The 56,893-nt window shown below is 67.7% G+C and carries 53 protein-coding genes (2 of these 53 cut by a window edge); 23 read left to right on the forward strand and 30 right to left on the reverse strand.

Annotation, left to right across the window (positions count from 1 at the left end):
* The 3 genes from A7U43_RS19495 to A7U43_RS19505 form a co-directional block, all read left to right on the forward strand.
* Positions 1–1,947 carry the 3' portion of a heavy metal translocating P-type ATPase gene (locus A7U43_RS19495; protein ID WP_231963704.1) on the forward strand. 222 nt of this gene lie to the left of the window's left edge, so 1,947 of the gene's 2,169 nt are visible here — the last part of the coding sequence; its start codon lies off the left edge, out of view; its stop codon occupies positions 1,945–1,947.
* 126 nt (positions 1,948–2,073) lie between these two features.
* On the forward strand, positions 2,074–3,663 hold the full coding sequence (locus A7U43_RS19500; RefSeq protein WP_082902220.1) for a PepSY-associated TM helix domain-containing protein: 1,590 nt from the start codon (positions 2,074–2,076) through the stop codon (positions 3,661–3,663).
* Positions 3,660–4,280 (forward strand): DUF5134 domain-containing protein, encoded by a 621-nt coding sequence (locus tag A7U43_RS19505; RefSeq protein ID WP_067998544.1) that lies wholly within the window; start codon positions 3,660–3,662, stop codon positions 4,278–4,280. The genes A7U43_RS19500 and A7U43_RS19505 overlap by 4 nt, the downstream gene beginning before the upstream one ends.
* 4 nt (positions 4,281–4,284) lie before the next feature.
* Here A7U43_RS19505 and A7U43_RS19510 read toward each other — a convergent pair whose 3' ends face one another.
* Positions 4,285–4,980, reverse strand: coding sequence for a zf-HC2 domain-containing protein (locus A7U43_RS19510; protein WP_068003214.1), 696 nt, complete (start codon positions 4,978–4,980; stop codon positions 4,285–4,287).
* A gap of 98 nt (positions 4,981–5,078) precedes the next feature.
* On the opposite strand from A7U43_RS19510, the gene A7U43_RS19515 reads away from it, so the two are divergent.
* From A7U43_RS19515 to A7U43_RS19525, 3 genes are all read left to right on the forward strand, one after another.
* Positions 5,079–7,034: a cytochrome c oxidase assembly protein gene (locus A7U43_RS19515; protein WP_082902221.1), complete on the forward strand. Its 1,956-nt coding sequence runs from the start codon at positions 5,079–5,081 to the stop codon at positions 7,032–7,034.
* 128 nt (positions 7,035–7,162) lie between these two features.
* A complete protein-coding gene (locus A7U43_RS19520; RefSeq protein WP_067998546.1) occupies positions 7,163–8,596 on the forward strand; it encodes a PepSY-associated TM helix domain-containing protein in 1,434 nt (477 codons plus the stop codon).
* A 14-nt stretch (positions 8,597–8,610) separates the two neighbouring features.
* Positions 8,611–9,060: a hypothetical protein gene (locus tag A7U43_RS19525; protein WP_067998547.1), complete on the forward strand. Its 450-nt coding sequence runs from the start codon at positions 8,611–8,613 to the stop codon at positions 9,058–9,060.
* 34 nt (positions 9,061–9,094) lie between these two features.
* Here the strand turns inward: A7U43_RS19525 and A7U43_RS19530 are convergent, their stop codons facing one another.
* The 9 genes from A7U43_RS19530 to map form a co-directional block, all read right to left on the reverse strand.
* Positions 9,095–9,817 carry a FadR/GntR family transcriptional regulator gene (locus tag A7U43_RS19530; protein WP_067998549.1) on the reverse strand — a complete coding sequence of 241 codons (723 nt, stop codon included), beginning with the start codon at positions 9,815–9,817 and terminating at the stop codon, positions 9,095–9,097.
* 13 nt (positions 9,818–9,830) lie between these two features.
* Entirely contained in the window at positions 9,831–10,604 is a 774-nt protein-coding gene (locus A7U43_RS19535) for a 3-oxoacyl-ACP reductase (protein WP_067998552.1), read from the reverse strand.
* A complete protein-coding gene (locus A7U43_RS19540; RefSeq protein WP_067998554.1) occupies positions 10,605–11,969 on the reverse strand; it encodes an aldehyde dehydrogenase family protein in 1,365 nt (454 codons plus the stop codon).
* Entirely contained in the window at positions 11,966–12,712 is a 747-nt protein-coding gene (locus tag A7U43_RS19545; protein WP_067998556.1) for a gamma-glutamyl-gamma-aminobutyrate hydrolase family protein, read from the reverse strand. Before A7U43_RS19545 ends, A7U43_RS19540 begins: the two co-directional genes overlap by 4 nt.
* The gene (locus A7U43_RS19550) at positions 12,699–14,075 is read right to left on the reverse strand and encodes a glutamine synthetase family protein (protein WP_068003219.1); all 1,377 of its coding nucleotides are present in this window, start codon (positions 14,073–14,075) and stop codon (positions 12,699–12,701) included. The genes A7U43_RS19545 and A7U43_RS19550 overlap by 14 nt, the downstream gene beginning before the upstream one ends.
* 102 nt (positions 14,076–14,177) lie before the next feature.
* A complete protein-coding gene (locus A7U43_RS19555; RefSeq protein ID WP_067998558.1) occupies positions 14,178–14,753 on the reverse strand; it encodes an alpha/beta hydrolase in 576 nt (191 codons plus the stop codon).
* Between the two features lie 61 nt (positions 14,754–14,814).
* Positions 14,815–15,474, reverse strand: coding sequence for a hypothetical protein (locus A7U43_RS19560; RefSeq protein ID WP_067998560.1), 660 nt, complete (start codon positions 15,472–15,474; stop codon positions 14,815–14,817).
* Positions 15,471–16,913, reverse strand: coding sequence for a cobyric acid synthase (locus A7U43_RS19565; RefSeq protein ID WP_068003222.1), 1,443 nt, complete (start codon positions 16,911–16,913; stop codon positions 15,471–15,473). Before A7U43_RS19565 ends, A7U43_RS19560 begins: the two co-directional genes overlap by 4 nt.
* Before the next feature lie 47 nt (positions 16,914–16,960).
* Entirely contained in the window at positions 16,961–17,818 is an 858-nt protein-coding gene (map, locus tag A7U43_RS19570; RefSeq protein WP_067998562.1) for a type I methionyl aminopeptidase, read from the reverse strand.
* A gap of 78 nt (positions 17,819–17,896) precedes the next feature.
* Between map and A7U43_RS19575 the strand changes: the two genes are divergently transcribed.
* Complete coding sequence (locus tag A7U43_RS19575) at positions 17,897–18,274, forward strand: PaaI family thioesterase (protein WP_067998564.1); 378 nt, start codon at positions 17,897–17,899, stop codon at positions 18,272–18,274.
* Here A7U43_RS19575 and A7U43_RS19580 read toward each other — a convergent pair.
* From A7U43_RS19580 to dxr, 6 genes are all read right to left on the reverse strand, one after another.
* Positions 18,271–18,852 carry a DUF1707 SHOCT-like domain-containing protein gene (locus tag A7U43_RS19580; protein ID WP_067998566.1) on the reverse strand — a complete coding sequence of 194 codons (582 nt, stop codon included), beginning with the start codon at positions 18,850–18,852 and terminating at the stop codon, positions 18,271–18,273. The two genes, A7U43_RS19575 and A7U43_RS19580, sit on opposite strands and share 4 nt — an antisense overlap.
* A 12-nt stretch (positions 18,853–18,864) precedes the next feature.
* Positions 18,865–20,709, reverse strand: a complete 1,845-nt coding sequence (locus A7U43_RS19585) for a penicillin-binding transpeptidase domain-containing protein (RefSeq protein WP_067998568.1) — start codon at positions 20,707–20,709, stop codon at positions 18,865–18,867.
* Positions 20,710–20,784: 75 nt separating this feature from the next.
* Entirely contained in the window at positions 20,785–21,639 is an 855-nt protein-coding gene (locus tag A7U43_RS19590) for a GNAT family N-acetyltransferase (RefSeq protein ID WP_067998570.1), read from the reverse strand.
* Positions 21,640–21,694: 55 nt separating this feature from the next.
* Complete coding sequence (gene ispG / locus A7U43_RS19595; RefSeq protein WP_067998572.1) at positions 21,695–22,831, reverse strand: flavodoxin-dependent (E)-4-hydroxy-3-methylbut-2-enyl-diphosphate synthase; 1,137 nt, start codon at positions 22,829–22,831, stop codon at positions 21,695–21,697.
* A 31-nt stretch (positions 22,832–22,862) separates the two neighbouring features.
* Positions 22,863–24,098: a M50 family metallopeptidase gene (locus A7U43_RS19600; RefSeq protein WP_067998574.1), complete on the reverse strand. Its 1,236-nt coding sequence runs from the start codon at positions 24,096–24,098 to the stop codon at positions 22,863–22,865.
* Positions 24,095–25,300, reverse strand: a complete 1,206-nt coding sequence (dxr, locus tag A7U43_RS19605) for a 1-deoxy-D-xylulose-5-phosphate reductoisomerase (protein WP_067998576.1) — start codon at positions 25,298–25,300, stop codon at positions 24,095–24,097. Before dxr ends, A7U43_RS19600 begins: the two co-directional genes overlap by 4 nt.
* Before the next feature lie 85 nt (positions 25,301–25,385).
* Here dxr and A7U43_RS19610 point away from each other — a divergent pair, with 85 nt between their 5' ends.
* The 3 genes from A7U43_RS19610 to A7U43_RS19620 all read left to right on the forward strand — a co-directional run bounded on the left by A7U43_RS19610 (position 25,386) and on the right by A7U43_RS19620 (position 28,588).
* Positions 25,386–26,066, forward strand: a complete 681-nt coding sequence (locus A7U43_RS19610; protein ID WP_067998578.1) for a fasciclin domain-containing protein — start codon at positions 25,386–25,388, stop codon at positions 26,064–26,066.
* Between the two features lie 126 nt (positions 26,067–26,192).
* Positions 26,193–26,795: a fasciclin domain-containing protein gene (locus A7U43_RS19615; RefSeq protein WP_156525968.1), complete on the forward strand. Its 603-nt coding sequence runs from the start codon at positions 26,193–26,195 to the stop codon at positions 26,793–26,795.
* Positions 26,796–26,890: 95 nt separating this feature from the next.
* On the forward strand, positions 26,891–28,588 hold the full coding sequence (locus tag A7U43_RS19620) for a cytochrome c biogenesis protein DipZ (protein WP_067998580.1): 1,698 nt from the start codon (positions 26,891–26,893) through the stop codon (positions 28,586–28,588).
* 1 nt (position 28,589) lies between these two features.
* On the opposite strand, the gene A7U43_RS19625 is transcribed toward A7U43_RS19620, so the two are convergent.
* Positions 28,590–30,074, reverse strand: a complete 1,485-nt coding sequence (locus tag A7U43_RS19625; RefSeq protein ID WP_068003227.1) for an APC family permease — start codon at positions 30,072–30,074, stop codon at positions 28,590–28,592.
* Between the two features lie 110 nt (positions 30,075–30,184).
* Here A7U43_RS19625 and A7U43_RS19630 point away from each other — a divergent pair, with 110 nt between their 5' ends.
* Positions 30,185–30,439 carry a DUF2631 domain-containing protein gene (locus A7U43_RS19630; protein WP_067998583.1) on the forward strand — a complete coding sequence of 85 codons (255 nt, stop codon included), beginning with the start codon at positions 30,185–30,187 and terminating at the stop codon, positions 30,437–30,439.
* 66 nt (positions 30,440–30,505) lie between these two features.
* Here A7U43_RS19630 and A7U43_RS19635 read toward each other — a convergent pair whose 3' ends face one another.
* Positions 30,506–31,705, reverse strand: a complete 1,200-nt coding sequence (locus A7U43_RS19635; protein ID WP_472419441.1) for an IS30 family transposase — start codon at positions 31,703–31,705, stop codon at positions 30,506–30,508.
* Between the two features lie 423 nt (positions 31,706–32,128).
* A complete protein-coding gene (locus A7U43_RS19640; protein ID WP_067998587.1) occupies positions 32,129–32,674 on the reverse strand; it encodes a hypothetical protein in 546 nt (181 codons plus the stop codon).
* A 133-nt stretch (positions 32,675–32,807) separates the two neighbouring features.
* On the opposite strand from A7U43_RS19640, the gene A7U43_RS19645 reads away from it, so the two are divergent.
* Complete coding sequence (locus tag A7U43_RS19645; RefSeq protein WP_067998589.1) at positions 32,808–33,512, forward strand: DUF427 domain-containing protein; 705 nt, start codon at positions 32,808–32,810, stop codon at positions 33,510–33,512.
* A 28-nt stretch (positions 33,513–33,540) separates the two neighbouring features.
* Entirely contained in the window at positions 33,541–34,017 is a 477-nt protein-coding gene (locus tag A7U43_RS19650; RefSeq protein WP_067998591.1) for a polyketide cyclase, read from the forward strand.
* Here the strand turns inward: A7U43_RS19650 and A7U43_RS19655 are convergent.
* The 6 genes from A7U43_RS19655 to A7U43_RS19680 are packed head-to-tail and all read right to left on the reverse strand — an operon-like array spanning position 34,010 to position 39,309.
* Entirely contained in the window at positions 34,010–34,930 is a 921-nt protein-coding gene (locus A7U43_RS19655) for an alpha/beta hydrolase (protein ID WP_068003230.1), read from the reverse strand. The two genes, A7U43_RS19650 and A7U43_RS19655, sit on opposite strands and share 8 nt — an antisense overlap.
* Positions 34,931–34,935: 5 nt before the next feature.
* Positions 34,936–35,655 (reverse strand): SDR family NAD(P)-dependent oxidoreductase, encoded by a 720-nt coding sequence (locus A7U43_RS19660; protein ID WP_067998593.1) that lies wholly within the window; start codon positions 35,653–35,655, stop codon positions 34,936–34,938.
* The gene (locus A7U43_RS19665) at positions 35,655–36,398 is read right to left on the reverse strand and encodes an HpcH/HpaI aldolase family protein (protein WP_067998594.1); all 744 of its coding nucleotides are present in this window, start codon (positions 36,396–36,398) and stop codon (positions 35,655–35,657) included. Before A7U43_RS19665 ends, A7U43_RS19660 begins: the two co-directional genes overlap by 1 nt.
* Positions 36,395–37,363: a zinc-binding dehydrogenase gene (locus A7U43_RS19670; protein WP_067998596.1), complete on the reverse strand. Its 969-nt coding sequence runs from the start codon at positions 37,361–37,363 to the stop codon at positions 36,395–36,397. The genes A7U43_RS19665 and A7U43_RS19670 overlap by 4 nt, the downstream gene beginning before the upstream one ends.
* Complete coding sequence (locus tag A7U43_RS19675) at positions 37,364–38,593, reverse strand: cytochrome P450 (RefSeq protein WP_067998598.1); 1,230 nt, start codon at positions 38,591–38,593, stop codon at positions 37,364–37,366.
* Positions 38,594–38,604: 11 nt separating this feature from the next.
* On the reverse strand, positions 38,605–39,309 hold the full coding sequence (locus tag A7U43_RS19680; RefSeq protein ID WP_067998601.1) for an NIPSNAP family protein: 705 nt from the start codon (positions 39,307–39,309) through the stop codon (positions 38,605–38,607).
* A 67-nt stretch (positions 39,310–39,376) separates the two neighbouring features.
* Between A7U43_RS19680 and A7U43_RS19685 the strand changes: the two genes are divergently transcribed.
* A complete protein-coding gene (locus A7U43_RS19685) occupies positions 39,377–40,180 on the forward strand; it encodes an SMP-30/gluconolactonase/LRE family protein (RefSeq protein WP_067998602.1) in 804 nt (267 codons plus the stop codon).
* Between the two features lie 19 nt (positions 40,181–40,199).
* Positions 40,200–41,015, forward strand: coding sequence for a thioesterase family protein (locus A7U43_RS19690; RefSeq protein WP_067998604.1), 816 nt, complete (start codon positions 40,200–40,202; stop codon positions 41,013–41,015).
* Positions 41,016–41,149: 134 nt separating this feature from the next.
* Here A7U43_RS19690 and A7U43_RS19695 read toward each other — a convergent pair whose 3' ends face one another.
* From A7U43_RS19695 to A7U43_RS19710, 4 genes are all read right to left on the reverse strand, one after another.
* The gene (locus tag A7U43_RS19695; protein WP_067998606.1) at positions 41,150–42,451 is read right to left on the reverse strand and encodes an HNH endonuclease signature motif containing protein; all 1,302 of its coding nucleotides are present in this window, start codon (positions 42,449–42,451) and stop codon (positions 41,150–41,152) included.
* 245 nt (positions 42,452–42,696) lie between these two features.
* Positions 42,697–44,625: a flavin-containing monooxygenase gene (locus A7U43_RS19700; RefSeq protein WP_067998608.1), complete on the reverse strand. Its 1,929-nt coding sequence runs from the start codon at positions 44,623–44,625 to the stop codon at positions 42,697–42,699.
* On the reverse strand, positions 44,622–45,878 hold the full coding sequence (locus A7U43_RS19705; protein WP_067998610.1) for a cytochrome P450: 1,257 nt from the start codon (positions 45,876–45,878) through the stop codon (positions 44,622–44,624). The genes A7U43_RS19700 and A7U43_RS19705 overlap by 4 nt, the downstream gene beginning before the upstream one ends.
* Positions 45,879–45,981: 103 nt before the next feature.
* Positions 45,982–47,157: a CaiB/BaiF CoA transferase family protein gene (locus A7U43_RS19710; RefSeq protein ID WP_067998613.1), complete on the reverse strand. Its 1,176-nt coding sequence runs from the start codon at positions 47,155–47,157 to the stop codon at positions 45,982–45,984.
* Between the two features lie 52 nt (positions 47,158–47,209).
* Here A7U43_RS19710 and A7U43_RS19715 point away from each other — a divergent pair, with 52 nt between their 5' ends.
* From A7U43_RS19715 to A7U43_RS19730, 4 genes are read left to right on the forward strand one after another with little or no spacing between them, the layout of a single operon-like run.
* Positions 47,210–48,340 carry a phosphotransferase gene (locus tag A7U43_RS19715; RefSeq protein ID WP_067998614.1) on the forward strand — a complete coding sequence of 377 codons (1,131 nt, stop codon included), beginning with the start codon at positions 47,210–47,212 and terminating at the stop codon, positions 48,338–48,340.
* Between the two features lie 25 nt (positions 48,341–48,365).
* Positions 48,366–48,905 carry a TetR/AcrR family transcriptional regulator gene (locus tag A7U43_RS19720; RefSeq protein WP_067998616.1) on the forward strand — a complete coding sequence of 180 codons (540 nt, stop codon included), beginning with the start codon at positions 48,366–48,368 and terminating at the stop codon, positions 48,903–48,905.
* Between the two features lie 53 nt (positions 48,906–48,958).
* Entirely contained in the window at positions 48,959–50,443 is a 1,485-nt protein-coding gene (locus tag A7U43_RS19725) for an aldehyde dehydrogenase family protein (protein WP_067998618.1), read from the forward strand.
* Positions 50,440–50,856, forward strand: a complete 417-nt coding sequence (locus tag A7U43_RS19730) for a nuclear transport factor 2 family protein (RefSeq protein WP_067998620.1) — start codon at positions 50,440–50,442, stop codon at positions 50,854–50,856. Before A7U43_RS19725 ends, A7U43_RS19730 begins: the two co-directional genes overlap by 4 nt.
* A gap of 4 nt (positions 50,857–50,860) precedes the next feature.
* Here A7U43_RS19730 and rlmN read toward each other — a convergent pair whose 3' ends face one another.
* On the reverse strand, positions 50,861–51,958 hold the full coding sequence (rlmN, locus tag A7U43_RS19735; protein WP_067998621.1) for a dual-specificity RNA methyltransferase RlmN: 1,098 nt from the start codon (positions 51,956–51,958) through the stop codon (positions 50,861–50,863).
* A 179-nt stretch (positions 51,959–52,137) separates the two neighbouring features.
* Here rlmN and A7U43_RS19740 point away from each other — a divergent pair, with 179 nt between their 5' ends.
* From A7U43_RS19740 to A7U43_RS19755, 4 genes are all read left to right on the forward strand, one after another.
* Complete coding sequence (locus tag A7U43_RS19740) at positions 52,138–52,422, forward strand: WXG100 family type VII secretion target (RefSeq protein ID WP_197499876.1); 285 nt, start codon at positions 52,138–52,140, stop codon at positions 52,420–52,422.
* A 203-nt stretch (positions 52,423–52,625) separates the two neighbouring features.
* Positions 52,626–53,858, forward strand: coding sequence for an IS256 family transposase (locus A7U43_RS19745; protein ID WP_082902442.1), 1,233 nt, complete (start codon positions 52,626–52,628; stop codon positions 53,856–53,858).
* A gap of 205 nt (positions 53,859–54,063) precedes the next feature.
* Positions 54,064–56,118 carry a TPR repeat domain-containing protein gene (locus A7U43_RS19750; RefSeq protein ID WP_067998628.1) on the forward strand — a complete coding sequence of 685 codons (2,055 nt, stop codon included), beginning with the start codon at positions 54,064–54,066 and terminating at the stop codon, positions 56,116–56,118.
* Between the two features lie 179 nt (positions 56,119–56,297).
* Positions 56,298–56,893: the 5' portion of a hypothetical protein gene (locus A7U43_RS19755; protein WP_082902224.1), read on the forward strand. The gene runs 109 nt beyond the window's last position; only the first 596 of its 705 coding nucleotides appear in the window; the start codon lies at positions 56,298–56,300; its stop codon lies beyond the right edge, outside the window.

Genomic DNA, 56,893 nt, shown 5'->3' on the forward strand with positions numbered 1-56,893 from the left:
AGCCTGTTGGTCCGGCTGGCCGTCGCCGCGGTGTTGTTCGTCCCGTTGGCCGATCTGTCCGTGATGTTCGCCGTGGTGCCCAGCACCCGGTTCGCCGGCTGGCAGTGGGTGCTCACCGCGCTGGCCCTGCCCGTGGTGACGTGGGCGGCGTGGCCGTTTCACCGGACGGCGCTCAGCCGCGCCCGGCACGGCGCCGCCTCGATGGAGACGCTGATATCGGTCGGCATCATCGCGGCGTCGGTGTGGTCGCTGATCACCATGTTCTCCGGTGGGGAGCCCGCCGCGGGTAAAGGTGTCTGGCAGGCGCTGCTGGACAGCGATGCCATCTATTTCGAGGTCGCCGCGGGCGTCACCGTGTTCGTGCTCGCCGGCCGGTACTTCGAGGCGCGGGCGAAATCCAAGGCGGGCAGCGCACTTCGGGCACTGGCCGCGCTGAGCGCCAAAGATGTCAGCATCATCCTTGCCGACGGCTCCGAACTGGTGATACCGGCCGACGAACTCGCCGAACAGCAGCGGTTCGCGGTGCGACCCGGCCAGACGATCGCGGCGGACGGTCTGGTGGTCGACGGCTCGGCCGCGGTCGATACGAGTGCGATGACAGGTGAGGCGAAGCCGCAGCGCGTCCGCCCGGGCGACACCGTGATCGGCGGCACGGTGGTGCTCGACGGCCGGCTGGTCGTCGAGGCGGCGGCGGTCGGCGCCGACACCCACTTCGCCGGGATGGTCCGCCTGGTCGAGGAGGCACAGGCCGAGAAGGCCGACGCCCAGCGGCTTGCCGACCGGGTCGCCTCGGTCTTCGTGCCGTGCGTATTCGTCATCGCGGCGCTGACCGCGGCGGGTTGGCTGCTGGCCGGCGCCGCGACGAACCATGCGGTGTCGGCGGCGCTGGCGGTCATCGTCATCGCCTGCCCGTGCGCGCTGGGCCTGGCCACGCCGACGGCGATGATGGTGGCCTCCGGGCGCGGAGCTCAACTCGGCGTGTTCCTGAAGGGCTACCGGTCCTTGGAGACCACCCGCGCGGTGGACACCGTGGTCTTCGACAAGACCGGAACCTTGACCACGGGCCGGCTGACGGTCAGCGCGGTCACGCCGGCACCCGGATGGTCCGCCGAGGAGGTGCTGGCGGTGGCCGCAGCGGTCGAATCGGCCTCCGAACACGCTGTCGCGGTGGCGATTCGCACCTCCGTCGAGGACTGCGCCGACGTCGAGGATTTCCGGTCCACGGCCGGCCGGGGCGTCCAAGGCCGCGTGTCCGGCAGGCTGGTGCGGGTCGGAAAGCCGTCCTGGATCGGGTCCGCGGACGCCCCCGCCCATGTCAGCGCGGAACGACGCCGCGCCGAATCACGCGGCGAGACAGTGGCATACGTGGAGGTCGACGGAGACGTCTGCGGCCTGATCTCGGTCTCGGACAGGATCAAGGACTCCGCGGCGCAGACCGTCGCCGCGCTGCACGCGAAGGGCCTGCGCACCGTCTTGTTGACCGGCGACAACGCCGCCTCGGCTGCGGCGGTGGCCGCCCAGGTCGGAATCGACGAGGTCATAGCCGACGTCCTTCCTGACGGCAAGGTCGACGTCATCGAGCAGCTGCGTGACCAGGGCCGGGTGGTGGCCATGGTCGGTGACGGCATCAACGACGGCCCGGCGCTGGCGTGCGCCGATCTGGGCATGGCGATCGGACGCGGCACCGACGTGGCGATCGGCGCGGCCGACGTGATCCTGGTCCGCGACGATCTGACCGTGGTACCCGTCGCGCTCGGCCTGGCCGAGGCGACGATGCGCACGATCAAGGTGAATCTGGTGTGGGCGTTCGGCTACAACGTGGCAGCGATCCCCATTGCGGCCGCGGGCCTGCTGAACCCGTTGATCGCCGGCGCGGCGATGGCCTTCTCCTCGTTCTTCGTCGTCTCGAACAGCCTGCGGTTGCGCAACTTCGGCGCCACCTCGTGATCGGCGCACAAAAAGTCGCGGGCCAGGGGAACTAACGTCGCGGGCCGCGCGACTAAGCCTGCGATGCCATGTACGCACTGAACTCCAGTGCCTGGGCAGCCGACCCGCCCAGCCCAAGGGGAATGCATGACGACGACAGTGACCACGAATCGGCGCGCCGACGCGGCCGTCCTACGACGGATATGGCGCCTGCATTTCTGGGTGGGCCTGTTCGCGGCCCCGATGTTGGTGATCCTGGCCTGTTCGGGGCTGGTGATCCTGTACAGCCAGCCGATCAACGACCTCCTCAACCGCGACCTGTTCCTCGTCGAACCGGGCAGCGCCACAGTACCTTTGGACGATCAGCTCGCGACCGCCAGCAGCCACGTCGCCGAAACCTTCCTGCTGGATGCAGTCATCCCGCCGGCCGCTGGGGACCGAGCCACCCGGGTGGACTTCGTCAACCCCGAGGATCCCGCCTACCCACAGGGGGAAGGCAATGCCACCCAGGTGTTCGTCAACCCGTACACCGGTGCATATCTCGGCCAGCGCGAAGAACTGTCCGGCATCGTCGGATTCGCGAACCAGATGCACCGTCTGTTCGGCAATGACGGCCCCCAGGTCCACCTGCCCTCGGTCGGACATCTGATCAATCCCTCGGCCTACCCCGATGCCACGATCCCGGTCGGGATCGCCAACCTGTGGCTGGAACTGAGCGCCGTGTGGATTCTGGTGCTGATGGCCAGTGGCCTGTACCTGTGGTGGCCGCGCGCCATCGAGTCGGCCAAACCGCTGTTGCGGGTGCGCTGGGGCAAGGGCGGCCGCATCCGGTGGCGGGACCTGCACGCCCTGACCGGGGTGATCATCGCGGTGATCCTCATCGGCTATGTGCTCTCCGGGCTGACCTGGTCGCGGTACTGGGGTGAGAACTGGCGGGCATTCTCCGGGGAGGTCGCCCCGTCGATATCGGTGGACGCCCCGTCGACACCCGCCTCGCTAGGCGACTACGACCGGCTCGGCCGGCGTATCGCGTGGGCCGCACAGGACGACCCGATGTATGCGTCGCCGGTGACGGGTGCGGTACCGGCACAGCTGTCCCTGCAGGACGCGGACCGGATCGCCAAGGAGGAGGGCATGGTGCCCGGTTACGCCATCATTCCGCCGGCCGATTCCACCGAGGACGGTCAGACCGTCTACGGCAGCTATGCCGTCGTCAACGCCTGGCCGCAGCGGATGTCCGAGCAGCGGACCCTCTACCTCAACCAGTTCACCGGCGCCACGATCGCGAATGCCACCGCCGCTCAGGACGGTGCCCTGTCGCGACTGACCAGTTTCGGCATCGCCATGCACATGGGCAACCAGTTCGGTGTGCTGACCCGCATCATCGCCACGGTCGCCGCGCTCGGGGTGTTGCTCAGCGTGGTGACGGGGCTGCTGATGTGGTGGAAACGGCGCCCAGCGGGCCGCACCGGGTTGCCGAGCCCGGCCAGCGCCGCCACCCGGGCCGACACGCCCCGGCGCGCGGTGATCGCCGTGGCGGTGGCGGCGGTGGCGCTCGGGGTGATCTACCCGGTCTTCGGGGTGTCGCTGCTGGTGGTTCTGGCCGCAGAAGGCATGGCAGCCGTGCTCGCCGCCCGCCGACGTTCCGGGGGCGCGGCGCCCGGCGCAGAGGACGTGCCGGTCGGCCAGACGACGCCCAGCGCCGACGGTGACGAGACCCTGGTGGGTTCGCGTTGATCGAGCATCTGCTGTTGCGCTGGGTCGTCACCGCCCTGTTCGTGATCAGCGCCGTCGAATGCGGCTACGCGATGGTGCTCTGCCGTCGTTCCTGGCCCGCACTGGTCAGCCACGGGCTGCATTTCGCGATGGCGGTCGCGATGGCGGTGATGGCCTGGCCGGCCGGTGCCGCACTGCCGACGACCGCGCCGATGGTGTTCTTCCTGCTCGCCGCGGGGTGGTTCGCCGCCCGTACCCTGATCGCGACCGGGCACCGGGTGGCCGACGCCTACCACATGGCGATGATGGTGGCGATGGCCTGGATGTACGCGGTGATGGGCGGCACGCTGCTGCCCCGCCCCGCCGACGGGGGCAGCGCCGGGATGGGGCACGGCGGCCACCATGGTGGTCACGCCATGGCCGGCGCGGACACCTCCGCCGCCACGGCGCCGGCGTTCATCGACGCACTCAACTGGCTGTGGACCGTCGGGTTCGCCGTCGCGGCGATCTGGTGGCTGTACCTGTACTTCAGCCGCCGGCGCGCCGAGCCGGACCTGCCGGCCGGCCGCTTCTTCGGCACCGCCTGCCAGGCCATGATGGCCGCGGGCATGTCCATCATGTTCGCGGTGATGCTGTAGCCGGTCAGGCCGCCGACCCGTCGGTGGGCCACAGGTGCCCGCGGCGCCGACCGCGCGACGCATGCGGCGGCAGCACGATTTCGGTGTCGCGGTGCGAGTGCTCGGGTGTCGGCGGAGTGGTCGAGGTGCGGCGCCAGACCGCGACCGCGAGGGCGGCGGCGACCAGCACCGGGATGTGGGTGAGCATCCGGGTGAGTGTGACCTCGCCGGCGACGGCGTCGACGACGACGTACCCGGTCAGCACCAGCGCGAAGACCGAGAGCACTCCCCCGAGCCCGGCCGCGGCGACGGGCCAGCGCGCCGCCGCGAGCATCGCCACCCCGATGGACAACGACCACGCCGTCGACTCGTTGAGCAGGTGGCCGCCCGCACCGTGGTGCGCGGCCAGTCCGACGCTCAACCCGAGCGCCTGCACGAGGCTCACCGCGATCTGGGCGAGTCCGGTCGCAAACAGCGCCCATCGCATCCAGGACAACGCCGACCGGCCGCTGTGGTTCCCACGGGGGGCCGACGCCACCGCATGCACCCGTTCGGGGCGTGCCAGGGCCCCCAGGAACTCCGCCTGCGCGCTGACCGCGCCGAACCATGCCCGACACTCCGCGCAGCCCGCGAGGTGCTCGTCCACCCGCGCCGAGGGCACCGGCTCGCGCTCGCCGTCCAGTCGCGCCGACAGCGCTTCGCGAGCCACTTCGCACTTCACACTCCAATAGTCGCCCATAACCGGCGCCTGGTTCCGCCGGGGTTGTCTACGACGACCAGTCGTAGACTCGGGCAGGGCGATTCGATGGAGAGGCCGCGGTGAGCGAGAAACAGACCGAGAATCCCGCACGGCGGGCGCTCCCGGCGCTGTCGGTATGGACAGCCGCCGTCGTGGTGCTCGTCTGGGTCTACGCCGGGGTTTGGGGAGCCGAGCGGTTCGCGGTGACCGGTCTCGCATTCCCCGGTGCCGCGACCAGTGTCGCCGAATTCCTCGGCTCGGTGCTGGGCGGTCTCACGAGCGCATTGTGTGTCGGCATCCTGGCCGTAATCGTGCTCACCGCGGTGCCCGATGAGCAGGGCCGGCTCTGCCACAACACGTATCGGCTGCACCTGTGGCTGCAGCGAGCAGCGATCGTCTGGCTGGTGACCTCGGTCGCCATGGTCGCCATCGCTGCCTCGAATGCGGCGGGGGCCCCGCTACCGCGGGTACTGGCAGGTGGGGCGCTCGGCGACGCGTTGGCGGCGTCGGAGTCGGCGCGGGGCTGGATCGCGGCCGCGCTGGCGGCCGCCGTCGTCGCCATCGGCATCCGATTCACGCTGCGCTGGCTGGGCCACGTCCTGCTGCTGGTGCCTGCGGGTATCGGGCTGCTCGCCCCCGTCGTGACCGGAAACGCCGGAGAGGGGCCCGATCACGACATCGCGACGAGCACCGCCATCGTGTTCACGATCGCCGTGGCCGTGCTCGTCGGACTGAAGATCACCGTCGCAGTCCGCCCCGAGACGGTGGCGCCGGTGGCGCGCCGGACTCAGGTGGTGGCGCTGGTCGCCGGTGCCACCGCGGTGATCTACGGCGCACTGCTGCTGTCGACGATGGTGCGGGAGACGGCCGTGCTCGGCTCCGACTTCGGGCATATCGCTCTTGCCGCGTGGCTGCTGCTCCTCGCGGTGACGGTCGTCGACCTGGTGCTGGTGTGGCGTAAGTCCGCTGTGCGGCGCGCCGTCGCCACTGCGAGCGCCGCGGCGATCATCGCGGTGGTGGCGGCGATCTCCACCCTCGCGGTACTGCCGCCGCCGCGATTCTTGGTGCACACCTTCACCATCTGGGACGTCTTCCTGGGCTACGAGCTGCCCGGACCCGTGACCGCGCTGCGCCTGGTGTCGTACTGGCGTTTTGACACCTTGTTCGGGGTGGCGGCACTCGTGCTCGTGGCCGGTTACCTGGCCGGTGCGCTCACCCTGCGCCGTCGTGGCGATACATGGCCGGCCGGGCGCACCGTGGCCTGGGTCATCGGATGTCTGGCCCTGCTCTTCGCGACGAGTTCGGGGCTGCGTGCCTACGGCTCGGCGACCTTCAGCATGCACATGACCGAGCACATGGTGCTCAACATGTTCATCCCGGTACTGCTGGTGCTCGGCGCACCCGTCACCATGGCCCTGCGCGCGTTGCCCGCCGGCCCCAAGGGCGGCCCGCCGGGTCCGCGCGAGTGGGTGCTGTGGTTCGTGCACTCGCCGGCAACGAAGTTTCTGGCCAATCCCATCGTCGCGTTCTGCCTCTTCGTCGGTTCGCTGTATCTGGTGTATTTCACACCGCTTTTCGACACCCTGATCCGCTACCACTGGGGTCACGAGCTGATGACCCTGCATTTCCTGCTGGTCGGCTACCTGTACTACTGGGGGATCATCGGGATCGACCCGGGGCCGCGCCGGTTGCCGTTCCTGGCCCGCCTCGGACTGCTGTTCGCCGTCATGCCGTTCCATGCGTTCTTCGGTATCGCCACGATGACGATGAACTCCGTGCTCGGTAGTTCGTTCTACGGGCACCTGTCGGTACCGTGGCTGATCAGTCTGACCGATGATCAGCACCTCGGTGGCGCGATCGCCTGGGGTGCCAGCGAGGTCCCGGTGATCATCGTGGTGATCGCGTTGGTGGCTCAGTGGGCACGCCAGGATCGCCGCTCCGGGGCCCGGCACGACCGGCACAGCGACAGTGGCTATGACGACGATCTCGATGCCTACAACGCCATGCTCAGAGAGCTGTCGCGCACCCGCGAGTAGGCGCACAGTCGTACGAGCACGCCGAAAAGTTCCCGAAGAACGTCGTTTGATCGACGAGTAGCGCTGTGCAACAGTGTCTTTCGATCGGGCGGTTCAGCAGACAACTGCCTCTGGACCTAAAGGCGTCGATGTCTTCCACCGAAACCGAACAAAGCCCAGCGCTGGCCCTGGGACGCCGGGGAGCCGGCCGGGCGTTCTTTCTCCGGCTGCATTTCTATGCGGCGGTATTCGTCGGCCCCTTCCTGCTGATAGCAGCGATCAGCGGTGGACTGTATGCGATCTCGCCCAGCCTCGAGCAGGTGATGTACCAGGACTACCTCCGCACCACCGCCGCCGGTCCGGCCTTGCCGCTGTCCGAACAGGTGCGCGCCGCGCAGCACGTGCGGCCCGACCTCACGGTGACCGCGGTCCGCCCGGCTGACGGACCCGGCGAGACGACCCGGGTCTTGTTCGCCGACCCGTCGCTGGGCCCCTCGGAGCGGCACGCCGTGTTCGTCGATCCCGCCACCGCGGCGTCGCACGGTGAGCTGACCGCCTACGGCAACAGCGGCGCGCTGCCCGTCCGGACGTGGATCGGCCAACTGCATCGCAGCCTGCACCTCGGGGATCCCGGCCGCATCTACAGCGAGCTCGCCGCATCGTGGCTGGGTGTCATCGCTCTCGCAGGCGTCTATCTGTGGCTCAGTCGCTACCGTCCGTCGAGATCTCGAGGCTCGGGGCGGGCCCGGCTGCTCACCGTCGACCGTAGCGCGTCGGGACGTTCGCGCACCGTGGGTTGGCATGGCGCCGTGGGGATCTGGATTGCGGTCGGGTTGGTGTTCCTGTCGGCCACCGGGCTCACCTGGTCGACATACGCCGGCGCGAACGTCGACCAGCTGCGCACCGCGCTGTCCTGGACCACGCCGGCGGTGGCCAAAACCCTCGACGGTGACGCCGATCCGGCACCTTCGGCCGGCGGGCATGATCACGGCGCCGGTGCCGTACCGGCGCCGCAACCGGCGGCACCGAAGGTGGAACAACTGGATCGCGTGCTGCAGTCCGCCCGGGCCGCGGGCATCGGCGGGAAGGTCGAGGTGGCCATCCCCCCGACCGCGGACACGGCATTCACCGTCACCCAGACGCGGCAGCCGTGGGTGATGTCGAACAACTCGGTGGCCGTGAACGGGGACACCGGTGCGGTCACCGACATTGTCTGGTTCGCGGACTGGCCGCTGGCTGCCAAGCTGGCGGCGTGGGGCATCCAGCTGCACATGGGCACCCTGTTCGGCCTGGTGAATCAGTTGGCCATGGTGGCGCTGGCCGTCGCACTGGTGACGGTGATCGTTCGCGGTTACCTGATGTGGTGGCGACGCCGGCCGACGAAGGGTGAGCGCCCGATGGGGCGGCCCCCGCGGCGAGGTGCACTCGCCGCGCTGCCCGTGCCCGCCGCCGTGGCGGTCGTGCTCGCCGCCGTGGCCGTCGGGTGGTTCATCCCGCTGCTGGGCATCAGCCTGGCCGCGTTTGTCGCCGTGGACGCGCTGCTCGCTGTTCGGCAAAACCGTACGGACGCGGCCCGGCCTTGAGGATCCCGCAGTCGATGCGACGCGACACCACGATCGAGGACACGCTGCGCTCCATCGAGAACCGGGTGATGGGCGACGTGTGGCTGGGCGCGACGCGACGGCACGGCGGGCGCATGCTCGCCATCGCACTCGGGTTCACGGCCGTGGCGGGCTGGTTCGACGCCGACAGAGGAGTTCATAAGGTCGCCCTCGTCGCCTGCACGCTCTTCGCCACCACTGCCATGATTTCCCTTGTCGCACTGCAACGTCGGCGATTCGCCTGGAGTTGCGCGGCCGTCTACGCCGGTGCTGTGGCGACCGTCGCCGGCCTCGGTGCGTTCTGGTGGTATCGGACCGCTCATGTCGATGCGATGCCACTGACCACGCTGCTGGGCAGCGTCATCAGCGCCGCGCTGACGGTGGGCTGGCTGACCGTCGTGACGACGCCGCTCGGGCGTTCGCAGCCGGACATGCGTTCGGCCTGACCTCCCGAGCCCGGCGGGCGCCGATCAGTTCCGGTCAGTCCAGGAAGCCGTGCAACAGCGCCGCCGAACCCGCCAGATGGGCGCACATGGCATCGGCCGCCGCACAGGCGTCCCCGGCCAGGATGGCGGCGACGATCGCTTCGTGCTGTTCGTCGGAGTGCGCGATATTGCGGGGCAGCAGCGGAATCTGGTCCAGCAGGGCGTTGACCCGCATCCGGTTCTCGGCGACCAGCGGCACCAGCGACACCGAGCCAGCGGCCTCGGCGATCGCCAGGTGCAGCCGGGAATCCAACCGGCGGTAGTCCTGCGGTGCGGCACCGCGCACATCGGCCAGACGCGCGCGCAGGTGCGCGCGCTCGGCCTCGGAGAGCGCGCGACCGGCCGCCGCCCGGGCCGCCCCGACCTCGAGGATCTCGCGCAGTAGCAGCGCGTCGTCGAGATCGGCGCGGGTGAGGTCCGCGGTGTCGGGGGCCAGCCTGGGGATCTGCTCGGCCAGGAAGGTGCCGCCGTAGCGCCCGCGCCGCGACACCAGATAGCCGGCCTCGGCCAGCGATTTGATGGCCTCGCGCACGGTGTCGCGGCTGACGCCGAGCCGCGCGGCGAGCTCACGTTCCGGTGGCAGTGACTCGCCCGGCGCGAGCACCCCCAGCCGGATGGTCTGCAGCAGCCGGGCCACCGTGTCCTCGAAGGCGTTGCCCAGCCGCACCGGACGCAGCAGGCTTTCCGAGGTGGTCTGCGGATCCGGCGGGGAGGTCATGGGCTGCTTTATCTCACAGCGGCGTGACGTAGGCGGAACTGATGCCGCCGTCGACCAGGAAGGACGACCCGGTGATGAACGACGCGTCGTCGCTGGCCAGGAACGCCACCGCCGCCGCCAGCTCCTCGGGTTCGGCGAAGCGGCCCACCGGCACGTGCACCAGTCGTCGCGCCGCGCGCTCGGGGTCCTTGGCGAACAGCTCCTTGAGCAGCGGGGTGTTCACCGGGCCCGGGCACAGCGCATTGACCCGGATGCCCTGGCGGGCGTACTGCACACCGAGTTCGCGCGACATGGCCAGCACCCCGCCCTTGGAGGCGGTGTAGGAGATCTGCGAGGTGGCCGAGCCGAGCACCGCCACGAAGGACGCCGTGTTGATGATCGACCCCCGCTGGGCCGGCACCATGTGCCGCAACGCGGCCTTCGAGCACAGGAACACCGATTTCAGGTTCACGTCCTGCACCCGCTGCCACGCATCGAGGCTGGTGTTCTCGATGAGGTCGTCCTCGGGCGGGCTGATGCCGGCGTTGTTGAAGGCGATGTCCACCCCGCCGTGCACGTCGAACGCGGTGTCGAACAGGTTGTCCACCGCGGCCGGGTCGGCGACGTCGACCTGGACGAACTGCACGTTCAGATCGTTGGCGACGGTCTTGCCCGCGGCCGGGTCCACATCGCCGATGACGACGATCGCCCCTTCGGCCTGCATCCGCTTGGCCGCGGCCAGCCCGATACCGCTGGCACCGCCGGTGATGACGGCGACCTTGTCCTTGAGACGCTGGGTGAGGTCCATCTAGATTTCTCCGATCGCTATGAAGACGTTCTTGGTTTCCGTGAAGTGCAGCGGCGCATCGGGTCCCAGCTCGCGGCCCAGGCCGGATTGCTTGAAACCGCCGAACGGGGTGCTGTAGCGCACCGAGGAGTGCGAGTTGACGCTCAGATTGCCGGCCTCGACCGCCCGCGTGACCCGCAGCGCCCGCGACAGATTCTCGGTCCAGATCGAGCCGGACAGCCCGTAGCTGGTGTCGTTGGCCAGCGCGATGGCGTCGGCCTCGTCCTCGAAGGCCAGCACGGTGACCACCGGGCCGAAGATCTCCTCGGTGACGGTGCGGTCGGTGCGCTGCGGGGTCAACACCGTTGGCGGGAACCAGAACCCGGGACCCGACGGCGCCGAACCGCGGAAGGCCACCGGTGCGTCATCGGGGACGTAGCCGCGCACCGATTCCCAATGTTTGCGCGACACCAACGGTCCCATCTCGGTATCGCGGGAGGCCGGATCGCCGACCTTCACGCCCGCGACGGCGGGTTCCAGGAGTTCCATGAAGCGGTCGTAGACGTTGCGCTGCACCAGAATCCGGCTGCGCGCACAGCAGTCCTGGCCGGCGTTGTCGAACACGCCGTAGGGCGCCGTGGCGGCCGCACGCTCCAGGTCGCAGTCGTCGAAGACGATATTGGCGCTCTTACCGCCGAGTTCCAGGGTGACGCGCTTGACCTGTGCGGCGGCACCGGCCATCACCCGGGTGCCGACGGCGGTGGAGCCGGTGAACACGATCTTGCGCACCTGCGGGTGGGTGACGAAGCGTTCGCCGACTACGCCTCCGGCACCGGGCAGCACCTGGAACAGATCGGGATCCAGCCCCGCCGCGGCGGCCAGTTCGGCCAGCCGCAGACTGGTCAGCGGGGTCCATTCGGCGGGTTTGAGCACCACCGCATTCCCGGCGGCCAGCGCCGGGGCGAACCCCCACGACGCGATGGTCATCGGGAAGTTCCACGGCGTGATGATCCCGACGACGCCGAGCGGCTCGTGGAAGGTGACATCGACTCCCCCGGCCACCGGGATCTGCGCGCCGGTCAGGCGTTCGGGGCTCGCCGCGTAGTAGGTCAGCACATCGCGGACATGCCCGGCCTCCCACTCGGCCTGCCCGATCGGATGCCCCGAATTGGCGACCTCCAGGGCGGCCAGCTCACCGATGTGCGCGTCGACCACCGCCGCGAACGCCCGCAGCGCGGCCGCGCGCTCGGCGGGCGCCTGCCGGGCCCAGCGCCGCTGCGCGGCGACCGCGCGTGCTACGGCGTCGTCCACTGCGTCGACGTCGAGCAGGTCGACGTCGCGCAGCACCTCCTCGGTGGCCGGGTTGATGACCGTCGAGGTGCTCATCGCGACACCCTTTCTGTTGTGTACGCGCGGGCCGCCTCGGCCACCGCCGTGAACAGCCGCACGTCGTCGAGTCGTTCCTCGGGATGCCACTGCACCGCGAGCACGAACGCGTCCCCGGGCAGTTCCACCGCCTCGATGACACCGTCGACGGTGTCGCGGGCACTGACGATCAGTCCGTCGCCGAGCCGGTCGATCGCCTGGTGGTGATAGCACTGCCCGTCCGAGGACGCACCGATGATCGCAGCCAGCCGGGTGCCGGCCACGGTGCGGACCGAGGAGGTGCTGAAGACCGCGTTGCCCTGCTGATGACGGGTGTGCCCGAGCACGTCGGGCAGATGCTGGTGCAGGGTGCCGCCGAGGGCGACGTTGAGCACCTGGGCGCCCCGGCAGATCCCGAGCACCGGCATACCGCGCCGCAAGGCGGCGTTGAGCAGCGCGAACTCCCAGGAGTCGCGTTCTCCCATCGGCTCGTCGGTAGTCGGGTGCCGTTGGCTGCCATAGCTTTCCGGGTTGACATCGCGTCCACCTGTGATGACCAGACCGTCGATACCATCGAGGATGCGGTCGGCTACCTCGGTCCCCCCGGGCTGCGGGGGCAGCAGCACGGCGGTGCCGCCGCCGCGATTGACGCCTTCGATGTAGATGGCGGGCAGGAAACTGGCGTCGACATCCCAGACGCCGGTCTGGGCGCGCTGCAGGTAGGTGGTCAGGCCGAGAACCGGTCTGGCTTCAGAGCCGCTCAAAGCCGCGCACCCTTTCCCAGTCGGTGACCGCGGCGTTGAATGCCGCGAGTTCGATGTGGGCGTTGTTCAGATAGTGGGCGACGACCTCGTCGCCGAAGGCGGCCCTGGCCACCTCGGACTGCTCGAACAGCGCCGCCGACTCCGCGAGGGTCTGCGGTAGCCGTTGCGCGCCACCGGAATAGGCATTGCCTGCGCACGGCGCTTCGAGCTGCAGACCGTTGTCGACACCGTGCAGACCGCCGGCGATCAGGGCGGCGACGGCCAGATACTGGTTGACGTCGCCACCGGGCGCGCGACACTCCACCCGCATTCCGGGGCCGTGCCCGACGACGCGCAATGCGCAGGTGCGGTTGTCCATCCCCCAGGCTATCGCGGTCGGCGCAAAGCTGCCATCGGCGAATCGCTTGTAGGAATTGATATTCGGCGCGTAGAACAGGGTCAGTTCGCGCAATGTGGCGATCAGCCCGGCGACGAAGCTGCGGAACATCGCCGACATACCGTCCGGGTCGTGCTCGTCGGCGAACACGGCGGCCCCGTCGTCGGACGCGTCCGTGGCGCGCAGCGAGATGTGGATATGGCAGCTGTTGCCTTCGCGCTCATCGAATTTGGCCATGAAGGTCAGGGATTTGCCGTGTTGGTCGGCGATCTCCTTGGCCCCGTTCTTGTAGATGGTGTGGTTGTCACAGGTGATCAGGGCATCGTCGTAGCGAAAGGCGATCTCCTGCTGGCCCAGGTTGCACTCCCCCTTCACACCCTCGCAGTACATTCCGGCACCCTCCATGCCGAGGCGGATATCGCGCAGCAAGGGCTCCATCCGGGTCGACGCCAGCATCGCGTAGTCGACGTTGTAGTCGGTGGCCGGAGTCAGGTCGCGGTACCCGGATTTCCAGGCGGCGCGGTAGCTGTCGTCGAAGACCATGAACTCCAGTTCGGTACCGACGAACGCCGCCAGCCCGCGCTCGGCGAGCCGGTCGAGTTGGGTGCGCAGGATGGTTCTCGGGGCGACCGCGACCGGCCTGCCGTCGGTGAAGGACAGGTCCGCCATCACCAGCGCCGAACCCGGCAGCCACGGTAACCGGCGCAGGGTGGAGAAATCCGGGGTCATGACCATGTCGCCGTAGCCGGTCTCCCAGCTGGACATGGCGTAGCCGTCGACGGTGTTCATGTCGACATCCACGGCCAACAGGTAGTTGCAGCATTCGGCGCCGTGCGCGGCGACCTCCTCGACGAACAGCCGCGCCGATACCCGCTTCCCGGTGAGTCGGCCCTGCATATCGGGGAACGCGAGGATCACGGTGTCGATCTCGCGGGCGGCGACGAGCTGTTCCAGATCGGATTGCGACAACAAACCGGTGTCAACCATGGGGTGCACTCCCTCGTCGGCGATGGCGCCCAGTCGGCGGTGACCCGACGCCACCTCTAAAGGTAGGCCATCAGACCAATGGAAGGCGAGTGCCCCCGCCGGTCACCAGGTGCTGGTGCGCATCACGATCTCGGCGGCCAACTGCGCGGTGGATTCGCCGGCGTTGCGCCGGCCCAGCAGTTCGACCAGACGGAAATCGCCGTAGACGAAACGCTGGCTGGCGCGTGCCACCTTCGCCGCCGCCGCGGTGCTCACCAGGGCGGTGGTGGCGACCTCCACCGGCGGGCAGTTCTCGTCGCGGATGACGCCGGCCTCGTCGGGGGCCCGTGGATGCCCGCGGTCGATGACCACCAGTCCGGTGAACCGGTCCAGCCGGGTGGCGGCCAGCTCCCAGGCCAACTCCGCGCCCACCCGGTCACCGACCAGGGTGCCCCAGCGCACGCCGAGCGCGTCCATGATGCCGATAACTGAAATCGCGGTCAGGCGCGGCGACGGGGCGATGACGACGGTGCGCAGTGAGGCGGTGTGCAGCCGCTGACAGACCGCATCGTAGGCGGCCGGGACCTGCTGGACGGACCCGAGCAGCACCACCACACCGGCGTTCTCCGGGCCCGCGACCTCGACCGCGAAGGGAAAACCGTCGACAGTCACGGTCGACCCGGCGGTCTCGGCAGGCATGTCGGTCACGCTAGGACATCCGCGGACACGGCGCAGGCGTTTGCCCGTCTTGCGGGGCGCATCACGGCATCGCCAGCCGTTGTGCTTGTTTGCCGGTCACGTCCAGAAAAGTCTGTGGCAGCGTGGCTTTGACGCTGATCGCCGGGTTCGGCGTCGGGAACGCAACCGCGAAGACGGCCATCGAATCGACGTTCTCGAAGGAGAACCAGACGCTGCTCTTGGTGCCGGTGAGATCCATCGTCTGCTGGTAGACCAGGGCATCCGGCCGTTCGGTGTCCAGGCGCTCGGTGGTCATCGGGATGGGTGCCGCGGAGCGGTCGAAGTAGGTGTCGAAGTGCGCGCACCGCTGCGCGGTCGCCTCCAGCCCCGCCATGTCCAGTGGCCAGCTCAGCACGGTCACCAGCATCCGGGCGCCGTCGTAGCTGACGGTGTATTTGGCCGCGCTGCCCGGGCCGCGCTCGGCGGAGGCGGTGATGACCTTGGTGAACCCCTCGCTGCACCCGGGTGGATCGGACAGCATCGCCGGCGGCGCGCCGGCGCCGTCGGGTTGGCCGGGATTCTCGATGACGCGGTCGAACTGCACCCCCGGCGGGAAGTCGGCCGCACTCAACAGCACCCGTTCCAGGCGCTCGCCCGGCCACGTCGGGCTGCCCTGCACGGCGCTGCTGCAGCCGGTCAGCACGGCCATGACCACCAGCAGCACCGGCAGTCGTCTGATCATGGCCCCAGGCTACCGAGCGCCGAGCCGATGACCGGTCGCGGCGGCGGACCACTGAGCAGGCCCAGCACTGCGTCGAGGTCGACGTGCGCGCTCAACGCATCGGCCATCAGATCGAGTTGGGCGTCGCGGCGGGCCGGCACGCTGACATCGCCGGCCACCACGAAACCGGTGCGCCCCGCCGCCGTGGCCGCCTCGGCCAACCAGCCGCGCCGGACCCGGTCGTTGTCGAGCAGTCCGTGCCAGTGGGTCCCGTAGATCGCACCGCGGCGGATCCCGACGCCGAGCCAGTCGTCCTCGGCGCTGCGGATGACCTGGCCGTGATGGATCTCGTAACCGTGCAGCGGGGTGTCCCAGTGCCGCAACGTCTTCTCGGGAGCGAACGCGATATCGGCGTCCAGCAGGCCCAGCCCGTCGACGGCGCCGGCGCCGGATTCCACCGGGTCGTCGATGGTCCGGCACAACATCTGGAAGCCACCGCACACACCGAGCACCGGGCGCCCGGCGGCGGCGTGCGCGGCCACGGCGTCGGCCAGGCCGCGCTCGCGTAACCACGCCAGGTCCGACACCGTGGCCTTGCTGCCGGGCAGCACCACCACGTCGGCGTCGGCGATATCGGCAGGCTCGGCCACCCAGTGCACCGCCACCCCCGGTTCGCAGGCCAGCGCCTCGACATCGGTGGAGTTCGAGATCCGGGGCAGCCGCACCGCGGCCACCGTCAGCCAGTCCGCGCCGCACGGCGGGATCGGTTGCCCCAGGCTCTGCCCGGCCTGCACGGACAGCGAGTCCTCGGTGTCCAACCACAACCCATCCAGGTACGGGATGACGCCATAGGTGGGCCGGCCGGTGAGGCCGGCCAACTGACGCAGCCCCGGCTCCAGCAGCGCCGGGTCGCCGCGGAACTTGTTCACCAGGAATCCGCTGATCAGCGCCTGGTCCTCGGGTTCGAGCACCGCGACGGTTCCGAACAGGTGGGCCAACAGTCCGCCGCGGTCGATATCGCCGACCACCACGACCGGCAGATTGCCTGCGCGGGCCAGCCCCATGTTGGCCAGGTCGGTGGCCCGCAGATTGATCTCCGCGGGCGACCCGGCCCCTTCGCAGATCACCACGTCGAATTCGTCTCGCAGGGACTGCAATTCGGTGTTGACGATATCGGCCAGCTGACGGCGCCGGGTCAGGTAGTCACCGGCGGCCATGGTGCCGGCAACCTGCCCACGCACCACCAGCTGCGAGGTCCGGTCGCTGCCCGGTTTGAGCAGCACCGGGTTGAAACGGATGCTGGGCGCCAGCCCGGCGGCGCGGGCCTGCATGGCCTGCGCGCGGCCGATCTCCCCGCCCTCGACCGTGACGGCGGAATTGTTGCTCATGTTCTGCGCCTTGAACGGGGCGACCCGAATCCCCTTGCGCGCCAGCAGCCGGCACAACCCCGCGACGACCATCGACTTTCCGGCATCGGAGGTGGTGCCGGCGATCAGCAGGGCGCCTTTCACACCAGCGTCAGGATCTCGGCGCCCTCATCGGTGACGACCAGGGTGTGTTCGAACTGCGCGGTCCACTGGCGGTCGCGGGTGGCCACCGTCCAGCCGTCGTCCCAGATCTCGTAGTCCAGGGCGCCGAGATTGATCATCGGCTCGATGGTGAAGGTCATGCCCGGCTCCAGCACGGTGTCGACGGCGGGCTGGTCATAGTGCAACACCACGAGTCCGTTGTGGAAGGTCTCGCCGATGCCGTGGCCGGTGAAATCGCGAACTACGTTGTAGCCGAACCGGTTCGCGTAGGCCTCGATGACCCGGCCGATGATGGACAGCGCCCGACCGGGCTTCACCGCCTTGATGGCCCGCATGGTTGCCTCGTGGGTGCGTTCGACCAGCAGCCGGTGTTCTTGCGAGACATCGCCGGCCAGGAAGGTCGCGTTGGTGTCGCCGTGCACCCCGTCGCGGTAGGCGGTGACATCGATGTTGACGATGTCACCGTCCTCGATGACCGTGGAGTCCGGGATGCCGTGGCAGATGACCTCGTTGAGCGAGGTGCAGCAAGACTTGGGAAATCCCTTGTAGCCCAGGGTGGACGGGTAGGCGCCGTGGTCGAGCATGTATTCGTGCGCGACGCGGTCCAGGTGGTCGGTGGTCACCCCGGGGGCGACCGCCTTGCCGGCCTCGGCGAGCGCGCCGGCCGCGATCCGCCCGGCCACCCGCATCTTCTCGATGACCTCCGGTGTCTGCACCCATGGTTCGTGGCCCTCGACCGCTGTCGGTTTCCACACGTACTCCGGGCGTGGGATGGACTTGGGCACCGGCAGCGTCGGGGAGATCTCACCGGACCGAAGGGGGGCACGAACAGGCATGGTGACAGCCTAATCGCCGCGTCGAGACGGCCGGAGAGCGTAACTCTCACGAAGTGGTAATGGTGTTACCGTACGGCGGTGAGCGAAACCCACATCCTGCACCGGCTGGACTACCGGGAGATCGAGTCGACCGATGACCGGTTGGTACTGGAGATGGCGAACCGCCCGGACCTGGCCAATGTCCGCGGCGCGCTGCAGGGCGGTCTGGTAGCCACCCTGATCGATATCGCGGCCGGCATGCTGGCCGGTAAGGCCAGCGGCGCGCACAACGACGTGACCACCGCCGATCTCAACATCCATTTCCTGGCCCCCATCATGGGTACCGCCCGCGCCGAAGCCACCGTCGTGCGGGCCGGCAAACGGCTCATCGTGACCGCCGTCGATGTCATCGACGTCACCCGCGACCGGCTCGCCGCGAAGGCCACACTGACGTTCGCGGTGCTCGAGCCGCGCTAACTGCGGCGCAGGCTGGGTTTCCAGTTCCGCCGTGGCCCACGAATATCGACCGAACCGCACACCACCTTGCCGGTGAGCACGACGTGCGGGGTGCCCTCGGCCGGCGCGTCGCGGCGGTGGTCATTGGCGCTGCCGACCACGACCTCGACATCGTCGATGGAGGCGCTGGCACCGTCGGGCAGGCGCAGGTCGAGCCCACCGAACCGCAGGTCGAGTTCCACCACGATCATCGGGCCCGCGAACCGCGCCCGGGTCAGATCCAGATCCACCGAACCCATCCGCCGGTGCAGTGCCAGCCGGGTCGGAACGACCCATTCCCCATGGCGTTTCAGCGAGCCCAGCACACCGCGCAGCTCCACCCGGTCCGCGGCCGAGGTGATGATGGCGCCGGGGCCGGGCAGGTCGCCGACGAGTGCTTCGAGATCGGTGTGCAGCCGGGCCTGCGATACCAGCGCCGAGCGTTCCTCGAACTCGCCGATGTCGATCAGGCCGAGTGCGACCGCATTGTGCAGCCGTCGCAGCGTGCCGTTGCGGTCGGCGTCGGACACCCGCAGTGTCGTGAGGTCGTCGTTGTTCATCCCAAGAACAGATTAGGCCAGATAATCCGGCGGCAATCCGTTGAGCATGTCGCGGCACATGCGCACCGCGTATTCCGAACTTCCGCCCCCGACGATGAGGGCCGCGAACGCCATATCGCCGCGGTACCCAGTGAACCAGGCGTGCGAGCCGCCGTTGAACTCGGCCTCACCGGTCTTACCGCGCACATCGCCGAGACCGTTGAGGTCCTTGGCGGTGCCGTTGGTCACCACCAGCCGCATCATCGGGCGCAGGCCCTCGATGATCTCCGGGTTGAGCGGCTCACCGGCCGGCCCGTTCACCTCGGTTTCGCGTCCCTCGATGAGGTGCGGCACCGGGGTCCTGCCCGCCGCCACCGTGGCGGCGACCATGGCCATGCCGAACGGGCTGGCCAGCACCTTGCCCTGCCCGAAACCGTCCTCGGTGCGCTCGGCCAGATCCACCGTCGGGGGCACCGAGCCGGTCACCGTGGGCACTCCGTCGACGATGTAGTCGGGCCCCAGTCCGTAGCGGGCGGCCGCGGTGGTCAGTCCACGCGGGGGCATGGTGCTCGCGAGTTCGGCGAAGGTGGTGTTGCACGAGTTCGCGAAGGCCCGCGACAGCGGCACCGTGCCCAGGTCGAAGGCGTTGTAGTTGGTGACGGTGCGGTGTCCGATGTCCAGGGTGCCGGGACAGCCCAGCAACGTGTTCGGGGTGGCCATATCGCGTTCCAACGCGGCCGCCGCGGTGACGATCTTGAACGTCGACCCCGGTGGATACAGGCCCATGGTGGCGGTCGGGCCGTCGACGTTGGCGGCGGCGTTCTGCGCGACGGCCAGGATCTCTCCGGTCGACGGTTTGATCGCCACCAGCATCGCCTTCTTGCCGACCATGTCCACCGCATCCTGGGCGGCGTTCTGCACGGCGCGGTCCAGGCTGATGGTCACCGACGGCGCCGGGGTGCCCGGCTGCTCGTTGAGCACCGCGACGTCGACACCGTTCTGGTTGACGCTGACCACCCGCCAGCCGGGTTCTCCGACCAGGTCCGCGGCGACCGCCTTCTTCACCTCTGCCACGATGGCCGGCGCGAAGGTCTCGTCGGTGGCCAGCATTTCGGGCTGCGGGGTGATCACGACGCCGGGACGGTTGCCGATGGCGGGGAACACCGCATCGTAATCGGACTTGCGCAGCGTGATCAGGCTCAGCGGTGTGGAGCGCGAGCTGGCCTCCTCGGCCAGGCGCTGGGCATCCATGGTGTTGTCGAAGGGGCGCAGTGCGTCGGCGACCGCGCGGGCGGTGGGCATCAGATCGGCACCGGCGGCCCTGGCATCCAGCGCGTAGTGGTACAGGTAGCCCGGCACCAGGACATCGCTGCCGCCACGCTCGTTCACCGAGGCCCGCCGCGGCGGGTCGGCGCGCAGGGCCAGCGTCTGGTTGGCACCCAAGCCCGGGTGCAGCGCGGTGGCGCCCCAGCGCACCTGCCACAACCCCTCGTTGCGCACCATGTTCAGTTCACCGTCGTAGGTCCAGGTTCGGTCCTTGGGCAGGTGCCAGGTGTAGCGGAACGCGACGGTGCCGGTGTCCAGTGCGTACTTCGACCCGGTGATCTGGGTGTCCAGCCGCTCGGCCTGCAGTCCGGCCCACGCCTCGTTGAGCGCGGACTGGGCCTCGGCCGGCTTGTCGGAAAGGTGCGCGGCGCCGGCGGTGTCGCCGGTGACCAGCGCCTCGAAGAACTGTGCGGCGACGGGTTCGGGACCATCCGGCTTGGGGGTGCAGGCACTGAGGGAGCCGACCGTCGCGATGACGACGAGGATCGCGGCCGCGCTCAGCACACGCGATACCCGTGATGCTGCTGAGGTTGTCGATGCCAGTGATGTCATTGTGGCTGATGGTAAGAGTGTGACTACGGCTTCCGTCGGAGGCGCACCGAGACGGAACCGTTATGCCCCCGACACTCAGTCGAGCAGGATGGTCGCGAAGGTGCCGACCTGGGCGAAGCCGATCTTGGCGTAGGTGGCGCGGGCGACCTCATTGAATCCGTTGACGTACAGGCTGGGTATCCGACCACCGCGCAACACCGCGCCCGACACCGCGGCGGTGCCTGCCGCTCCCAGTCCGCGACCCCGCCAGTCCGGATGCACCCAAACGCCCTGGATCTGTCCGACGGTCGGTGACTGCGAACCGATCTCGGCCTTGAAGACGACCTCGCCGCGCTCGAATCGGGCCCAGGCCCGACCCGCCGCGATCAATCCGGCCACCCGGCGTCGGTAGCTGCGGCCGCCGTCACCCAGGCGCGGGTCGATGCCGACCTCACCGATGAACATGTCGATGGCCGCGATGAGGTAGGCGTCGAGCTCCTCCATCCGCACCGGGCGCACACCCGGGTCGGACGCGCAGTGCGGCGCACCGTGCAGGGCCATCAACGGCTGGTCCGCCCGCACATCGCGGGCGACCCCCCACCCCGGTTCCAACCGCTGCCACAGCGGCAGTACCAGCTCGGCCCGGCCCACCAGCGAGGAGCATCGGCGCGGCACGCTGAGCGCCTTGTCGGCAAACGCCGCAAGGTCCTCGACGCTGCCCCGCAACGGGATGAGGTTCGCCCCGGTGTAGCAGAGCGATTCGGCGGGGCTGCGGCGCGTCCAGAGCTCGCCGCCGATCGCATTGGGGTCGACACCGAAGTCGAGCACCCGACAGGCCACCATGCACGAGGCCACCGGGTCCGCTTCGAGCACCACGCGCACCGCGTCGAGGTCACGAACCACCGACACCTGTCGGTCATCGGTGACACGTGACAGCGGTGGAGCCGACATTCGGGACTCTTTCTGGGCCAGCCGGATCAGGTGACCCCGCTCACAGGGCCGAACTTCAGCTTACGGTGACAACCGGCGGTCCGGAGGTAGTTCCTGCGGCCTCCGACTCCGCGGCGATGCGCATGGCCTCTTCGATCAGCGTCTCGACGATCATCGCCTCCGGCACCGTCTTGACCACCTCGCCCTTGACGAAGATCTGACCCTTGCCGTTGCCGGACGCGACACCGAGGTCGGCCTCGCGGGCCTCCCCCGGCCCGTTCACCACGCACCCCATCACCGCGACGCGCAACGGGATATCCATGCCCTCAAGGCCCGCGGACACCTCGTTGGCCAGCGTGTAGACGTCGACCTGGGCGCGCCCGCAGGACGGGCAGGACACGATCTCCAGACCGCGCGGGCGCAGGTTGAGCGACTCCAGGATCTGGTTGCCGACCTTGATCTCCTCGATCGGCGGCGCGGACAGCGACACCCGGATGGTGTCGCCGATGCCCTTGGACAGCAGCGCACCGAAGGCCACGGCGGACTTGATGGTGCCCTGGAACGCCGGGCCGGCCTCGGTGACACCCAGGTGCAGCGGGTAGTCACACTGCTCGGCCAGCTGCTCGTAGGCCGCGACCATGATCACCGGATCGTTGTGCTTGACGCTGATCTTGATATCGCCGAAACCGTGCTCTTCGAACAGCGAGGCCTCCCACAGCGCCGACTCGACCAGCGCCTCCGGGGTCGCCTTGCCGTACTTCTCCATCATGCGCTTGTCCAGCGAGCCGGCGTTGACGCCGATGCGAATCGGGATATGCGCCGCCGCAGCCGCTTTCGCGACCTCCTTGACGCGGCCGTCGAACTCCTTGATATTGCCCGGGTTGACCCGGACCGCCGCGCAGCCGGCGTCGATGGCGGCGAAGATGTACTTGGGCTGGAAGTGGATATCGGCGATGACCGGGATGTTGGCCTTCTTGGCGATCGCCGGCAGCGCGTCGGCATCCTCCTGCCGCGGGCAGGCCACGCGCACGATATCGCAACCCGACGCGGTGAGTTCGGCGATCTGCTGCAGCGTCGCGTTGATGTCGTGGGTCTTGGTGGTGCACATCGACTGCACCGCGATCGGGTACTCGCTGCCGACGCCGACATCCTTGACCATGAGCTGGCGGGTCTTGCGGCGCGGTGCCAGCGTGGGCGGTGGCGGGGCCGGCATCCCCAGACCGATGGACGTCACAGTGGCTCTCCTATTGGAACAGTCTGATGGGGTTGACCAGGTCGGCGGTGACCGTCAACAGCATGTAGCCGACCACGAACACCAGGACGACGTAGGTGGCGGGCATCAGCTTGAGATAGTTGACCGGCGCCGCGGCGACTTTGCCCCGGGCCGACCGGATCATATTGCGGATCTTCTCGAACACGGCGATCGCGATGTGTCCGCCGTCGAACGGCAACAGCGGGATCAGGTTGATCGCGCCCAGCACGAAGTTCAGCTGTGCCAGGAAGAACCAGAACGCCACCCACAGCCCGGCATCGACGGTGTCGCCGCCGATGATGGACGCCCCGACCACCGAGATGGGTGTCTCGGGGTCACGCTCGCCGCCGCCGATGGCGTCGACCAGGGCGCCGATCTTCGTCGGGATCTTGGCCAGTGCCTTGCCGAGTTCGACGGCCAGGTCGCCGGTGAACGCGAAGGTGGCCGGGATCGCCGACAGCGGGTTGTAGTACGTGGGCCCCGGCGGCAGGGCGGCGCTGACGCCGATCGCACCGACCGTCTCGGGCGTCTGGGCATCGGCGGCGGTGAAGCGCTGGGTCCGCGCGACGTCGACGACGGTGGACAGCCGCTGCCCGTCGCGTTCGTAGACCACCTGGACCGGGCCGTCGAGCTTGCGGATGGCCGCGGCCATATCGGCGAACGTCGCAACCTCGGTGTCCCCGACCTTGACGATGGTGTCCCCGCTCTGGATCCCGGCCAGCGCCGCCGGCCCCGGACCGGGCTGCGGGCACGGACCGTACGGGTCCTCCCCGCCCTTGGCGACCTGCGGTGCCACACAAGAGGTTTCACCGACGATGGCGGTGGTCGGCGGATGCAGATTCGGCAACCCCCAGATGATGGCGATCGAGTAGATGAGCACCAGCCCGATGATGAAGTTCATCGCCGGGCCGGCGAACAGCACCGCGACCCGCTTCCACACCTTCTGCCGGTACATCGCGTGCGGCCGGTCCTCGGGGGCCATCTCCTCCACCGAGGTCATCCCCGCGATATCGCAGAAGCCGCCCAGCGGCACCGCCTTGACGCCGTACTCCGTGCTACCGAGCTTGTTGGGCCGATGCGTCGACCACAGGGTGGGCCCGAAGCCCACGAAGTAGCGACGCACCTTCATCCCGGTGGCTCGGGCCACCCACATATGGCCGCATTCGTGCAGGGCCACCGACACCAGGATGGCCAGCGCGAACGCCACGATGCCGAACGCGAACATCATCGGCTTGCTATTACCTCCCGGTTCACGGCACTGCGGGCCCGGTCCCGGGCCCAGTCCTGCGCGTCGAGTATCTCTTCCACGGTAGCTGGTTGCGCCGCCCACTGATCTGCGGCGTGCAGCACATCGGCCACGGTCCGCACGATGGCCGGGAACTTCAACCGGCCCGCCAGGAAGGCCTCGGCGGCCTCTTCGTTGGCGGCGTTGTAGACCGCGGTCAGGCTGCCACCCCGCTGCCCGGCATGGCGGGCCAGGCTCACCGCCGGGAACACCGCATCGTCGAGCGGCTCGAACGTCCAGGTCGACGCGGTGCTCCAGTCGCAGGCCGACGCCGCGCCGGGTACCCGCTGCGGCCACCCCAACGCCAGCGCGATGGGCAGCCGCATATCGGGCGGGCTGGCCTGCGCGATGGTCGATCCGTCGACGAAGGTCACCATGGAATGCACGATGGACTGCGGGTGCACGACCACATCGATGCGGTCGTAGTCGATACCGAACAGCAGGTGCGTCTCGATCAGCTCGAGCCCCTTGTTGACCAGCGACGCCGAGTTCAGGGTGTTCATCGGGCCCATCGACCAGGTCGGGTGGGCGCCGGCCTGTTCGGGGGTGACGGTCTCCAGGTCGGTGGCCGAGAAGCCGCGGAACGGTCCGCCCGAGGCGGTCAGCACCAGCCGGTCCACCTCGTCGGTGCCGCCGGAGCGCAGGCACTGAGCCAGCGCGGAGTGCTCGGAATCGACCGGCACGATCTGGCCCGGTGCGGCGGCCTTGAGCACCAACGGTCCGCCCGCGACCAGCGACTCCTTGTTGGCCAGCGCCAGCCGGGCGCCACTGTGCAGCGCCGCCAGCGTCGGTGTGAGGCCGAGTGCACCAACGAGTGCGTTGAGCACCACGTCGGCCTCGGTCTCCTCGACGATCCTGGTGGCCGCCGTTTCCCCGACGTAGGGCACATCGCCGATCTTCTCGGCGGCCCGCGGATCGGCGACGGCGAGGTTGCGCACCCCGGTCTGCGCGCGTTGGGCGGCCAGCAGATCGGCATTGCCGCCCCCGGCGGCCAGCCCGACGAGCTCGAAGCGGTCCGGGTTGGCCGCGATGACCTGCAGCGCCTGGGTGCCGATCGAACCGGTGCTGCCCAGGATGAGGACACGGCAGCGCGAGGCGGGGGACGTCACCGGTTCATTGTGCCCCTCAATCCGGCCCCGACCCATCCGGACGCCCGGTTGCACCGAATGAGGGGTGTACGGCGACACGGGCACGGCACCGGCCGGCCCGCCAACAAGGAAGTTGAGCCATATGACACTCACCCCCCATCGGATCGCCATCGCCGGATTCGCCGCGGTGGCAGCGCTCGGGCTCTCCGCATGTTCGGGCGGCAGCTCGTCCACCGAAAGCAGTGCCAGCGAGGCCAGTTCGTCGATGTCGTCGATGACCTCGTCGATGGCGCCGGAAACCACCAGCTCCGCCGCCGCCGCGCCCGCGAGCGGACTGATCGGCACCGGTTGCGCCGCCTACGCCGAGCAGGTGCCCTCCGGCCCGGGTTCGGTGACCGGGATGGCCGCGGACCCGGTCACCGTCGCAGCCTCGAACAACCCGATGCTCAAGACGTTGACGCAGGCCCTTTCCGGACAGCTCAACCCCAACGTCAACCTGGTCGACACCCTCAACGGCGGCGAGTTCACCGTGTTCGCGCCGACCGATGACGCGTTCGCCAAGATCGATCCGGCCACGCTGGAGACGCTCAAGACCGATTCCGACCTGCTGACCTCGATCCTGACCTACCACGTGGTGCCGGGCCAGGCCGGTCCCGACCAGGTGGCCGGTGAGCACAAGACGGTGCAGGGCGAGTCGGTGACCGTCACCGGTGCCGGTGACGACCTGAAGGTCGGCGATGCCGGCCTGGTGTGCGGTGGCGTCAAGACCGCCAACGCCACCGTCTACATGATCGACACGGTGCTGATGCCCCCGGCAGCCTGAGCCGCACTGTCCGGGTGACCCGATGAGCCGGCGAGGCAGCCTTTTCCCCCGACCTGGCTGCCTCGCCTCATCGGACCCGTGTCCACCACACCAGAAACCACGACGATCACACGAAGGATGACCTCGATGAACTTCTCGATGAACACCCAGAAGATCGCCGGCGTCGCATGTGCCGCCGCCGCCGTCCCCGCTCTGCTGTTCGCCTCGACCGGGGTGGCGAACGCCGAACTCGTCGGCCCCGGCTGCGCCGCCTACGCCGCCGCCAACCCGGAGGGCCCGGCCTCGGTCATGGGTATGGCCGCGGACCCGGTCGCCGTCGCCGCGTCCAACAACCCGATGCTCAAGACCCTCACCCAGGCGGTGTCCGGGCAACTGAACCCGAACGTCAACCTCGTCGACACGCTCAACAGCGCCCCGTCGCTGACCGTGTTCGCCCCCACCGACGAGGCATTCGCGAAGATCGACCCGGCCACCATCGAGACGCTGAAGACCGACTCGGCGCTGCTGACCAGCATCCTGACCTACCACGTGGTCGAGGGGCAGGCCAGTCCCGAGCAGGTCGTGGGCACGCACAAGACCCTGCAGGGCGCCGAGGTGAACGTCACCCACACACCGATGGGCATGCCCGGTGACCTGAAGGTCAATGACGCATCGGTGGTGTGCGGTGATGTGCAGACCGCCAACGCCACGGTCTACCTCATCGACACGGTGCTGATGCCCCCGATGTGATCGGCCACCTCCGTCGACACCAGCCCGGCCGTTTCCACGGCCGGGCTGGTTCGTTATTCTGTCATCCAAAAGCCTTGCAGTGACGAATAACTCGCATGACGACTCTGGTCGCGATCGGTTTCCTCGGCGGTCTCATCACCGGCATCTCGCCGTGCATCCTGCCGGTGCTGCCGGTGATCTTCTTCGCCGGCACCCCAGCCGGTACCACCGCGCCGGCGTTGTCCTCCCGACTGCGGCCTTACCTCGTGATCGCCGGTCTGGTAGTGAGTTTCAGTCTCGTCACCCTGGCGGGTTCGGCCCTGCTGTCGTGGATGCGACTGCCGCAGGACACCATCCGCTGGGTGGCGCTGGCCGCGCTGGTCGCGATCGGGCTCGGCTTGATCTTCCCGCAGTTCGAAGCGCTGCTGGAAAAGCCGTTCTCCCGGTTACCGCAGCGGCAATTCGGCTCCGGTAAGGGCGGTTTCGGCCTCGGCCTGACGCTGGGTGTGCTGTACGTGCCGTGCGCGGGTCCGGTGCTGGCGGCCATCGTGGTGGCCGGCGCGACGGGCACGATCGGCGTCGAGATCATCGCCCTCACGCTGTCGTTCGCGGTCGGTGCCGCACTGCCGCTGCTGTTCTTCGCGCTGGCCGGCCGGCGGATCAGCGAACGCGTCGCCGCATTTCGCCGCCGCCAGCGCACCATCCGGGTGGTCGCGGGCGTGGTCACGATCCTGCTCGCCGTTGCCCTGGTGTTCAACCTGCCCGCGGTGCTGCAACGTACGATCCCCGATTACACCGCGGCGCTGCAGGAGCAGGTGGGCGGCGGCGAGCAACTGCGCGAACAACTCGATCTCGGCGGTCTGGTCAACGAGCAGAACGCGCAGCTGTCCAACTGCACCAACGGCGCACCCGAGCTGGAAAGTTGCGGCACCGCACCGGACATCAGGAACATCACCGCGTGGCTGAACACGCCCGGCGGTGCACCGATCGAGCTGAAGTCCTTGCGCGGCAAGGTCGTGCTCATCGACTTCTGGGCGTACTCCTGCATCAACTGCCAGCGTGCGATCCCTCACCTGGTGGATTGGTACGACGCCTACCGCGACCGCGGTTTGGAGGTGATCGGTGTGCACACTCCCGAGTACGCCTTCGAGAAGGTGCAGGCCAATGTCGTCAGCGGCGCCGAGGATCTCGGCATCACCTACCCCATCGCGATGGACAACGCGTTCTCGACGTGGACCAACTACCGCAACCGCTACTGGCCCGCCCACTATCTGATCGACAAACAGGGCGTGGTGCGGCACATCAAGTTCGGCGAGGGCGACTACGCCACCACCGAAAAGCTGATCCGCCAACTCCTTTCCGACGGCGACGACGCGGCACTACCGGCCGCCACCGAACGCCCCGACGGCACCCCGACGACGCCCACCACGCCCGAGACGTACTTCAGTGTCGGCAAGGTGGTGAACTACGGCGGGACCGGACGCTACGACGAGGGCACCCACACCTTCGAGTTCCCCGACCAGCTGGCGCCCGACCGGTTCGCGCTGCGCGGCCCGTGGGCGCTGGACTACCAGGGCGCCACCGCACAGTCCGACGGTGCCACGATCAAGCTGAACTACCACGCCCGCAACGTCTACCTCGTCGTCGGCGGCACGGGCACCGTACGGGTCACCCGCGACGGCGTCAGCACCGACCTGCCGGTCGCCGGCCCGCCGAACATGCGCCAGATCGTCGCCGACGACACCGACAGCGCGGGCTCGATCGAGGTGAGTCTCGACGAAGGGCTGCAAGCTTATTCATTCACCTACGGCTGATTCACTCGCCAACGGCCGAGCGCTCACCTTCGCGCTTGCCGAGTTGCGAATGCCGCCGGCCGTACCACAGGTACACCACCACCCCGAGTGCCATCCACACCGCGAACCGCACCCAGGTCAAGCCGGTGAGGTTAAGCATCAGCCACAGGCAGGCCACGATGGAGGCAATCGGCAGTAGCGGTACCCACGGCACCCGGAATCCGCGCTTGAGGTCGGGCCGGGTGCGCCGCAGCACGATCACCCCGGCCGACACCAGCACGAAGGCAAACAGGGTGCCGACATTGACCATCTCCTCCAGCTTGCCGACCGGGAACACCGACGCCGCGATGGCGATCAGCACCGCCACCAGCACGGTGATGCGAACCGGTGTGCCGTGTTCGCCGGTGCGCGCCAGCTGCCGCGGCAACAGCCCGTCCCGCGACATCGCGAACAGCACCCGCGAGAGCCCGAGCATCAGCACCATCACCACCGTGGTGAGGCCGGCGAGCGCGCCGATGGAGATGACCTTGGCGGCCCAGCCCACCCCGTTCAGTTCGAAGGCGGTCGCCAGGTTCGGATGCCCCGCGCCAGCCTCCTTGAGATCGGTATAGGACGCCATGCCGGCGAGCACCACCGCGACCGCGACATAGAGCACCGTGACGATCGCCAGTGACGCCAGGATGCCCTTGGCGACGTCGCGCTGCGGGTTCTTGGTCTCCTCGGCGGTGGTGGCGACCACGTCGAAGCCGATGAACGCGAAGAACACGATCGACGCGCCGGCCAGCAACCCGTACACCCCGTAGTGGCTGCCGGCGGCGCCGGTCAGCAGCGAGAACACCGACTGGTCCAGCCCGGAGCCCGCCGCGGTGCCGGTCTCGGTGGGCGGGATGAACGGGTCGTAGTTGGCCACCTTGATGTAGAAGGCGCCGACGATCACCACCAGCAGCACCACCGACACCTTGATCGCGGTGATCACCAGACTGAAACGGGAGGACAGTTTGGTGCCCATGACCAGCAGGACCGCCACCACCCCGACGATCAGCAGCGCACCCCAGTCGAAGTTCAGCGGGCCGATCGCGGCGATCCCGCCGGAGAACCCGAACACCGTGCCCAGATAGCTCGACCAGCCCTTGGCCACCACCGCGGCGCCGATCGCGAACTCCAGGATCAGGTCCCACCCGATGATCCACGCGACGAACTCGCCGAAGGTGGCGTAGGAGAATGTGTAGGCGCTGCCCGCCACCGGCACCGTGGAGGCGAACTCGGCGTAACAGAGCGCAGCGAGCCCGCAGGTCACGGCGGCGAGCAGGAACGACACCGAGATGGCAGGGCCGGTGAGATTCGCGGCCGTCGACGCGGTCACCGTGAAGATTCCCGCCCCCACCACGACGGACACCCCGAACACGGTGAGGTCCCACCACGTCAGATCCTTGCGGAGCCGGGTACCGGGTTCGTCGGTATCGGCGATCGACTGTTCGACCGATTTCCTGCGCCAACTGGTGATCACGCTCCGCAAGGTACCCACTGCGGGCCCGTTCTCATGCCCCATCGGGCGATATCGCCCCGGTGTGCCAGAATGGCCGCAAGTGTTTCCGGGCATTCGCGTGAGGAGTAACCGTGGGCAAGACCGAGGTCGAGCGCTACAACGGCGTCGACGTGGAAGACGTGCCATCGGCACAATGGGGCTGGTCCGCCGAGAACCCGCGCGTCCTGCACATCATCGGCATCTTCGCCGCGCTGTTCATGCTGGCGCTCACCCACGGCAACCATGTCGGGCATGTCGAGGACGTCTTCCTGATCCTGTTCGCGGTGGTCATCGCCGGCACCGTCGCACGCGACTGGATCGCCCGCAGCCGCGGCTGGTACCGCTAACCTCTGCGCACGACGAAACGCCCCGCAACCGTCGGCGGTTTCTAGGGGTCGTTGCAACACTGCTGGTTAATTGGCCAGTAGTAGATCACGCAGGCGCTCGGCTGGGGTATCCCAGCCGAGCGTTTTGCGTGGGCGGCCATTGAGTTCCTGGGCGACGTGTTCGAGATCTTCGGGCCCGAACACGCTCAGGTCCGTGCCTTTTGGGAAGTACTGGCGCAATAGGCCGTTGGTGTTCTCGTTGCTGCCGCGCTGCCAGGGGCTGGCCGGATCGCAGAAGTACACCGCCATGTCTGTAGCCATGGCGAACTGTTTGTGCCCTGCCATCTCGGCGCCCTGATCCCAGGTCAGCGATCCACGCAGATGCGCTGGAAGCGTGCTCATGGTCGCAATCAGTGCGTCGCGTACGGATTCGGCGTCGTGGCTGCCCGGCAGGTGTACCAGCATGGTGTAGCGCGTCGATCGCTCAACCAGGGTGCCGATCGCAGTCTGGTTCTTCTCACCGGTGATCAGGTCTCCTTCCCAATGTCCAGGAACCGCACGGTCGGCCACCTCGGCAGGACGATCACTGATCATCACCATCGGATCGACGAAGCGTTGATAGCGTTCACTTTCCTTGCGCTGCGGTTTACGTCTGGTGCGACCGGTCCGAAGTGCGTGAGCCACTTCCCTTTTAAGGCCACCGCGAGCCTGGAAGTAGAGGGCTTGGTAGATCGTTTCGTGGCTCACCCGCATGCTCTCGTCGTCGGGATGATCCCGACGGAGGCGATGGGAGATCTGCTCCGGTGACAGCTTGCGCGACAGACCTTCTTCAACCGCTTCCCGCAGGACCGCGTTGACGACCAGTTTGGACTGTTTGGGCCGAGCCCGGGCTTCGGCGGCCGCCCGATCGGCGTGATAAGGCAGATAGCAGCCATCAACGCTGCGAGCACGAATCTCCCGTGACACCGTGGACACGTTCTTGCCGATCCGTTTGGCGATGGTGCGCAGCGACTGCTTGCCGAGCATTCCGTCGGCGATGGCCACACGGTCCTGGACCGACAAGTACCGGTCACCGATGGCCGGTCGCCCGGTGTCATCGCAGATCAGATTGCTCACCGGCTGTTTGTAGACGGTCTTTTTGGTGTAGTCCACGACCAGCCCATCGGAGTGAATCCGCGTGTTGTTGACGTGCCGGATCCCTTTGCGCCAGTCCCGCGCGGTCCGCACGTTGACACCGACCTCCCGCGCGGCTCGCTCGGTGGACCAGCCCTGCTCGAACAGCTCCACGCACCGACGTTTCGCCTCGGGCTTGCCCCACGGGATCTTTTCGCTGGTGACCAGCCCTTCGGCGACCAACATTTTGCGTGCCGTCGAATGCGACACCCCACACGCTTTAGCCGCCTGCAGGATCGAACCGCTGTCCTGGAAGACGGCCACGATGACATCCCGGTCGGCCACCGCGCGCTGACCACGGGCCGACCCGACAGGCCGGCCGATCGCCCGCAGAATGGCATAACACCGCTCACGCGAGACCCCGATCACGACCGCGGCTTCTTTCACCGGCACCCCAGCATCAACCAGCCTCGCTAGCTGATCCCCCAACCGAACACAGTCCTCCGAAAACGACATGGTCGCCGCAACCTCTCAATCGAGAGTGTTGCGACGACCATGTGAACCCGCCGTCAGGTTTCGGGGCGTTCGTCGTTCGTGTCAGCGGACGGCGGTGAGGTCGGGGCCGTCCGACGGGTACCAGAGCGCGCAGCTGTGGAACTGCTCGACGTTTGCCACCGCGGTGGTGATCCCGGCCGCCGCCAGGGCGTGCGCCTTGAAGGCCCGCGCGGCGGTGCTGAGCCGGTACTGCACCCGGTCGACGCGGTAGCCGACATCGGCCGTCGCGCACGGGCCCCACATGGTCACCTCGGCGGTGCCACGCCGCAGGGCCTCCGTGACATGCCGGCGCAATCCCTGATCGACCGCGAAAAGCCGGGCCGGCACGGCCAACGCCGCGGGCTCGGCCGGCAGATCCCCGGCGTCCCGTCCGGCATGGCGGGCCTGCACGCCGAGGATCTCCAGCGGCCGCACATCGCAGGACACCGGGACGACGACATTGACCTTCCAGCCGGCGCGGACCCGGTCGTAGAGCCAGCCACCCGCGCCGGCGACCACATCGGAGGTCTCGGTGGCCACCACGGTGAGGTCATAGGACAGCAGGGCGGTCTCCGACGCGCGGACCCCCACGCCGCGGCGTTCAGCCATCAGACGCCGCTCATCGGGCCGAATCGGGCTAGCTTTCACGCTGGGCATCTCCTTGGCGATCCAGAGGTGGGCAGAGCCGGCGGGGCCGTACCATCAGCGTGACATTTATTCGACTATCTGTAAAGTTCTCGACATGACGCTCTACGCCGGGCGCGGCCCGCTGGGCCGCCGGCCCGCCGGACGGTTCTTTCCGCCGATACCCGAGGACCTGGTCTTCATCGAACCCCACCCACGGCGCATCCAGGCGATACTCAAGGGCCACACGGTGATCGACACCGAGGCGGCCCTGTTGGTGCACCGCCGCGACCACCCGCTCAGCTACGCGTTCCCGGTCGGCGTGACGGGCGACCTGCCCGCCGAACCGGTTTCGGAAGAGCCGGGCTACGTGCGGGTGCCCTGGGATGCTGTCGATCACTGGATCGAGGAGGGCCGCGTCCTGGTGCATTATCCGCCGAACCCTTACCACCGGGTGGACTGCCTCCCCACCACCCGGGGCCTGCGGGTCGGCATCGGCACCAGCGTGTTGGTGGATACCGTGGACACCGTGATCGTCTACGAAACCTCGCTGGCACCAAGGCTTTACGTCAATCCGGCCCTGGTGCGCACCGATCTGCTGCACCGCAGCGAGACCATCAGCTACTGCAATTACAAGGGCTACGCCACGTACTGGTCGGCGGTCATCGGCGGGCAGGTCTTCACCGATGTGGCGTGGAGCTATGCCGATCCCCCGCCGGAATCGTTTGCCATCGCCGGTTTTCTGAGCTTCGACGAGACACGCGCCAATGTCCTGGCCGAGCTACCCGGTGCCGACACCGGCGACTGCGGTTGCGAAACCTGAGATTTCAGCACACCAGAAAGGTCACACCGTGGGCATCGTCACCACCAGCTCGGAAACCGCGTTCAGCCAATCCGCGGAAACCATCTACGATTTCGTCACCAATCCGGTCAACTGGGCCAGGACCTACCCGGGCGGGCCACGCATCACCGGTGTGCCGGCGACGTTGCCGCTGCAGGTCGGTGACACCTGGCAGGAGGCCCACCCCACCGAGGACCGGGTGTTCACCTGGCAGCTGGCGATCGCCACCCGGCCGCGGATGTGGGTGTTCACATCGGTGGGCCGCCTCGGCGCCGATTACGCCGGCAACGGTGGTTTCGAAGGTCGCATGACCGTCGAATATCACTTCAGCATGCCCGATCCCGCCGTCACCCTGTTCACGCGCACCATGACCATCGAGGCCTACCGGGACGCGCCGATGGCCGACGGGTTCTTCCGGATCGTGAATCCGTCGCACATCGACGCCTACCATGCCGCGGTGGCGCGCGAACTCGGCGCGCTCAGCTGAGCGTCAGGGCACGGCGCAGCGCCGCAGCCTGCAGGCCGAACAGCTGCCGGCTGGTCTCCCACTGCGGCAGCAGTGAGTCGAAACCGTGACAGGTTCGCGCCAGCACGTGCAGCTCGGTCGACACCGCCCCCCACATCAGTCGCAGCGCATAGTCGACGGCCTCATCGCGCAGCGGATCGAGCTCCGAGCAGCTGATGAACGCCGGTGCCAGACCGGTCAGATCGGCGACCCTCGCCGGCACCGCGCCGGGCGACGGTGACGCGCCGGCCAGATAGTATTGCCACATCAATACCGCTGCCGGGCCGTCGAATCCGGGGGTGCTGTCAAACTCCTGTTTGGACGGGGTGAGCCCGTCGTCGAGCGCCGGCTGGTGGAGCAGCTGGATCCGGATCGGCGGAGCGGAACCCTGTGCGGCACACTGCGCCAAGCCGGCCGCCAACGCGCCGCCCGCGCTGCTGCCCGCGACGGCCAGCCGGTCGGCGTCGATCCCCCAGCCCGGAGCGCTGGCCGCTGCCCAGCGCAGGACGGCCAGCGCATCGTCGATGGCTGCCGGATAGGGATGTTCCGGGGCCAACCGGTAGTCCACGGAGACCACCGTGACGGCGGCGCGGCGGGCCAACTCGACGCACTGCAGGTGATCGGTGTCCAGGTTGCCCAGCACGAACGCGCCGCCGTGGCAGTAGACCAGCACACCGTCGGTCCCGCCACGGTAAATCCGGACGGGGACAACCCCACCCACCACCGCGTCCTCGATATCCACCCCGGCGGTGTCGATGCCGGCTGCGCCATCGGCGCGGCGCCGGTTCAGCATGGCCCGCACACTCAGCAGCTGTTCGGCGGACAGGTCGGTGCGGGCCGCGACCAGGTGCCGCAGCGCCGGGTCGAGCCGGCCGGCCATCACATCGTCGTCCATGCGCACTAACCGATCCGCAGGATCTGGCCACCGTCGATCACCATTTCCGACCCCGTGATGAACGAGGCGTTGGCCGACACCAGGAACGCCACCGCGTCGGCCACCTCGGCCGGGGTGCCGAGTCGGCCCGAGGTCTGGGCCAGCCGATCCTGGGTGCGTTCATCGAGCATCGGGGTCGCGATCGGACCGGGGAATACCGCATTGACCCGGATGCCCGCCGGTGCGAGTTCCACCGCGGCGGCCTGGGTGAGGCCGCGCAGCGCCCATTTCGACGAGCCGTAGGCGCTGTGGTTCGGGAACGGCCGGATGGCACTGGTACTGCAGGTGTTCACGATCGAAGCACTCTCGGCTTCGGTCAGATGCGGTAGCGCGGCCCGGATGCCGAGAAACGGGCCCAGACAGTTGACCCGCCAACTGTTCTCGAACCCTGCGGCGGTCTCGTCGGCGATGGCCGCGCGGTGCAGCACACCCGCGTTGTTCACCAGTGCGCTCAAGGCTCCGAACCCCTCGATGGTCGCCGCCACCGCGGCGTGCCACTGCGCCTCGGAGGTGACGTCGAGTTCCAGCGCGAGGACTCCGTGGGCGTATTGCGCTGTGCTGGCGAGTAGTTCGTCGGTCAGCAGATCGCAGGCCGCCACCCGGAACCCGTCGGCGTGCAGTCGGGCGACGATCGCCGCACCCTGTCCCCGGGCCGCCCCGGTCACCAGGGCAACCGGGTGCGTCATCACCGCGCCTCGCTGAGATGGGCGGCCGCACCGCGACGCAGTGCCTGGGATTCCGAGGTCAGGGTGATCATCCGGAAACCGATCTCAGCCATCGCCTTCCCCGCCTTTCCGGTACCGGCGTGAATGCCGGTGACAAGTCCCGCCGCGGCAGCGGTGACATGGATCTCGGCCATCGCGGCCCGCACATCCGGGTGGGTCCACATATCGGCGAGTCGATGCCCCATCGAGATGGCCAGGTCGGCGGGCCCGACGTACACGCCGGTCAGCCCCGGCACGGCGCAGATCTCGTCCAGCGCGGCAAGACCGCGGGCGGTTTCGATCATCACGTAGACGCCGGCAGCGGCCTCCAGGGCGGCGGTGTCATGACCGAGCGCGGCCCGCAGCGGGCCGAAGCTGCGCACCCCGGCCGGGGCGTAGCGGGTCGCGGCCACCGCGGCGGCGGCCTGATCCGCCGACTCCACCATGGCGATGATCACGGCGTCAGCCCCCGCGTCGAGCACCCGGCCGATCGGCGCGGGCGCTGCCGACGGCAGTCGCACCGCGGTGGCGATCGGCACATGCTCCAACCGACGCAACAGCAGCGCGACATCGGCATCGTCCAGATAGCCGTGCTGGACATCGAATCCGACGTAGTCGTAGCCGGCCTGCGCGAACTCCTCGGGCCCGATGATGGTCGGGCCCACTACCCAGCCACCCCAGACGCGTTCCTTGGCCGCAAGGGCGCTCTGCAGTCGCGTACTCATTGTGTGATCGCGATCTTGACCCGCTGCGGGTCGGGCCGGCAGGCCTGCTCGAAGGCGGCCTGCGCCTCGTCGATGCCGAAGGTATGGGTCAGGTAGGCCGGCAGCAGGTGCGGATGCCGCGCGGCGAACTCGGCGGCGGCGGCCAGCACCCGCCGGCGTTGGATGGTCACACCGGATTTCAGGGTCAGGTTGTTGCGCAGCATGGTTCGCATGCTGATGGGGTAGCTGTCGTCATCGGTGACTCCGAAGTAGAACACGGTCGCACCGAACGCGGCCGCCTCGAGGGCGTGGCCCAGGGTGGCCACCTGATGCCCCACGGCCTCGATGACAACATCGAACTTCGTGGCGGGCTCCAGGTGGCGGATCCAGCGATCGCTGGTGGCGCGCACGGTCTCGTCGACGCCGAAAGCCTGCGCCAACGGCGCACGGTCGACCGGGTCCACACCGGTGACATGCGCGGCCCCGGCGGCCTTGGCCACATAGCAGAACAGCAGTCCGATCGAGCCCTGACCGATCACCGCGACCCGCTTGCCGGTGAGATCTCCGAGTTGCTCGACGGCGTACAGCACGCAGGCCAGCGGTTGCAGTCCGATCGCCTGTGCGGGCGTCAGATCCGCCGCGTAGCCGGACAATCCGTCGCCGTCGGCGACCACATGTGCCTGCAGTCCGTCGAATCCGGAGGCCCAGCCCACCACCCGGTCCCCCACCGCGTGCGCCGGATGGGTGCTGGCCAGCACCTCACCGGCGATCTCGTGGATCGGGAAGCCATCCAGTTCCGCGGCGCAGCGTCCGGTGTCCGCGGGAAGCCTGCCCTGCGTGCCCCGGAAACCGGGCAGATCGCTACCGCAGATCCCGGCGGCCAGAAACCGCAGCAGGACCTGGCCGTCGGCCAGTCGGGTCGGGTCGGGCTCGGGCACCTCGACGCGTTGAAAGGTGAACGGCGCGACCAACCGGTAACACCACATCTAGCCGCCCTCCGCATGCACGTCGACGGGGACACTGTTCCAGCCCCATTGGAAACTCGAGGGAGGCCGCGAGGCGGACTCGCTGAGGATGCGGTAGTCGCTGACCCGCCTGAACCACTCCTGCATCAGGATCGTCACCTCCAGGCGGGCGACGTGCACACCGAGGCAGAAGTGCTGACCGTGCCCGAACGACAACAGCCGTTCGATGGGCCGGTTCCAGATGAACGCATCCGGGTTCGGGTACTCGCGCTCGTCGCGGGCCGCCGAGGCCAGCAGCGTGATGACGCGTTGACCGGGTTGGATGGTGGTGCCGTGAATCATGTACGGGCGGCGCACCGTTCGGGCGAACCACTGGGCCGGCGCGGTGTAACGCAGGATCTCCTCCCGTGCGATCGGCACATTGTGCTCCAGATCGGCACGCACCGCGGCGAGCTGATCCGGATGCTCGGCGAGCTGCCACAGGCCGGCGGCGGTGACCTTGGGCACCGTCTCAGTGCCGCCGATGAAGACACCCAGCATCTGGGTGGCCGCCTCGGAATCGCTCAATGTGGAACCGTCGGGCAGCACGAAGTTGATCAGGCTGTCGGCGATGGGCACGCTGCCGTCGGCGCCCTCCGCACGGCGCCGCTCGACGATCGGTGTGAGGTAGGACAGGAAGCCCGGGCGCGAGTTGGCGACCTCGACGCCCTCCCCCGGCTGCGCCAGACTGCCCGCGTTGACGGCCGCCAGCACCTCGGACGCCAATTCCACCGGCAGACCCAAGAACTCGCAGACCATCGCCGCAGCGACATGCCCGCCGTAGTCCTGCGTCAGGTCGAAGGTCCCGCGCGGCAACAACTCGTCGAGACGCTCATTGGCCAGCGTCCGGATGCGCTCGGCCCAACCGGCCGCCGAGCGGGGCCGGAACGGCGAGGAGGTGCAGCGGCGCACGCTCTCGTACACCGGCGAATCGAAGTTCGCGTGAAAGGGCATGGGGTGCAGCGGCGGATCGGCCACCGGGCCGCTGTTGTGCCGTTGCAGTACCGCCGCGGACGGCAGCGTCCCCTCGGATGCCACGAAGGTGCCGTCGGTGATCCGCAGCGCGTCCCAGATATCGGAGAACCGGGACAGTGCGTAGGTGTCCCACTTCGGCAGGTAGTACACCGGATGCTCATCCCGCAGCACCCGGTAGTACGGCAGGGGGTCGGCCATCACCGCCGGGTCGAAGGGATCGTACGAGAAGTCCGACATCACAGTGGCTTTCACTGCAGCGGCGAGCCCGGTAGTGCGGCCAGGATTGAATCCTCCCAGCCGTCCCGCAGCGCGGGTGCGACGGACATCCAGGTGACGATCTCGGCGGGCGGAGCATCCTTCCAGGATGGGTAGTGGTTCTCGAAGCAGTCCCACCCGCCGTCCAACGCCCAGTAGTGGATGACCTCGTTGAACCGGAACGTTGTGGTGAACGACCCGAGCCAGCGTTTACCGGTGCTTTCCGACCACGGTACGTACAGCCGTTCCAGTTCCCGGATGTAGTCGTCCTGCCTGCCCGGCTTGGTGTGCATGATCTCCTGGATGACCAGTTCGGCGCTGAAGCCCTCCTCCCGCAATTGGGCCAGGCTGCGGTTCTGCGGCGCGGCGTACATGATCCGACCTTCACCGTGCGCGCCGATCCCGGACAGGTAGGCCGCCCATTCCGCGGCCGCGAGGGCATGGCTACCGCCACGCGCGTGCGCCCTGCCGATGCGGGCGTAGTCGGCGAAGGCGTCGATCTCCCAGATGATGGTGATCTGCGGCCAGTTCCCGTTGTACGGGGTGGTCTCCCACAGTGCGAACAGCCGGGCCCCGAGCTGCTCCATCATGGGCTGATAGACGCCGGTGAATCGCTCGGTGAATTCGTCGCTCCCACCACTGCCCAGCCCGATGGTCTCGTGCAGATACAGCAGCGTGTGGCGGTGGTATTTACGCACCCAGCGAGCGTGACATTTGACGAGTGTTTTGTAAAGGTGCCGCCGTCGGGTCCGCTATCGTGACCCCATGACAGTGCAGCCGTTGGCCAACGGGTTCTGCTTCGGCGAAGGCGTGCGCTGGTTCGAGGGGCTGGTCTGGTTTTCCGACATGCTCGGCGAGGCCGTGCACACTGTCACCCTGCAGGGCGAGATGTCGACATTGCCGTTGCCCGGCCACGCGCCGTCCGGGCTGGGCTTCCGGCCGGATGGAACCTTGTTGATCGTATCCACCGAGCGACGTCAGATCCTGGCCTATGACGGCGAAAGCGTGTCGTTGGTGGCCGATCTGGGTGATCTGGTGCCGGCCGGTCTCGGCGATATGGTGGTCGACGGCGATGGTCGCGCCTATGTCGGTGCGCAGGCCCGCGAGGGCGGGGTGATCGTCCGACTGGACCGCAACAACCAGGCGACGGTGGTCGCCGAGGATCTGAGCTTCCCCAACGGCATGGTGATCACCCCGGACGGCACCTTCGTGGTCGCCGAGTCCACCGGCCGGCGCCTGAGCGCCTACTCCGTCGACGATGCCGGCGCCCTGCACCACCGCCGGGTGTTCGCCGCCGGGTTGGACGGTCCGCCCGACGGGCTGGCGGTGGATGCCGACGGCGGCGTGTGGACCGCGATGACACTGTCCCATCGGTTCGACCGCATCACCGCCGAGGGCGTCACCGACCGTATCGAAATGGGTGATCGCACCGCGATCGCCTGCGCGCTGGGCGGCCCCGAAGACCGCGCACTGTTCTTGCTGTCGGCCACCGACGCCTACCCCGACCGCCTGGTCGGCACCACGCTGTCCACGCTCGACGTGATCGGCGTCGACATCCCCGCTCCCTGACCCACTGGAGACAACAACCGTGTCCGACTGCTACTACGAACTCCTCGACGCCGACGACCCCGTCGGCGAGCGATTCGCCGCCACCGACCTGGTGCGCAGTACCTGGTCGGCATCCATCCAGCACGGCGCCCCGCCGTCGGCGCTGTTGGTGCGTGCGCTGGAACGCTGCGAGCAGCGGGAGGACACCCGGCTCAGCCGCGTGTTGGTCGATCTGCTGGGCCCGGTGCCCGCCGAGGGTGATCTGTGGGTGCGGTCGCGCCGCGAGCGCTCGGGTGCGCAGATCGAGTTGATCACCGCCGAGATGTTCGCTCCCGGCCCGGACGGCTCGCCGCGACCGGTCGCGCGCGCCAGCGGCTGGCGGTTGCAGAAGCAGGACACCACCGAGATGCTGCATTCGCCCGCGCCGGCATTGCGGTCGCTGGCCGAGGCCCGCAGTCGGGACATGGCCAAGGACTGGGACAGCAACTATCTGCACAGCGTCGACTGGCGCTGGCTGACAATACCTTTGGCTGACGGACCGGGTGAATCCTGGATACGTCCCACGGTCGATGTGGTCAAGGGCGAGACGATGACACCGTTGCAACGGTTGTTTGCGGTCGCCGACGATGCGAACGGAATCGGCGCCAAGATCGACATCCGGCAGTGGACCTTCCTCAACACCGACCTGGTGGTGCACATCCACCGCGTGCCGGAAGGATCGTGGATCGGCATCCGCGCCGAGACCAGCTACGGGCCGGACGGTATCGGCACCACACTGGGCACGCTGTTCGACGAGCAGGGTGCCGTCGGCGCCATCCAGCAGTCGGTGCTGGTGCGCCGCAGGCAGAGTCGCTAGAGCGGAGTCGCTGGGGCGGTCCGCTTCGGTGGTGTCCCGGTGCGCCGTGGCGGGTCCGGCGGGGTGTTGTGCCGCCGGACCCGCTGTGCGGGCGGTTTTCTCTGTCCAGTTGTCAAGGTGCGGTGCAGGTGTGGTTATGCGGCGGTGGGTAGGTCGGTCATGGTGCGTCGGGCGTGCGAGCGCAGGTGCGCCGGCTCGGGTGTGCCCGGGGCATGGGGTGGGATGAACCAGGGGTGGCGGTCGGGGCCGAGGTAGACCTGCCAGCCGCCGTGGTGGATGGCGGTGTGGTGCAGCCGACACAGCAGGACCCCGTTGTCGAGGCTGGTGGTGCCGCCATGCTCCCAGGGGATGATGTGGTGGGCGTCGCACCAGGACACCGGCCGCCCGCAGCCGGGGTGCGCGCAACCGCCGTCGCGGACCGCCAGGCCTTTGCGGATCGCGGGGGTGAAGAGCCGTTCGCTGCGTCCCACGTCCAGGGGTGCGCTGGCGGCGTCGACGAGCACCGTCGTGAGGGTGCTGTCACAGGCGATCAGCTCCGCGGTCGCGGTGCTGATCGGCCCGCCGAACCCGAGGAAGTCCACACGGGCTGTGGTGGGGCGGATGAGGGTGACGTGCGGGAGCACCCCACCGCTCATCGGGCGCCCCGAACCAGACAGGTAGGTGCGCAGGATCTGCCCGAAGGCGTCGGCGCGGCGCCGCCCGACCGGTCGGGGATCCGGGGATCCGTCCGGCAGCGGGACCGGCCGGCACAGCGGGTCCAGGGCGGCGAGCAGTTCTTCGCCGGTGAGCACATCAAGATCCAGGGTCGCGCTGAGGCGACCGTCGCCGGTCGGCACCACGCTCATGTCGTTGAGGTCGGTGTTCTCCGCCACTGGCACCGCTGTGTCGTCGACCGGGTGGGATTTGACCTTCTCGATGGCGATCCCGCGGGCCGTCTTGTCCACCCCCGACGGAGTGGTCTGAACCATCAGCGCCCTGACAACCTCGGCGCGCTCGTCATCGGACAACGCGACACGGGATTCGATATGCGCGACGCCCTTGCCGACGGCGTCGGCGAACTCGATCCCGACCCCACCGAGACGCTGCTGCGCCGTCAACGCCGGCAGGGCCTCTGCCGCCCGCCCCACCCGCGCCGCCCGATACGCCGCACCCGGAGCGACCCCGATACTGGTGAGCAGATCGGCCCCCGTGCGCAGATGCCGCCGGGCGGGGATCCCGGCCCGCTCCGCGGCCGCGACCGCCGAGGCGATCACATGGTCGGCCAGGTTGCGCAGGGTGACCGCGGCCGCCAGCACCGCCACCACCGCCTGGTCATCACGAATCCGCCTGGGGCTGTCCAGGAGGTGGAACAGGGTGCGATCCCCATCCCGCACGGCGGCAGGGGTGAGGTCATCGATCAACGCATCAACAAATGAGTCGAGATGGGTGGCGTCCATAGGGATACCGGCTTTCACAGAAGGTGCCCACACAAGGGCACGATCAGTTGGTACTACGGTTCATTAAGTCCCGCAGGACGCAACGAACCTCGCGGCGACCGAAGTCGCGGTCTGCAGCTCAACGAACCGTCATCCGGGAGCTACGTCACATTCGAACTTATGTTCGATGCTACGCCGAATCACGGCCCCGCGCAAGGGCCCTGCGCAAGAAAATCTCCGAGGGCCTTGGGGACAGTTCGCTGGTCTCAGCCCAGCAGGTGATCCGTATCGGCGAGCACACCAGTGCGTTTCCAGTACTCCACCGACCCGAACGGACTCAGCACGTACACACCACCATCGGGTGATTTGTACCAGGAGTGTTCAATCGAAGGGTGGCCCCACATCAGGGTGGCGACCTCGTCCTGAAGTTCGCGGTTGTAGCGCGCGTAGGCATCGGCGGTCGGTTCGATGGTGCGTTTGCCCCGCTCGATCAATGTTCGCAGCGCAGAACCGATGTAGCGCATCTGGCATTCCAGCATGAAGATCACGCTGCCGGCGTGGGCCAGCCCGGTCCCCGGCCCCGCCATCATGAAGAAGTTCGGGAACCCGGGTACCGAAATGCCGTTGAAAGCGCCGGGTTTGCCGTCCCACACCTCCGATATCGGCACACCGTCACGCCCGATCACCCGCATCGGGCACAGCACCTCCGAGGCCCGGAATCCGGTCGCCAGGATGATGACGTCGATGTCGTGGCGCCCCGCGGCGGTACTGACCGAGTTCTCATCGATTTCCGTGATCGGCTCATTGACCAGCGACACGTGCTCACGCCTGAGACAGCGCAACCAGCTGCCGTTGTCCTGCAGCATGCGTTTGGCCATCGGTGGATACTCCGGGGTGACCCTGGCGGCGAGGTCGGGAACGTCGCCGACCTGCTCCTCGATCCAGTTGACGAAGAATTCACGCCGGGCGGCGCTCGACGCGTTCGCGGTGCGCGGGAAGTCGTGCCAGTTCGGGTCGGCCCGAACCAGTTCCAGCATCTTGTCGCTGGACTGCCACATCAGCATGAAGCGGTACCAACGCGCATAGCCCGGCAGGTGGCGCATCGCCCACCGTTCACCGTCGGTGACGGCCGCGTGGTAGCGCGGGTTGGGCGCCATCCACTGCGGAGTCCGCTGATATACCACCAGACTTTCGACCTCGTCGACGATCGCGGGTCCGATCTGAAAGCCGCTGGCGCCGGCCCCGATGAGGGCGACCCGCTTACCTCTCAGATTCACCGCATGGTCCCACCGGGCAGAGTGGAAAGCCGGTCCGGCAAAGCTTTCGAGACCGGGTAGTTCCGGGATGAGCGGCCGGTTGAGGAAGCCGACGCCGGAGATGACGGCCGAGGCGCTGCGCTGCTCGGTTGATCCGTCGGCACCGCGCAGTGTCACCGTCCACCGCTTCGTCTCGTCATCCCACTGCGCGCAGGTGGCCTCCCGGCCCCAGGTCACATGATCGTCGATCCGGTGGTGTTTCATCACCGCACGGAAGTAGTCGTGGAGCTCGGGTTGACGGGTGTAGTAGGCGCTGAAATCGCGGACGTGCTCAAAGGAGTACGAGTAGAAGTGGCTCGCGACGTCGACTCGACAGCCCGGATAGCTGTTCTCGAACCAGGTTCCGCCGACATCGCGATTCTTGTCGACGACCTCGAACGGGATTCCGGCCTCCCGCAGCCGGATCGCGGCCAGCAGACCCGAGGCGCCGAACCCGATGATGAGCACCGAGAAGCCCGGTGGCGACTCCAACCCGTGCACGGCGATGGCACGCGGGTTGCGGCCGTGCAGGTCCATCTCCTCCAGATATAGCGCCGCGTTGTCATCGGGCACCGGCTCGCACGCAATCCAGTCCATCAACTCGCGGATCACTGCGGTCTCGGGCGGCGGCGCCGGCGGACACCCGGCGTCGCGCCACGCGCAGATCGCAGCCAGCGCGGTACGCCGCAATGCAGCCTTGCTCTGCTCGTCGAGCATTCCCTGGAATTCGTTCTGCACGAACTGCACCGGGCGTATCGGACCGCGGATGATGGAGGGGTCACCGGTGATCTGCACGACGGAGGCGATCAGCGCCGGCACCGAAAGTTGTTCGAGAGCCGCGGCGATGGCCGTGTCGTCGACACCGCAGATGGACTCGGTGACGAGGTGGCGCGTACTCATCGCACGTGCGCGGGCAGCCGTTTGATGCCGTGCACGAAGCTGCTGTACAACAGGTCGGGCTCACCGAGATCGATAGTCTTCAGCCGGGTCAGCAACTCGCGGAATATGTTTCGCAGCTCACTCTTGGCCAGCTGATTACCCAGGCAGAAGTGCGGACCACCCGCGCCAAAGCCGACGTGCGGGTTGGGTGAACGGCTCAGGTCAAACGCGTGCGGGTCGGCGAACACGCTCTCGTCGCGGTTGGCCGAACAGTAGAACAGCCCCACCTTGTCGCCGGCGTTGATCTGCTGCCCGGCGATCTCGACATCCCGGGTGGCGAACCGGGCGAATTGCAGTACCGGGGTGGACCACCGTACGAACTCCTCGGTGGCCGTCCCGATCCGGCTCTCGAAATCCTCCATCAGCCAATCCCGCTGGCCCGGATTGGCGGCCAGTGCCAGCATCGCGTGCGTGGTCGACTGTTTGGTGGTGTCGTTGCCCGCTGAAGCCAGCAAGATGAGGAACGCCCCGATCTCCTCGTCGGTGAGCCGGTGCCCGTCCACTTCGGCGTTGACGATGCTGGTCATCAGATCGTCGCCCGGGTTGGCGCGGCGGAACTTGGCGAGTTCCACACCGGTGTTCGAGATGAGCATGATCTCGTTGATGGTGTCCACGGCACGCTCTTCGAGTGAAGAGTATTCGTCATCGCTCATGCTGAACAGCTTCTCGGCGGCCTTGGCCAGCGCGGGCTGATCGGCTACGGGCACCCCAAGCATGTCCGAGATCGTCCGCATCGGTAGCCGTCCCGAACATGCTTCGACGAAATCGATGTCGCCGGCGCCGACGAGGTCATCGACGATGGCGACGGCATTGGCATGGATCTGCTCCTCGATCCGACGCACATTGCGCGGGGTGAAGGCGGAACTGATCAGTCGCCGGTAGGTGGTGTGCTGTGGTGGGTCCATGCCGAGGAAGAAGGTTGCGAACTTCTGCACGTCGGCGGGCATCGGATCGAGGGCGACTCCTTGGGCGGAGGTGAACAGATCCGGGTTCTGGCTGGCGAACTGGAGATCGGCACGCCGGGTCAGTGCCCAGAAGCCCGGCTCCTCGATCTCGAACAGCGTCGGCAACGGCCGGTGCCAACTGATCCCGTCCAGTGCCCGCAAGCGGGCGAAGGTCTGGTCGCGAATGTCGAACGGCCGGCTCCAGAAGTCATGTGAGGTGATGTCGAACGGGCTGTATTCGCGCGCCTGCGGCGTGCTGGCAACTGTCACGCGATATTCCCTCCTGCGGGCCCGCGACAACCCCGCCGCGGCAGCATCAGCGTGACACTTCAGTGGCAATTTGTAAAGTATCGCGGAGTCCGTGACACCCGCCTCAATCGCCCTGAGCGCCGCCGAGCTCGGCAAGGATTTCTTCGGTGTGCTCGCCGAGTCCGGGCGCCGGGCCGCGCGGATGCCATGGCGTGGCCGAGAAGTCGGCGGGGCTGGCCACCATCGGTGTGCTCGAGTCCCCTTCGGGTACATACACGATGCCGCCGGCCGCGTGGAACTGATCGTCGGCCACCACGTCGTCGAGCGAGTTGATGGGCGACCAGAAGAAGTCGGGCTCTGCGGCGAAGACCTGTTCCCACTCCGGCAGGGTTCTCGTCGCGAAGATGGCGTCCAGTTCGGCGATGATGCTGCGGGCGCCGTTGAACCGGTCCCGCGGCGTCGGGTACCGCGACAGCCATTCCTCACGTCCGACCACGCGGCACAGCGACGGCCAGTGCCGCACCACATCCAGGCCGACAATCCAGAACCGCCTGCCGTCACCGGCGGCGTAGTTGTTCATGCATGGGTTCGCCATCGTCTCCCGCTGCCCGATGGCCACCTGCTGACCCGACATCAGCAGGGTGTTGAGATCGAAGCTCACCGTGTATGCGCCCTGCCGGTACAGCGAGGTGGTGACCAATTGCCCGGTGCCGGTGCGCGTCCGGGCCAGCAGTGCCGCGCACACGGCAGCCGCCAGCGTCATGCCCGCGGAGTGATCCCCCATACCGCCGCGCTGGAAGGGCGGTGTGTCGCCGGGGCGGGTGAGCAGATCGGCGATCCCGGCGCGCGCCCAGAACGCGGCGACGTCATAGGCCGCGCGGTCGGCGTCGGGGCCGTCGGTGCCGTAGCCGGTGATGAGTCCGTAGACGAGCTGCGGGTTATGCGTGGCCATCGTCGCGAAATCCAGGCCCAGCCGGGCCAGCGCGGCCGGACGGATATTGGTGAGGAAAACGTCTGCGCCGGTGATCAGTTCGACCGCGGTCCGACGCGCGTCCGGGGTCGCCAGATCGAGCACGATGCTGCGTTTGGACCGGTTGTCCATCTGGAACGGTGGGTTGGACGCGGTGCCCAGGTCACTGTCGAGTCCCATCATCCGACCGAACGAGCGGGCCGGGTCGCCGGCCGGCGGTTCTATCTTGATGACATCGGCACCCCAGTCGGCCAGAATCGCCCCCGCGGCGGGGGCCGCCACCCAGACGCCGAGTTCCACGACCCGGAATCCGTCCATCGGTCCGGACATCGGAATCCTCCAATAGGCTTTACATTCTTGAATTGATTTGTAAGCTTGCACGATGCCTCCGCAGGTCAGCAGCGTAGCCCCCGCATTCGGGCTGGCCGCACACCTCGGGCGCGGCATGCAACGTATCGCAACCGACGGCGTCTTCGGGCGAGCGCGCGCCATCCCCCGCCACATCACCGGTCTGAATGCGGCGTACTTGTCGGCCCTGCTCGGGCGGACCGTCACCGCCGTGTCGTTGCTCGACGGGGACGCCGGCACCTCGTCGCGCGCCCGACTGGCACTGACCGGTGAGGATGTGCCCGCCACCGTGTTCGTCAAGATGCCCGCCGAGACCGCAGCCACCCGGATGATCGGTGAGCTGGGGCGCCTCGCTTCTACCGAGGTGCGGTTCTACCGCGAACTTTCCGCCCAGCTCACCGATGTGCCCGCCTGCCACGGCGCCACCTTCGATCCCGTCACCGGCCGCTTCGCGCTGGTGCTGGAGGATCTGACGGCCGATGGACTGGCGGTTTGTGAGTTCCCCGACACCCTGCATCCGCTGGATGCCGATCGCGCGGCACTCGTCGTCGAACTGCTGGCACGGGTGCACGCCACCTTCTGGCGCCGACTTGACCCTTACCCCTGGGTCTACAGTGCATCCGCCGACGCGACCTCGCTGCTGACCGGGTCGCTGGCCAACGCCTCAGCCCGCCGCCTGGAGCGCAGGACCTCGATACCGGTGCGCACGGGCCAGTTCGTCAATGACAACTACCGGGCAGTGGCCAGCCTGATCGACCGGGGTCCGCACACCCTGATGCACGGCGACGCACATCCAGGAAATGTCTACTTCCGCAACGGAAAAGCCGGCCTGCTCGACTGGCAGGCGGTGCGCCGCGGGCATCCCTCCCGCGAACTGTCCTATGCCTTGATCACCGGCATGGCCACCGCCGTGCGGGTGGAGCACCAACGCGACCTGCTCGATGTCTACCGCGAAGCACTACACGCCGAGGGCGGCCCCCACATGGACCGCGACGAGTTGTGGCTGCGATACCGGCAGGCGGCGCTCTACGCCTACGTCGCGACGTTGATCACCGCCGGAATGGGCGGCATGCAGGCCGAGGGCATCGCCCTCGAAGGTCTCGGCAGAGCTGTGTCCGCACTGCAGGATCTCGACACGGTCTGCGCGCTGAAGGCATCTTTGTGATGGCACAACCACTACCATCGATACCGTGAACAAGCCGTTATCCGCGCACTCCGACGCCGCCGAGGACACCTCGACGCGGCGCCGGATACTGGCCGCGACGGCCGAGGTGCTCGGACGCAGCGGACAGACGAAGCTGAGCCTGTCCGAGGTGGCGCTGCAGGCCGGGGTGTCCCGACCGACGCTGTACCGCTGGTTCGCCTCCAAGGAGGAACTGCTGGGGGCGTTCGGGGTCTACGAGCGCGAGATGTTCGATTCCGGCATCAGCACCGCCACCGCCGGCCTGCGTGGTACCGAAAAGCTGGATGCCGCACTGCGATTCATCGTCGAGTACCAGCAGTCCTATTCCGGCGTCCGGGTCGTCGACATCGAACCCGAGGTGGTCATCGCCCAGCTGACGCATGTCATACCGGTGATGCGCGCGCGGCTGCTCAAACTCCTGTCCGGGTCCAACGCCCAGGTGAAGGCGTCGACCGCGATCAGAGTGGCCATCTCGCACTACATCGTCCGCAGCGATGACGAGGGACAGTTCCTCGCGCAGCTGCGTCACGCCGTCGGCATCAAGTAGCCGATTCTCCCCAACGGGCTGACACTGCCGCTCGGATTTGTAATGCTGAGCAGATGACCAGCATTGCTGATGGCACAGGAGTCCTGGCCGGCGAACAACGCATGCTCATCGACGGGGAGCTCCAGCTCACTGCCGGCGGCACACTGTTCGATGTGATCGACCCGGCCACCGAACTCGTCGCCGGTCAGGCGACAGACGGAACCGTCGACGATATGGCGCGTGCGGTCGGCGCGGCACGTCGAGCTTTCGACGAGACCGACTGGAGCCGCGACCTCGACTTCCGCTATCACTGCCTCAGCCAGCTGCACGCGGCGCTGGAACGCAACAAGGAACATCTGCGCCGGGTGCTCATCACCGAGGTGGGTTGCCCGGTGAAGGTGACCGGCAGCCAGATCGAGAGCCCGATCGACGAGGTCAAACATTGGGCCGAACACGGCAAGAACTTCGACTACCTCGCCGACAACGGTGTGCACCAGACTCCGCTGGGGCCGGCTCGGCGCAAGATCCACTACGAAGCCGTCGGCGTCGTCGGCGCCATCACGCCCTGGAACGTGCCGTTGTACCTCAACATCGCCGAGACGGTGCCCGCCCTGATGGCGGGGAACACGGTGGTGCTCAAACCCGCGCAGCTCACCCCGTGGTCGGGCAGCGAGTACGGCCGCATCGTGGCCGAGGAGACCGATATCCCGCCCGGCGTGTTCAACGTGGTGACCTCAAACGCCAACGAGGTCGGCGCGGCCCTGTCCGCGGACCCGCGGGTCGACATGGTGACCTTCACCGGGTCCACGGCGACCGGGCGCGCCATCCTGGCCGCCGGAGCGGCGACGGTGAAGAAGACGCTGCTGGAACTGGGCGGCAAGAGCGCGCACATCGTGCTCGACGATGCCGACTTCGGCATGGCGTTGCCGATGGCCGCACTGATGGCCTGCGTGATGAGCGGCCAGTCCTGCATCCTGCCGTCCCGGATCCTGTTGCCGCGCAGCCGATACGACGAGGGCATCGAAATCATGAAGACCATGATGGAGAATTTCCCGGTCGGCGATCCCTGGGATCCTGCCAACATGCAGGGCCCGCAGATCAGCGAGACCCAGCGGCAGAAGGTGCTCGGCATGGTCGCAGAGGCGGTCGATTCCGGAGCGCGGCTGGTCACCGGTGGCGGTGTACCGGACAAACTACCCGTCGGCTATTACACCCAAGCCACCCTGCTCGCCGATGTGCACCCGGACAGCCGGATCGCGCAGGACGAGGTCTTCGGGCCGGTGCTGGCGGTCATCCCCTACGACACCGACGACGAAGCCGTCGCGATCGCCAACAACTCCATCTACGGACTGTCCGGGGAGGTCAGCGGCGGCGATCTGGACCGGGCCTTTGCGGTGGCAACCCGGATGCGCACCGGCAACGTCACCATCAATGGCAAGAGCCACTTCGGTATCGACAGCCCGTTCGGCGGCACCAAGCAGAGCGGTCTGGGCTACCGCAACGGCGCCGAGGGCTACAAGGAATACCTGACCGCCAAGACCATCGGCATGCCCGAGTGAGCTGGGCCGAGGATCAACTGGAGATCCAGGCGCTGCTGGCCCGCTACGCCCGCGCGGTGGACACCAAGGACTGGGCGCTGTACCGGTCGGTGTTCACCGACGACGCACATATCGACTACACGTCCGCGGGGGCCATCGCGGGCGGGCGGGACGAGGTGATCGACTGGCTCTCAGCAGGTTTCGCGACGATTCCGTGGAGCATGCACTACATCACCAATATCGAGGCCGATATCGACGGCGACAGGGCCACCGTGCAGGCCATGTTCTACAACCCGATGCAGCTGCCCGGGATGACCGCGCAGAGCGCATGCGGCGGGTACTACCACCACGCACTCGTACGCACCGCCGAGGGTTGGCGCAGCCGGAGCCTGCGCGAGGAGAACATCTGGTTCAGCAACCCGCCGGGCGGCTGACCGGTCAGCCTTCGGCGGCCAATTGCCCGCAGGCCGCCGCGATCTCGCGGCCACGGGTGTCGCGCACCGTGCAGGACACGCCCTTGGCGATGACCCGCTTCACGAACTCACGCTCGACGGGTTTGGGGCTGGCGTCCCATTCACTGCCCGGTGTCGGGTTCAGCGGGATGAGGTTGACGTGCACCAGCGGCCCCAGCTTGCTGTGGAGTTTCTTACCCAGCAGGTCGGCGCGCCACGGCTGGTCGTTCACATCGCGGATAAGTGCGTACTCGATGGATACCCGACGGCCGGTCACATCGGCGTAATAGCGCGCGGCGTCGAGTACCTCATCGACGCTCCAGCGGTTGTTGACCGGCACCAGGGTGTCGCGCAACTCGTCGTCGGGCGTGTGCAGCGACACCGCCAACGTGACACCGAGCCGCTCGTCGGCCAGTTTGCGGATCGCCGGTGCCAGCCCGACGGTGGACACCGTGACCGAGCGGGCACTGATGCCGAAACCCTCCGGCGGCGGGGCGATGATGCGCTTCACGGCGGCCAGTACGCGGTTGTAGTTGGCCAGCGGCTCCCCCATGCCCATGAAGACAATGTTGGACAGCCTGCCGTCATGCTCGGACCGCATGGTCGCCGACGCGGCCCGCACCTGTTCGAGGATCTCGGCGGTGGACAGGTTGCGTTGCAGCCCGCCCTGGCCCGTCGCGCAGAACGGGCACGCCATCCCGCACCCGGCCTGTGACGAGATGCACACGGTGTTGCGCTGCGGATAGCGCATGAGCACCGACTCGAAGGTGCTGCCGTCGACCGCACGCCACAACGTTTTTCGGGTCTCCCCGGCGTCGCACTGGATCTGTTTGGCCGGTGTGATCAGGTCCGGAAACAGCGCATCCGCGACCTGGTCGCGCACGGCGGCGGGCAGATCGGTCATCTCGCGCGGATCGGCGATGAGACGCCCGTAGTACTGGTTGGCCAGCTGCTTTGCCCGGAACTTGGGCAGACCCAGCTCGGCCACCGCGGACACCCGTTCGTCCGCATCGAGGTCGGCGAGGTGCCGCGGCGGCAGTGCGCGTCGCGGGGCGTCGAAGACGAGCGGAAGGGAAACGGCCATGATGTTCCGACCAGTATCTCACTGTGGACGGCGTGGCTACGAATCTGCCGACCAAAAATTGGTGTCAGGGCGTGCGAGCGCGCGGCGATAGTATCGGAAAAGAGATTCAGCGTTGAATTGGTCAAGGGGGTATTCGGATGGGCGGGGAGCGTCTGCGGGTTGATCCGGCGGAGGTTTCGATGGCCGCCGACCATGTCGACGTTGCTGCTGAAACCTTGCGTTCAGATCATGGTTCGGCGCATGCCCGCATTGCAGCTGCCAAGTCCGGGTGGATCGGTACCAGCTCGACAGCGCTGGCCGCAGCCGCAACCAAGTGGGAGGACGACTCTGCAGCGCATTACAGCGAACTGATCGATCACGTGGAGGCACTCAGGTCCGCCGCATCGATGTATGCGAGCACCGACTCTCAATCCAAGGCGGCCATCGACGCCGCCAGTTCACCCCTCGGCTCGATGGGGCTGTAGTCGTTGACGACGTCGTTGGCCGACGTTGCGCGTTGGGACCCCGAGCAGATCGATGAGGTCTCCGAGGCGGCAGCCCAGCGGGGCGTGTCTCATTGACTGTGTAAGTGGTTGGGCCTGAATGGTGGTCAGGCATGCTGGCCACCGGACAGGAGTGAATCGCTTTGTCTCGTTCTGAATCGTCTGCCGATGAGGCTGCCGCGAAGCTGGCGCAGGTCTTGCCGGCGGCTGCTGTGGATGCGCTGTTGGCCGATGCCGAGGCTTCTGGCACCCCGATCGACGGCCCTGATGGCTTGTTGGCCCAGATCACTAAGTCCGTGCTCGAACGTGCCCTCGATGTCGAGATCGCCGATCACCTCGGCTACGAGCACGGGGATCCGGCCGGCAACGGCTCGGGCAACTCCCGTAACGGCCACGGCCGCAAGACCGTGCTGACCACCTCCGGCCCGGTAGATCTGGAGGTCCCACGCGACCGCAACGGCACTTTCGACCCGCAGATCGTGCCCAAACGCAAACGCCGCCTGGGCCAGGTCGAAGACATGATCTTGTCGCTGTACGCCCGTGGCATGAGCACTCGCGACATCACCGAGCACCTGGGCGAGGTCTACGGCGCCACGGTCTCGGCGGCCACGATTTCGCGGGTGACCGACGTGGTGGCCGATGAGATCGCCGCGTGGCAGTCCCGGCCGGTCGATCCGGTGTATCCAATCCTCTACATCGACGCGATCCGGCTCAAGATCCGCGACGGCGGCGTGGTGGCCAACAAGGCCGCCCACGTGGTGATCGGGGTCGACGTCGATGGGATCAAGCAGGTCCTGGGGGTCTGGATCCAGCAGACCGAGGGCGCCAAGTTCTGGCACGGAGTGCTCACCGAGCTGCGTAACCGGGGCTGCCGGGATGCGTTGTTCGTCTGTTGTGACGGGCTGACCGGGCTCCCGGAATCGATCACCGCGGTTTGGCCCCAGGCCATCATCCAGACCTGTGTGGTGCATCTGCTGCGGGCCAGCATGCGCTACGCCTCCTACACCGACCGTAAGAAGATGGCCGCTGCGCTGCGCCCGATCTACACCGCCGCCACCGAAGAGGCCGCCAAACTGGCCCTGGAGGACTTCCGGGCCGAATGGAAGACCAAATCCCCGGGGGCGGTCGCGGTCTGGGACCGGGCCTGGGCCGAGTTCGTGCCGTTCCTGGCGTTCCCGGTCGAGATCCGCAAGATCATCTACACCACCAACGCCATCGAGTCGCTGAATTACCAGCTGCGCAAAGTCACCAAAGCCCGCGGCTCGTTCCCCTCCGATGCCGCAGCGCTCAAGCTGCTGTATCTGGCCATCCGCAACATCAACCAGAAACGAGGATCAAACCCAGGATCAGGAACCTACCGCTGGACCGAAGCGCTCAACGCCTTCGCCATCCAATTCCCCGACCGACTCCCGATCTAAAGAGACCCCACCAAACCGAAACGGCCGCAACTACTTACACAGTTATCTTGACAAGCCCGCCCAGCGTGCTCGCAACAGTGGCGAAGCCGCCGAGTCCCTGCGCAACTTATCGGTATTCAAGACGTGGCAGGGCGAATCAGGCGAGGCCGCGCAAAGGGCACTCGAGCAATCGGCCGCCAAGCTGACCATCTCTCAGCAGGAAGCCATGTTGGTCTCGCTCGGCGCGCAGAAATCCGCCCAGGACGTTCGCACCGTGAAGAACGAGCTGCAAAGTCTCCTGGACTTCGCGGCTGCGGCACCACATGTCCAGATCGATCTGGCCACCAATTCGGTAGTCCCGCCGGATACCACTGGGTGGTCCCAGGAAGACATCGACGCGCTGGTCGCGAAGACCGCCGAGGTCGAGAACAAGATGACGGCAGTGTTGGCCGCCGCCGAGGAAGCCGACGCCGACCTGGCCCGAGTCCTGACCGCAGCGACCGGCGGTGACCCCGGGATCCCCGGCGAGCAAGGCACCAACGACGGACAGTCCCTTCAGGACGGGCAGCTCACCCCCGAGGAGATGGCGCGGCTGGAGGAGAACACCACCCTCACGCCCGAACAGCAGGAAGCGTTGATACGGGGTGAGCTGGTGTTGCCGACCAGTCAGATGGAATACCTGAACAATTTGTCGCGCTCGCTGGATGGCAAGAGCCCCGCCGAGATCAGCTCGATGATCGACCAGATGAACGCCAACGGCCAGAACGGGGGCGCCGTCACAGACGCGCTGCAACTGCTGGGCAACGAGAACATCACCACCGCAGGCGACCCCGCGGAAGGCGTCCCGACACAAGGCGGCATGCAGCACTTGCCGTCAGGTATCCGAGAAACATTCGAACGCCCGACGCGCGGGCCCGCCGTACCGACCCAAGGCACCAACGGGCAGGGCAACCCGACAATTGATATGCCCGACATGGCAAAACCGTTCCCCGAGATCAACAACTACCGCGACGTGGCGGCGATCGTGTCGGCAGGAGATCCCGCGCTGCAGCAGGGCACCGCGATGGACGCGGCACTGCTCGACAAGTCAGAGGAGATCCTGCACGGTTTGCACAGTCCTCCCCACATTCCGTGGGAGGGCAACGCCGATATGTCTCAGAGGCTCGTCGACCCGGCGCTGCAAGACATGCTGTCCGCGGCGGGGCGCGACCAAATGGCCGTGCATGGTGCGCTGAGAGGATCTGAGAATGGCGAGTTCATCGGCGACCTGTTCACACATCAGTGGGCGGACGACGGTGCCGCGGCTGGAACCCTGCTCAACGGCACCGGCGCCATACCGACCGACCTGGCCGACCCTACCCAGGTGGAGCAGGCGACCCGCGCCGGGCAAACCATGCATGCGGTCGATGATTGGATTGGTAACAATGCAAATGATCTGCTCAACATTCCGGGGACTGAGAACCAATCGCTCGGCCAGGTCAACCCCGAGCTCACCCGAGCCCTCGCAGAAGCCAACAAGCTCTACATAGACGACATGCTCGACAATCCGCTTGACAACACCACAGGTTTCGGCCCGCTGGACGACTTGACGAACCCAGAGATGCCTCATATGCGAGATTTGTTCGCCGTGATCGACACCGATCCGGAAGCCGCGACCATCCTGAACAGCCAGGCCTATCTCAACGGCCTGCAGTACCAAGCCAACTTTGAGCAGTCCATCATCGACGGCGGCACGGTCACCACCGGCGATCTGCAATCCGCGGGCACGCTGCGCGGCGTGATCGATTCGGCGGCCAACATTGCCGACAACGACGCCATCGCGTACGGCAACCTGCAGGACGTGAAGGCCTACGAGAGCCGCGGCATGTGGTTCGACGTCGCCAAAACGATCGGCGGGGAGGTCCCCGGTGTTTCGACGATTCTGGGCTGGAACGACAAGATTCCCGGAGATCCGCTGCACCAGATCTTCGTCGGCGATGCACCCGTAGGCTCCGACCCAACCTACATCGCCCAGCAGAGTTCGGAAATGATGCAGTACGCCGTGGCGCAACGATTGATCGACGCCAACCTAGGCGACCCGGCCGTCTTCCAGGAGTTCGGCCTGATCGACCCCGCGACCAACCAACTCAAGCCGATCACACAGAACGACTTCGGCGACTTTCGCTCCGCCTTCACGGATTACTTCATGGGTATCGACCCGACGGTGAAGGTTGGTATCGAAGACTACGAGGACGCCTACCGGGACGCGCTCCCCACTCCGCCGGCGCACACGGGAGGATAGCGAGTGTGAAACCAGCCATTCGAGGCTGCGCGGTGTTACTGCTAGTTCTGGCCGGGCTGACGGGATGCCGCGCCGAACAACCGCCCGCGCCTACCTTCCCGAACTGGCCGCAAAGCCTTGCCGACTTCAGATTCCGCTGGGCCGCCGAACCGGGCATCGATCTAGTCGCAGGTCCCGCAGTGCCGTTGAGGGCCTATCTGGAGTCGTACCGGATCTGGAACTTCACCCAAGACCCTCGCAGCGTCTACCCGGGTTTCGATCGTGCCGTTCCGGAGGCACTGCCACCGAAATCGAATTCGAGCACCCGGAACGAACTAGTAGACATCCGGCCACTGCCGGGAGCTGAGCTGTTCGGCCCCCCGGGGCCAATATTCGGCAACGAAGACTTCCACATCCTCGAGCTCACCCCGATCGAGGGTGGCTACCGCGCTTACGTGTGCGACGGTATGTACAGCATCTTTCGTGAAGCCAGCAAGCAGGGTGACAAGCGGGGTAAGTACGTGTCGGTCATCGACTACGACGCCCGCACACTTCTCGGCGACATCGGTGGCCTCAAGGTGTGGCGGGTGGAGCTCACCGACAGTCCGCCAGTCGCCGGAGCGCCTGCGATGGCAACCGCAGCACAGCGCGGACCAGGACCCGCGCCCGTCGACGACGTGTTCGGACCATGGCGGATCTCCGGCGCCAGCGACGACTCCTGGGGCACCCTGATCACTCTTGAGTCCGTGCCCTTTGGCAGACCAGGCGGGGTTGATCGCATCTCCGAATGCTCCGA

It is taken from the genome of Mycobacterium adipatum (assembly GCF_001644575.1).
Classification (GTDB): Bacteria; Actinomycetota; Actinomycetes; order Mycobacteriales; family Mycobacteriaceae; genus Mycobacterium; species Mycobacterium adipatum.

Excerpts from the sequence above, each read along its gene's own strand:
- A7U43_RS19620 (WP_067998580.1), top strand. The coding sequence starts at position 26,891 with ATGACGACTCTGGTCGCGATCGGTTTCCTCGGCGGTCTCATCACCGGC.
- A7U43_RS19675 (WP_067998598.1), bottom strand. The coding sequence starts at position 38,593 with ATGTCGGACTTCTCGTACGATCCCTTCGACCCGGCGGTGATGGCCGAC.
- A7U43_RS19540 (WP_067998554.1), bottom strand. The coding sequence starts at position 11,969 with ATGAGCACCTCGACGGTCATCAACCCGGCCACCGAGGAGGTGCTGCGC.
- A7U43_RS19685 (WP_067998602.1), top strand. The coding sequence starts at position 39,377 with ATGACAGTGCAGCCGTTGGCCAACGGGTTCTGCTTCGGCGAAGGCGTG.
- A7U43_RS19695 (WP_067998606.1), bottom strand. The coding sequence starts at position 42,451 with ATGGACGCCACCCATCTCGACTCATTTGTTGATGCGTTGATCGATGAC.
- A7U43_RS19580 (WP_067998566.1), bottom strand. The coding sequence starts at position 18,852 with ATGAACAACGACGACCTCACGACACTGCGGGTGTCCGACGCCGACCGC.
- A7U43_RS19740 (WP_197499876.1), top strand. The coding sequence starts at position 52,138 with ATGGCCGCCGACCATGTCGACGTTGCTGCTGAAACCTTGCGTTCAGAT.
- A7U43_RS19500 (WP_082902220.1), top strand. The coding sequence starts at position 2,074 with ATGACGACGACAGTGACCACGAATCGGCGCGCCGACGCGGCCGTCCTA.
- A7U43_RS19615 (WP_156525968.1), top strand. The coding sequence starts at position 26,193 with ATGAACTTCTCGATGAACACCCAGAAGATCGCCGGCGTCGCATGTGCC.
- A7U43_RS19525 (WP_067998547.1), top strand. The coding sequence starts at position 8,611 with ATGCGACGCGACACCACGATCGAGGACACGCTGCGCTCCATCGAGAAC.
- A7U43_RS19565 (WP_068003222.1), bottom strand. The coding sequence starts at position 16,913 with ATGGTCGTCGCGGGGTTGTGCCGGCTGCTGGCGCGCAAGGGGATTCGG.
- A7U43_RS19725 (WP_067998618.1), top strand. The coding sequence starts at position 48,959 with ATGACCAGCATTGCTGATGGCACAGGAGTCCTGGCCGGCGAACAACGC.
- A7U43_RS19645 (WP_067998589.1), top strand. The coding sequence starts at position 32,808 with ATGACGCTCTACGCCGGGCGCGGCCCGCTGGGCCGCCGGCCCGCCGGA.
- A7U43_RS19520 (WP_067998546.1), top strand. The coding sequence starts at position 7,163 with ATGTCTTCCACCGAAACCGAACAAAGCCCAGCGCTGGCCCTGGGACGC.
- A7U43_RS19550 (WP_068003219.1), bottom strand. The coding sequence starts at position 14,075 with ATGGTTGACACCGGTTTGTTGTCGCAATCCGATCTGGAACAGCTCGTC.
- A7U43_RS19610 (WP_067998578.1), top strand. The coding sequence starts at position 25,386 with ATGACACTCACCCCCCATCGGATCGCCATCGCCGGATTCGCCGCGGTG.
- A7U43_RS19555 (WP_067998558.1), bottom strand. The coding sequence starts at position 14,753 with ATGCCTGCCGAGACCGCCGGGTCGACCGTGACTGTCGACGGTTTTCCC.
- A7U43_RS19535 (WP_067998552.1), bottom strand. The coding sequence starts at position 10,604 with ATGGACCTCACCCAGCGTCTCAAGGACAAGGTCGCCGTCATCACCGGC.
- A7U43_RS19655 (WP_068003230.1), bottom strand. The coding sequence starts at position 34,930 with ATGGACGACGATGTGATGGCCGGCCGGCTCGACCCGGCGCTGCGGCAC.
- A7U43_RS19665 (WP_067998594.1), bottom strand. The coding sequence starts at position 36,398 with ATGAGTACGCGACTGCAGAGCGCCCTTGCGGCCAAGGAACGCGTCTGG.
- map (WP_067998562.1), bottom strand. The coding sequence starts at position 17,818 with ATGCCTGTTCGTGCCCCCCTTCGGTCCGGTGAGATCTCCCCGACGCTG.
- A7U43_RS19660 (WP_067998593.1), bottom strand. The coding sequence starts at position 35,655 with ATGACGCACCCGGTTGCCCTGGTGACCGGGGCGGCCCGGGGACAGGGT.
- A7U43_RS19640 (WP_067998587.1), bottom strand. The coding sequence starts at position 32,674 with ATGGCTGAACGCCGCGGCGTGGGGGTCCGCGCGTCGGAGACCGCCCTG.
- A7U43_RS19590 (WP_067998570.1), bottom strand. The coding sequence starts at position 21,639 with ATGTCGGCTCCACCGCTGTCACGTGTCACCGATGACCGACAGGTGTCG.
- A7U43_RS19750 (WP_067998628.1), top strand. The coding sequence starts at position 54,064 with ATGTTGGTCTCGCTCGGCGCGCAGAAATCCGCCCAGGACGTTCGCACC.
- A7U43_RS19530 (WP_067998549.1), bottom strand. The coding sequence starts at position 9,817 with ATGACCTCCCCGCCGGATCCGCAGACCACCTCGGAAAGCCTGCTGCGT.
- A7U43_RS19700 (WP_067998608.1), bottom strand. The coding sequence starts at position 44,625 with ATGAGTACGCGCCACCTCGTCACCGAGTCCATCTGCGGTGTCGACGAC.
- ispG (WP_067998572.1), bottom strand. The coding sequence starts at position 22,831 with ATGCCGGCCCCGCCACCGCCCACGCTGGCACCGCGCCGCAAGACCCGC.
- A7U43_RS19710 (WP_067998613.1), bottom strand. The coding sequence starts at position 47,157 with ATGTCCGGACCGATGGACGGATTCCGGGTCGTGGAACTCGGCGTCTGG.
- A7U43_RS19600 (WP_067998574.1), bottom strand. The coding sequence starts at position 24,098 with ATGATGTTCGCGTTCGGCATCGTGGCGTTCGCGCTGGCCATCCTGGTG.
- A7U43_RS19670 (WP_067998596.1), bottom strand. The coding sequence starts at position 37,363 with ATGTGGTGTTACCGGTTGGTCGCGCCGTTCACCTTTCAACGCGTCGAG.
- rlmN (WP_067998621.1), bottom strand. The coding sequence starts at position 51,958 with ATGGCCGTTTCCCTTCCGCTCGTCTTCGACGCCCCGCGACGCGCACTG.
- dxr (WP_067998576.1), bottom strand. The coding sequence starts at position 25,300 with ATGGGTCGGGGCCGGATTGAGGGGCACAATGAACCGGTGACGTCCCCC.
- A7U43_RS19715 (WP_067998614.1), top strand. The coding sequence starts at position 47,210 with ATGCCTCCGCAGGTCAGCAGCGTAGCCCCCGCATTCGGGCTGGCCGCA.
- A7U43_RS19585 (WP_067998568.1), bottom strand. The coding sequence starts at position 20,709 with ATGACATCACTGGCATCGACAACCTCAGCAGCATCACGGGTATCGCGT.
- A7U43_RS19560 (WP_067998560.1), bottom strand. The coding sequence starts at position 15,474 with ATGATCAGACGACTGCCGGTGCTGCTGGTGGTCATGGCCGTGCTGACC.